Here is a 57,671-nt window from a genome sequence, read left to right as displayed (position 1 = left end):
GTCTTGGCGGCCTGATAGGCGTCGAAGGGCTCGACGTGCACGATAACGTCGACAACCTGATTGAACGCGTCGCACACCGCACGCTCGACCCGTTCTGCGATAGCGTGGCCGACCTCAATGGTTTCCTCGGCAGCTACTTGCACGTGCAGGTCAACATAGACTTCCGCACTCGAACCGCGTGTCCTGACACCATGGCAGCCAAGCACGCCGGGTACCGCGCACGCGACCGCCGCGATGTCGGCAGCAGGGATGCGCGCGGCGTCCGAAAGCGTCACGCCGGCTTGACGGAAAATCCCCCACGCGGCGTACGCGATTGCACCGGAGACGAGAAGCGCTACCAGCGGGTCGGCCACAGGGTATCCCGCTCGAACGGCCACGAGCCCGCCAATGACGCCAAGGCTCACGAGCGCGTCACTGCCGGTGTGCCTCGCGTCCGCGAGCAAGATGTCGCTTTGCAGACGCCGGCCGGCCGCTCGCTGGTACAGGGTGGTCGCAACATTGATCGAGAGCGTCACAAGCATGACCGCGAAGAGTGTGCCTTCCACGCGTGGGGGCTCGCCGCCCGTAATGATGTGCGAGATGGCCGACGACCCGACGTTGTACGCGGCAAATGCAAGCATCGCGCCGATGCCCGCGGACGCGTATGTCTCGTATTTCCCGTGGCCGTATGGGTGATCGCGGTCAACCGGGCGTGCCGCCAAACCGAGTCCAACTAAACCGACCACGTTTGAGACGCCGTCGAATAGCGAGTGGAAGCCGTCCGCCTGCACGGATATCGAACCCGTCAGCGATCCCCACACGAGCTTAGCGACAGCGACCGTGACGTTGAGCCCGAGTGTGATCCACAGTACCCGGCGCACCTGACGCACCCGAGCGACTCCCGCGCTCTTCGTGGATTCTCTCCGAAACCCCATCTCTTCGATCTAGCCCCTTGCCCTTCATACCCCCTGGGGGTATGATACGCTGGTAAGACAGACCCAGATACGCTGTTCTCGAAACCTTATGGAGGCCTCGACATGACTGACATCGAGCACCCCGCAACCACCGACGCTGAACGAAAGCGCATCATCAACCGCCTCAAGCGGCTTGAAGGCCAAATTCGAGGCCTTCAGATGATGGTGGAATCCGGGAAAGATTGCGAGGACGTTCTCACTCAGATCATGGCCGCAAAATCCGCCCTCAATCAGGTCGGTCTACATATCATAGGGCACTCGATGAAGCGATGTCTCATCGACACAGAGAACCGCACCCGTGACGAACTAATCGACGAGGCGATCGCGGTCTTCATCAAGTACTCGGCGTGCGTGAAATAGGCTTTCTCCGCCGCGCGGAGCTGCGAGTGCGGCAGGATATGTCCCATCGTCGACGGAGTCACCGCTACCCAGTGGCTCCGTCGACGATCCCAATGACGGTTGCCTCCACCGCTTCGACAACCTCGTCGAGGCGGTGTTCAGGATAGACAGATCCAAAGACCGTGGGCCTCAAGGCCGCGACCACGCTCTGACCGTCCTCTTCGTAGATATTGATGCGACAGGGCAACACGAGTGAGAGCGGCGCCTCACTTGGCTCCTCGGCGGGTCCGATCTCGAGAATGACCAGCGGTCTGATGTTGAATCCTTTAGCGCCTACGGTTCCCCCGATATCGTACTTACGGTGAACGATGAAGCCGTGGACGCGCACCGAGCGCTCCACCGCGTCGATGGCATCTTTGAACGAACGTGCGGATCGACGCTTGTAAGCGTACTCCACGCGTCCAGTCCCCTCATCCAGGCTGTCTCGACCAGACAGCGTTTCGTCACCCTCAAGCAAACCCGCTGGCGCCGCACCCCCCGCCGTCGCTTGACGGACTCGAAGCCCTCAGGCCGAGAACGCCGCCTCCGACACCCGTGCGCACGGCACGCGAACCGCAACACGAACAAACCTTGTCCTCGTCGCGCAACAAGCGTGTGAAGAAGCGCTCTGTGCGCTCTCCGCAATCCTCGCATGTCAGATCATACGTCGGCAACGTATCACACCTCCAGTCCGAGTCCGGTCGCGATCGCGTCAGCAGGCCGTGCACCCACCACGGTCGCTGTCACCGAGCCACGCTCGAACTTGCTGATCGTCGGAATACTCATCACACCAAACTCCATGGCGATCTCACGATTCTCATCGATGTTGACCTTCACGAACTTGACCGTACCCGAAGCACGCACGGCCAGCTTCTCGATCTCGGGTCCGACGACCCTGCACGGACCACACCACGGAGCCCAGAAGTCAACGACAACGGGCATTGTCGCATCGAGTACCTCTAAGGCGAACTCCTCGCTATTGACGTCCTTCACCAGATCAGTCATCCGGCAGTCCTTTCGTATCTGGCCACAAGTCAACGTACCGAATCTATACCCACAGGGGTATCGGTTAAGCAAGCGGCGTGCCTCTCCGCCAGTCCATGCGTATTTCGCTGTCCATCCTGCGTTGACGTGCGCAGAAGCGCTCATCTTCGACTTCTGCGATAGCTGCCTGCGTCTACCCTCGGGTATCATGTCCCCACCGTCCCGACAAGGAGTGAGTGATGCACCCATTGCCCTGGGCCGGGCTTGTCCTAGCGGCCGTGTGTGCCGGCGCGTCTGTGGCGGGACTGCTCGTAGTGCGGCGCACCTTCGAGGCCATGATGGCAGTCTGCGGCATGGCGTCAATAGGCGCGCTTACCTATGCGTTCTACCTCATCATCGCCGCGGACGGACGCCCTGTCGTCTTCTTAGCAGGTACAGGAATTGCAGCCGCGGGCTTCGCAGGAGGGTTCGGGCTTGTGTCCGCCGTTCTTGAGACGGCCCGCACCACCCGCAAACGTGCCAACCCTGCTTTGACGTTCCAACCATCCGATGCTGATTCGACAGCGGTGTTCTTGCTTGCCGACATCGAAAACCCTACCTACGGTCCGGGAGACGTGACCGCGGAGATCTCCGATCTTGTCGATGCCGGCGTCTCCGAGCCCAGTATCGGTTCAACGCCGTTCGTCTACGCCGCGCAGAAGGCGCGCTATCGCGCCGTAGGCGACTTGAGTCCTGAATATGACCAAGCCCGCGCGCTCTGCGAAAAAATAACACCTCTTCTGGATCACAACCGTTTCGACTCTTGCCACCTTGTGCGCTGTCGAGACGGACGTGCGCTCACCGACGCAGTGGGCGCCGCCGTAGACAGCGGATACCGGAATGTCGTCGTGGCCACGGCCCACGTTGCGGAGTCGTTCCGGATCGACCGCGAGAAAAGCGGTGTGGACCCCATCTCGGGTACTGGTGGCGTCTGGATCACCTACACCCAGCCCCTGTGGGCTTCCGTCCCGCTCGCCAAACTCACAGTCGCGCGGATCCTCTCAGTGATTTCCTCGCGATCTGACGCTGGTGTTGCGCTGGTGATGAGCGGACAACCCGGAGAGCGTGAACGTACGTACGCGGCGTTCGACGTACAGGAGAACGCGTTCGTGAACCGGGTGAAGCTCCTGCTCACCGAGGCGGAGGTTCCGGCTGCGAACATCCGTACCTGCTGGCACGATTGGCGCACCCCCGACGTGAGCGAAACCGTGCGCCATTTGGCCGCACTCGGATGCTCGCGCATCGTGGTCTGTCCGGCGTGTTTCCCCTTCGAGAACCTGGCAACCTTGCTTGATTTCCCGGTCGCCATCAGACAGGCGCGGGTACCCGGCGAAGTCAGCGTCGTCCAAGTAGCGCCATGGCGCGACGACGATGTGTTTGCCGAGGAAATCGCCGCGGCAGTACACGCAACCCATCAGAGGTGACGCGCCTCGCAACGGTCCCAGTTCCAGACGTGTTGGCGGTGAATCTTGCGGATGCTACGCGCATACTTGAGCGTGAGACCGAGACCTCCAGGACCCGTCTCGGCGCGAGTCTCAAACCGGTCTATGCTCACCCGAAGGTCCGCGGCCGAGGAGCCCCGGAAAAGCGTATAGCCCGAGCCGATCCCCTGAAGCACGTGCGCATCGGAGCCACCGGTGGCAGCGATGCCGTTGCCTCCCGCGAACACCTTGGAGGCTATGCGATTCGCCCACCCGAGATACGGAATCGAGTTGTAGACCTCGAGCGCCTGAAATGCGAGTTCATTGGCGGCCTCACGAAACATCGTGCGTCCAAACGGACCGAAGACGCCTTGGTTGGAAAACGGGTGCGGAATCATCACGATGCCGTCTTGCTCACGGATGCGAGTGATGGTCTCGACAAGAGACAGGCCAGCTGGAACATGCTGTTCGAGGTACAGGCCGATCACGTGTCCGGAGCGAGAGGATATCTCTTCGCCGACGATGACCTCGAAGTCGTACATGTCCTCAAGAGACTTCGCGAAAAGCGCACCCTCGATCGTGTTGTGGTCTGTGATCGCGATGACACGAAGATCGGTCATCTCCTGCACGTGATCCATGATCTCAGGTATGCGCGCCAGCCCATCGCTGTGATTCGAATGGATGTGCAGGTCCGCCTTACTCCAACACTCGCTCAAAGAGACTCCCTCCCGGACGGCGTTTCCGCCCGAAGGTGTCGGCCTGTGCCAGGGAAATTAGTGCAACTGGCGTGCCGGTTCTAAATCACCAAGCATCCGCGTACCCGGCAGGCCCGGTCTTCCCGACTGATCCAGTATACGCATCGGCACCATGTCGGCCAAGCCGAAGCCATTTCCGACAAGCGGAACCCACACGTGCCAGCCCACGCGCTCATCTGCGGGCAGCCGCCCATTCCACGAGACGCGAAACGCCTTCGGCAAGGCGGTCAAGCGATGTGGCGTAGCTGAATCGAAGGAATCCTTCTCCTCCAGGCCCGAAGTCGATTCCCGGCGCACACGAAACCAGCGCCTCTTCGAGGATACGCCTTGAAAGCTCAAGTGAGTCTTGTCCCCACGCACGCGCATCAGCGAAGACATAAAAGGCGCCCATGGGCTCGGATGCAATTGCCAGTCCAACCTCGTCACGGAGAGCGGGGATGAGGTAGCGCCGCCGCTCGTCGTAGATCTCGCGCATCCGGGCGACCTCACCTTGGGCCTGGGTAAGCGCTACAGTTCCCGCCACCTGTACAAAGTGGTTGGCGCATAAAAAGAAGTTCTGCTGGATCTTCTCGGCGGGACGAACGAACTTTGTTGGCGCGATGAGGTAACCAAGACGCCATCCGGTCATCGCGTAGGCCTTCGAGAATCCGCTAAGCACGAAGGCGCGATCGGTGAACTCAAGTATCGAGCGGCTCGGACCTGAGAAGTCTAACCCGTGGTAGATCTCGTCGCTGACGATCCACACCCCGGTCTCCTCGGCGATGGCCGCGAGCGCTTGAAGGTCTTCGGGCGGCAAGACGGTGCCGGTGGGGTTGCACGGCGAGTTGACCATGATGGCCCGGGTGCGCGGAGTGATAGCCGCGCGAACCTCTTCGGGACGAATCCTGAAACCCTCCTCTGCCCTGACGCGCACCGTCACCGGAACACCGCCGAGGAAGTTTACGTAGTTGGGATACGCCGGGTAGCACGGATCAGTGACAATGACCTCGTCACCCGGGTCGAGGAGCGCGCCAAACACGAGGAGCATCGCCGGCGACGTTCCCTGAGTGACGACAATGTTATCCGGGTCGACGCCGACTCCGTACGCCGTGGAGTAGTGGTGACTAATCGCGACACGCAGATCGGGCAAGCCCGCCGCTTGCGTGTAGCCGGTATCTCCCGACTCCATCGCCGCCTCCGCGGCCTTGGTGACGACCTCCGGCGTGGGCAGGTCAGGATCCCCGATCTCAAGGCGCACAACGTCGTGTCCCGACGCGGCCAGCACCTTAGCGCGCGCGACAACATCCATGACGACAAACGGGCGGATCGCCTCAGCCCGTCGCGAGACTCCCATCGACATCCTACGCTCCTCCTCTGACGCGCGACGCACGCGCACGGTAGTGATCCATCAGTGCGTTGCCGAGCACCTCCAAGCGTCGCATGTCCGCAAACGAAATCTCGGCGGTCCTGATTACCTCGTGCGGCGGCTCGGAGTCAAATACTAGTTCGTGATCTTTGGCGTTCTCCCACAGGTCCGTACCGGGAAGAACGTGGAGAGTAGACATTTGGATCGCACCGGGATCGAGAGCGAGCACGAACCGCATGCCCGCAAGAACATCTGAGACGGTGTCACCCGGGAGACCGATTATGAGGTCGCACTCAACGCTGATACCGGCTCCCTTAAGGGCGGCGACACCGGCGGCAAAGCGATCTTGGTCGAAACGGCGTCGGCATATCTCGAGCGCGCGGGCTCCCACCGATTGCGGACCGGTCTCGACCGAAGCGACGCCTGCGCGCGCGAGCAGTGCGGCCTCTGGTGGTCCGATGCGCTCAATGTCTACCTCGATGGTCTTGAGGCGCACCCCGCGTGCGGCGTAAGGCGCGAGAACACCCGAAAGCCACTCGAGACGCTCTCCGTTAAGGTTGAACACCGGGTCGATGAAGGAGAAGGAGTGTATCCCGGGAACGCTCGTGACGTGAGCTATCTCAGCCTCAACGCGCTCGCGCGAGAAGTGTCGCACCCGTTGCGTGCCCTTGCCCTCGTAACAGTAGCCGCACCGGTGAGGGCAGCCGCGATACGTCTCGATGTAGGCGCCGGTCGCCGCAGGCTGCATCGTGCCGGTAAGAAACGGCGATGGGAGGCGATCAAGGTCGGCGAAGAGACCGCGGTCTGGTGCGCTAATCGGTGCACCGTCCTTTCGTGCGGTGACGCCGTCTACCCGCCAAAGCGCCCTCCCCTTGCGAATCGCGTAAAGCAAATCGGCAAACGTCTCCTCACCTTCACCTCTGACGACAGCGTCTACGGAGGGAACGGCCCGGATGACGTCCTCGGCAATGGGTCCGGGCTCTGGCCCCCCGACAATGATCCGCACCTCAGGCGCAATGCTGCGGAGCAGTCGGCACGCATCGTAGACGATGCGTGCGTTCCAGCACACGACCGAGAACCCCACCACGTCGGGCTCGAGCGCGGCAACCCGATACGCCACCCACCACGGGTCAACGGCAACATCGAGGTCGAGCGTCACGAAGCCGACTTCGCCTGCGAGGCGCGGATCTGCCTGAGCGTAGGCGCGCACATACCCAAGCGCGAGCGATCGGTGCCCGATGGCGTTCACGCCTACGAGCGCAACCTTTACGGCTGGCACGCGCGCCGCGGGCGTCACCGGACCACCTCTGTGAACGACATAACGTCGGTCCCGTGAAGAGCGCCTTTTCCGAGAAACTCAGTATCGAGAGCCGCAACCGCGACCCACACCCCATTTACCATACCTGTCTCGCACGCCGCGTGAACCTGCTCAATTGCCGAGCGCGGCAACGAGCCCCGAACTCGAAGCTCGACGCTCGCGGCTCCCCACGAGGCGAAGGTCACGATCACCTGGGGGAGAATGGGGGTTGTGTGGGCGCAGACATCGACGCGTCCTCTGACCGCGACCCGCACTTCCGTTTCCTCGGCCGCGTCACGGAAGCGTCCTACGCCCGCGCGCGATGCCTCGAACGCACCTTTCTGACCTGCGTAAGCGTCGTGTGTGGCGGCATCAGGGCCGAGCAGGGGAATCTCGATCACGCGGACACCCGCCCCGATCGCGCCGGTCGCATTACCGCCCGCGATGAATAAAGCGGCTGAAGTCGAGATGCCGATCCTCTCGACGCCCGCGTCGGTCGCAGCGGAGATGATCCGCGGAAGTGCGGGGTGTGCAAGCGGTTCCAGCCCCGTGAACAACACCCCCGCCGACAGATCGACAGAGCGCGCTGCGATGAGCTCGGCGATAATTTCCTCTGCGGGGCGGTAGCCAGCCGCCGCCGTGCCTGAAAGAGACGCAGGCGCGCATTGTCCGCAGGAGACCGCCTCACCCCACCCCACTGCTACCCTGCCAAATGACAGCACCGCCACGTTCCTTCCGTATCGTCGCCGACGACGACCCAAGAATAGCCCATGCGCTCCACCTGTTGAATGAGCGCTGAGCGCGTGCCACGATGTCGCTATCTGAATGATGATCAGGGGACCACATGACACTGCCCGAACGCCTGCAAGGACAGCGAACATCGCCCGCGATGTACGTGGCGATTCTCTTCGCCGCGATCACGGGCCTTGCCGTGGTGCGATCAGTCTTTGGCTACCTGATGTTCCACTCGGTAGTCGAGATATTCTCGATAGCTGTCGCGGCCGGCATGTTCATGATCACGTGGAACTTAAGACGCTTCTTCGACGCGGGATATCTGCTCGTGCTGAGCGTCGGCTTTTTCGTTGCGGCGTGCGTAGACACCCTCCACACCTTTTCGTACCCAGGGATCGGTATCTTGCCGGACGCGACCGCGAATCTCCCCACTCAGCTGTGGCTGATAGCACGGTACCTTGAAGCGGCCGCGCTCGTCGTCGCACCCGCGTTCGCCATCCGCAAGGCCGATGCAGCCCGTGTGCTCGGTGGATTCGGGTTCGCAGGCGCCGCACTCCTGGCCACGGTGTTCGTGTTCGATGTGTTTCCAGCCGCGTTCATTCCCGGCACGGGATTAACGCCGTTCAAGATCTGGAGTGAGTACGCGATCATCGCGACGATGGGCCTCGGGCTTGTCGCGGTGCACCGCCATCGCTTCGCGTTCCAGCGTGAAGTCTACGTTCTGCTCTCAGCCGCCATAATCGCCGCTATCGCCTCAGAGATGGCGTTCACCCTCCACGCCGATCCGTACGGCACATGGAACCTCATCGGTCACCTGCTCAAAGTAGCGACATTCTTCCTCCTGTACCGTGCGGTCGTCGAGACGGCGTTGGTGCGCCCGTTCGACGTGCTCTTTGGCGACCTGAAGACACTCACTCACGACCTGAGCGAAAGCGAAGCTCGCTTCCGCACGACGTTCGAACGCGCCACCGTCGGCATCGCACACATCGACATGCAGGGTGAGTGGATACGGTACAACCAACGACTCGCGGCGATCGCCGGATACGAACCCGATGAGCTCGCTCACCATCGGCCCGACGACATCACGCACCCCCAGGATCGAGCGGAAGAACGGCTCCTCATCGAGGGCCTCACCGCCGGGGACATCGACGAGTACCAGGTAGAAAAGCGGCTCATCACCAGGGATGGTTCCACGGTGTGGGTCGAGGCGAGCCGTACTTTGCTCAGAGGCGACGATGGCGCACCGCGATACTTCATCGCGACGCTCGAACGCATCGACGCGCGTAAGGAGAGGGAGACCGAGCTGCGCAGGTCGCGTGATCTGACAGAGGCGGTCAACCGGATCGACACGCTTATCAGCGCGACCACCGATGTAGGAGAGATAGCGCAAATCTCCGCCGAGGAAGGCGCTAACGCCCTCGGTGCCGAGAGCGCGGTGTTCATGACGGTCCACCGGCACACCTGGTCAATCGCGCACCTCTACCGTTTTCCTGGTCATCCCGATGGCGTCGAAGGTCCGTGGTCGGCGATCGACGGCGCGGACATCGTCGCCAGTCCAGACACGTTTTCCGACGACCGGTTCGATCGCGCGCTCACGCGCCGTTGGAACGTGCGCGCGGTGCTCGCCGTGCCGCTCGCGCTCCGGGGAGAAGTGCTCGGCGTCATCTACTTCGTGTACCACTCCGCGCCGCACCGGTTCTCCGACTCCGAGCTTGAGTTCGCGCGCAAGCTCGGAGTCTCGATCGCGCTCGCGATCGACACCTCAAGGACGTTTGAGTCTCAACGCGCGATCGCAGATGCGCTCCAGTCGGCCCTTCTCTACATGCCGGACAACGTACCTGGGCTCGAAATCGCACACGTCTACCGCTCGGCGACTGAACTCACGCGCATCGGGGGCGACTTTTACGACGTGTTCGACGTGGCGCGCGACGTGGTCGCGTTCGTGCTCGGTGATGTGTCCGGCAAGGGACTAGAAGCCTCGACGTTGACCGCGATGGCCAAGAGCACGATCCGCGCGTTCGCATACCAAGACCACCGCCCCGCCCATGTCCTTGAAGCCGCCAACTCCGCGATCTCATCCCAAATCGATGATAGCCGCTTCATCACAGCGGTCTACGGCACGATCGACATGACGACCGGCACTCTGCGCGTTGCGTGCGCTGGCCATCCACCCCCGCTCGTGTGCGTCGATCGATTCTGCGTTGAGCACCATATCGAACGTTTCCCGCCACTCGGCGTGTTAGCGGCAACGACGTACACCGAGCATGAGATCACCTTGAGCGAGAACACGATCGTGGTGCTCTACAGCGACGGGCTGATCGAAGCACGCAACGGCGCGTCATTCTTCGGTGAGGAACGGGTCGCCCGCGTCATCGAGGATGTAGCGGCCCAAGGCGTCCAGGGGGTCGTCGACACGCTCGTACGCGAGGTTGAGACGCACTCCGGCGGCCAGACCCGAGACGACGTGGCGATCGTCGCAATGCGCTACCTGGGCAGGAAGTAAGGGACAGCAGGGGTCCGGGAGCACCTCGGCCGTAAACGAAAGCGGCTCCTCTCCTTGAGAGAAGCCGCTGATCATTCATGGTGTCCGAGGCGAGAGTTGAACTCGCACGTCCCTAGGGACACTAGGCCCTCAACCTAGCGCGTCTGCCATTCCGCCACTCGGACGACTTGCCACGCCCGTGAGCGCGACGGACGACAGTATAACGTACTCATCGGGGGCGTGCCAGCGGGATTTCAGGCCGGGATCTCTGGCGGGACACGCTATGGCTCGACCCCGTCTGACACCCACTCGAGGACGTGGCGCGCGTCGGCAAAACCGATGTGCCTAATCGTGAACGTCGCAGGCGCAGGACTTGACGGGATGCGAACGGCGAGCGTCCCGAGTCCCGCTATCCTCTGCAATGGGTTCTGGCTCACCGAGACCGACTGTATCCGCTGCCGCCGGATCAGCACGGAGGTGCGCGCCACGTTGCGGTAACGGAGCGCGAGCACTCCCCCGTGCACGCTCCATCCAGCATCAGCGTACGCGAGCGCACCCCACGCGGCCGCGGCGACGGGAAGAACGAGCGAGAGAGCTCCCCACGGGCTGAGCGCAGTGAGCACCGCGGCGAGGACAGTGGGGCCAACGGCGGAGGCAAGCACGTAACGTCTGCGCGCGGCGCTCGGCAGTCCTCGAAGAGGGGCGGCACTATGGCCTGGCGCCATGAGGTCGGCAAATCGCACGGCGTCGGCCCGGACGATGAGCGGGTGCAATATCGTCGGTCCCGAGCTTTGCCCTTCGGAAGCCGCGGCGATCCCCGCTGCGTCGACGCCCACGGTTACCCGGCCGAGTGCTTGACGCAACGGGCTTTCGATCAGCCGGACCGCCTGAATCCTATCGAGAGGCACGCTCCTGCTCTCACGCTGCAAGAGGCCACGTTCGACACGTACTTCGTCACCCGCCCGCTCTGTCGCAAACTCCCAGTACGCAAGTGCGGTCGATACGCTTCCCACGACCCAACCGATGAGCAACATCACCGCGAGCATCCCGCCCGCGAACAGAAAGAACATCGGTGATCCAAACGGCGTAACAGCCGCAAGAGGCGTGTCCGCAAACAGCACCGGCGCAAAACCTCCAACTATCGGCATCAACGCTGCGAATGCAAGCATGCCCGCCGAGGACGTCGCGCCAACGAGCAACGTCTCTCTCGTCGACAACCGCCACACAGGTCCGGACGTGCGCGGGGTTGCCTCGATGCTGCCGTCGCCGCCGGTCGCCAAAGACCGCATGCTCTCGCGGACGCGCAGCGCGGCTGTGAACCCGCGTGCGTCCTCCTCGGTCAGCGCCGGGATAGAGACCTCTGGCGCGCTGCCTCGGCCCGCGGTGTGAACGTTGACGGTAACGAGACCAAGAACGCGAAAGAGCAGGTTGGCCCTCATGTCGATCGACTGTATGCGCTCGGGCGTGAGCCGTGTGCTCTTGCGAATGATGAGTCCGTGCTCGACTCTAAGCGTCCCGTCCTCGATATGAAAGGTGAAGCGGTACCACTCCGCCCACGCGAGCGCCACCGTGCCAAGCAACCCGAGCACGATCGCGGCTGCGATCGCCGCTACTGCGAGAAGAGGCGCGGCGCCGTCACCTCTTCCTCCACCCACAGACGCCATCAACACTACCGCCGGCGCGGCTAAAAAGCCGAGGAACTTGGCCGAATAGACGAGAACGCCAGCGGGATGTGCGCGTCGGGGCTCAGACCACATCTTCACTCACCCGGGCGAGCGTGGCGATGCGGTCACGCAGATCGTCAGCCACTTCATCTGCGAGAGCCGGTATCTCATGTTCGCCACCGGCCGTCGCTACCGTCACGCTGGAGAGACCGAAGGCTCGCAGAAGCGGGCCGGCCTTCGTGTCGACGTGTTGAACGCGGGTCATCGGGATCAAAGTACGGGTGCGCACGATGAGCCCGTACAGGAGGTATATCTCGCTTTCGGTGACCTCGTAGCGCCATCGGAGCCACCTCACCCTCGGCACGATCGCCACCGAGATCACCGCCACGAAGACTGCGACGGCGGAGACGGCCAACGCGACCCATATCTGAATGAGACCCGCTGCCGCCAATCCGTACGCGACTCCGGCAGCAATGGCGGTTACGAGCGTCTCAGCGGCCCCTGAGACGCGCCACACGGTTACTGCACGTGAGTCGATTCTCTCGGCTGGATCCGGGCGCACTGGCGTCTCCTTCGCATCGTGGCGTATCCGCACGTAAGTCTAACGCGTCTGGCCGCCGTGTACCTGCCCGCCTAGCGGGATGGGATTCGGGGATGCGAAGTGGCACGCGGCTCGATGTCCAGAGGCAACCTCGCGAAGCTCGGGAACCTCGTCGCGACACCTCGGCAACTGCGCTATCGGACAGCGTGTGTGGAATCGGCACCCGGACGGCGGGTCGATGGGACTGGGCACGTCGCCTGAGAGGATAATGCGTTCGCGCGTCTTTTGCTTCACGGGATCGGGCACCGGCACAGCTGAGAGAAGAGATTGCGTGTATGGGTGGTGCGGGGAGTCATAGAGACCCCGCCACTCGCCGATCTCCACAATCCTGCCGAGATACATGACCGCAACGCGATCCGAGATGTGACGTACGACAGAGAGATCGTGCGCGATGAAGAGGTAGGTGAGTCCGAAGCGGTCCTGAAGATCGTCGAGCAAGTTCACGACCTGCGCTTGTATCGAGACGTCGAGGGCTGAGACCGGCTCGTCGCATACGATGAGCCGCGGCTGTAGCGCAAGAGCGCGTGCGATGCCGATGCGCTGACGCTGACCGCCGGAGAACTCGTGCGGGTACCGGTTGATGTGCTCCGGATTAAGACCGACAACCTCGAGAAGCTCCTTGACGCGGTTGCGCCGATCATCCCGCGTGCCAATGCCATGCACCACGAGTGGCTCCCAAACGATCTCCCCGATCGTCATTCGCGGATTGAGCGAGGCATACGGATCCTGGAAGATGATCTGCACGTCGCGGCGGAACGCCTTGAGCGCCGCACGCCTCATCGAGCCCACGTCCTGGCCGCCAAACGTCACCGTGCCCGAGGTAGGCTCAAGCAGGCGCATCACGCATCTGCCGGTTGTCGACTTGCCACATCCCGACTCCCCCACAAGGCCAAGCGTCTCTCCCGCGTTCACCGCAAACGAGACGTCATCGACCGCGTGTACCTTCCTGCCGATCCTGCTGCCGAGCATCCCCTGTTCGACTGGGAAGAACTTGCACAGGTTATCTACTCGCAGCAGCTCAGTCACGCGGAAGTCACCTCCGGCTCGCCGCACGCGACAGCGACCCCACGGCGAAACTCAGGGTCGCTTGAGAAGTGACACGCCGAGACGTGCCCGCCGCTCACGTCAACCACGGGAGGCTCGGTACTCGCGCAAATCTCCTGCGCGTAGGGGCACCGAGGATGAAACGCGCAACCCGGGGGCACGTTGATGAGGCTTGGGGGGTGTCCGGTTATCGGATGGAGCACGCTCTTCTTGTCAACGTCGTGCCGGGGAAGACTGTCAAGGAGGCCCCACGTGTACGGATGGAGGGGGTCGTAGAACACCGAATCCGCTTGACCGTACTCAGCTTGTCTGCCGGCGTACATCACCATGACGTCGTCGGCCAGGTCGGCCACCACACCCAAATCGTGAGTGATCATGATGATCGCGGCACCCGTGCGTTGCTGCATCGCGACCATGAGTTCCAGAATCTGCGCTTGGATCGTCACGTCGAGCGCGGTGGTAGGCTCATCGGCAATGAGGATGTCGGGCTCGCACGCGAGGGCCATCGCGATCATCGCACGTTGCCGCATTCCTCCGGAGTACTGATGCGGATACTCTTTGGCGCGATCCCGTGGATTAGGGATACCTACCACGTCGAGCAACTCGACCGCGCGTTCGAACGCCTCCGCACGGCTCATCCCCTTGTGAAGAATGAGTGATTCACCGATCTGCCTGCCCACTCGAAACACGGGATTGAGCGAGGTCATCGGATCCTGAAAGATCATCGCGATACGGTCACCGCGCAAGCTACGGACACCGGCGTCGTCCATCTTTAGGATGTCTTCGCCTTTGAAGAGCACCGAACCGCCAACGACACTGCCCTTCGGTCCAGCGACGAGACGCATGATCGAAAGCGCGGTGACGGACTTGCCCGAGCCGGACTCGCCAACAACCGCGAGGGTCTTCCCGGGCTCAAGGGTAAACGTCACGCGATCGACCGCCTTGACGACACCGTCGCGAGTGGTGAAGTGCGTCTGGAGGTCTCTGACCTCAAGAAGTGCGGGCATTTGCTCAGTCCTTCATCTTCACATCGAGCGCGTCGCGCAGCCCGTCGCCCATGAACACGAACGCGAGCACGGTGGTCAGAATCGCGAACCCGGGCCAGATAGTGAGCCATGGAGCGGCAAACATAAGCGATTTGGCATCGGAGAGCATCAGGCCCCACGACGGCGTCGGAGGCTGGACACCCATCCCAAGAAACGACAGAGCGGCCTCGGTGATTATGGCTCCACCTACACTCATCGTCCCGTAGACGATGATCGGAGCGATCGCGTTGGGCATGATGTGGCGAAACATGATGCGGACGTCGGAGGCCCCCATCGCACGAGCAGCGTCGACGTACTCGTTTTCTTTGACTGAGAGTATCGAACTGCGGAAAACGCGCGCGATACTCGGCCAGCCGAGTATGCCGATCGCGATAAAGACGTTTCGGTAGCTCGGGCCGAGCACCGCGATGAGAGCGATCGCGAACAGGATGTAGGGAAACGCAAAGAACACGTCGGCTGAACGCATTACGAGGGTGTCGACGAGGCGACCGTAGTAGCCAGAAAGCGAGCCGAGTAGCAGGCCGATTACGAGGGAGATCGAGACAGCGAGAACGCCCACCGTGAGCGAAATACGTGCGCCGTACACCACCCGCGAGAACACGTCGCGGCCGAGCTTGTCGGTACCGAACGGATGCTCAAGCGATGGCGGTGCGAGGCTCGCTCCTGGGGTCGTGTTGACCGCCAGCGGGTCACCAAAGGTCTGCGGCACCCACAGGTCGGCGCTTAACGCCATCAAGACTACGAAAGCGATCCACACAAGCCCCGCTATCGCGAAGGGGTTCGTTCTAAGGCGCCGCCACGCATCCCCCCAGAGCGTGCGGCTCGGTGCCGACGCGACCGTCATCGCCCGGCACCTCCTCCGTACCTGATGCGTGGATCGAGCAGGGCGTAACTCAAATCAACGATGAGGTTGATGATCATCACGATGAACACGATGACAATCACCCCGCCCATCACTATCGGCCAATCACGCTGGCCTACAGCGAGGAATATCTCGCGTCCTACCCCAGGCCAGCTAAAGACTGTTTCAGTGAGAATGGCCCCGCTCATCATGACGCCAAAATCGATTCCGATGAACGTGACGACAGGTATGAGCGCGTTTTTGAGCGCGTGACGAAAAACCACCGCGCGCCTGGTGAGGCCCTTTGCCTCTGCGGTGCGTATGTAGTCCTGGCCCATCGCCTCGAGCATCTGGCTGCGCATAATGCGCGCCACGTACGCTGTCGAGACCGACGCCAGGGTAATGGCCGGAAGGATAATGTGGACCCAGTCAGGGAACTGATTCGATGACATCTGTGACATAGGCAAGAAAAACGCGCCGCCTGTCCACTCTTTGAGTTTGATGCCGAAGAGTATCTGAAAGAGCATCCCGAGCCAGAACACGGGAACTGACACGAGTACCGACGTGGACAGCGTCAGGAGGACGTCAAGGAATGAGTACCGCCGGATCGCAGATATGATCCCCGCCGCAATGCCGAGAATGATCTCGACAAATATGGCGGCGAGCGCAAGCCGCAACGTATTTGGAAACTTCTCCGCGAGGATATCGAGCACGGGTCGGCCCCGTTGGAACGACTCGCCCAGATCACCCTGCAGGAGATTCTGCACGTAGATGGCGTACTGGACGTACAACGGCTCATCGAGGGCGTGCTTGGCGACGATCTGCTCGCGCAACGCTTCCGAGATCGCGCGCTCACCGGTGATCATCCGGACCGGATCACCGGGCAGTACGCCAGGCGCCCTGAGTATGAAGAGTATGAGCGTGACCCCGATGAGCACCGGGATCATCTGAAGTATGCGCCGAACAGCGTACGTAAGCATGTATCGCGACTCGTTTCGAGATGTACCGCGCAAATCTTACTAGCGAACGACGCGCCGGGCCGCCCAGACGGGCGGCCCGGCATCGTCACTCACGCGCAAGCGATGACGGGATTGGGTTCCATCCTCGCTACTGCTTAAGCCATACCTTATCGAAGTCGAACAGTCCCTTGGGACTATAGACGCCATCCATTACACGGTCTGACGCGATATGGAAGTGACGGTAGAACATCAGCGGGATGAGCGGGGTATCCTCGCCGAGCGTGCGCTCGATCTCGCGATAGAGTTCGATGCGCGCTGCGTCGTCGGTGGTACGACGAGCCTCTTCAAGTTTGGCGTCAATATCGGGGTTGCTGTAGCCGGTGTAGTTGTCTCCGCTGTCTGACTTGAAGAGCGGATAGAGGAAGTTGTCCATGATCGGGTAGTCGGCGATCCAGCCGAGACGACCCATCTCGTAGTCCTTCGCATCGAGTTTGTCGAGGTACTGCGCCCACTCCATGCCCTCGAGCTCGGTCTCGATCCCGATCGCCTTCAGGTCGTTTTGGACGAGCTGCAGTATGTCTTCGTGTCCGGCGCCCGTGTTGTAAGCGAGTGCGAGAGTGGGGATACCCTCACCACCAGGGAAGCCAGCCGCCTCAAGCAAAGACTTGGCCTCTTCGACATCGTACCGTGCATACGCGAAGCCATTCTCCTGGAATCCGAAGATGCCCTCGGGCACGATGCCGGTGGCAGGCTCACGGGTGTCCTCAAAGATCGTCGTGCAGATCGCCTGACGATCTATCGCAAGGGAGATCGCACGGCGCACGTCGACGTTGCTCAACGCCTCCACCTCGTTGTTCACGAGCAGGAAGTACGTCGCGAGCTCGGTCCCGAGCGTCACCTGGTTGCCAGGATTGAGGGTGTAGCCGTCCAGGCTCTCACCATACTGATCGACGGTCGCCTGGATTTGACCGGTGGGGATCTGCGTGAAGTCTATGTTGCCCTGCTGGAACTCGAGCCACGCGGTATCTGAATCAGCGAGGATTTTGAACTCGATTCCATCGATGTAGGGCGCATCGCCGTAGTAATCGGCGAATCTCTCGACCTTGACATACTGATCGTCAGCCCACGGCTCGCTCATCATGAACGGGCCGTTACCTATCGGCATGCGGCCGAACTCTCCCGCATCGACCGCCTCAGCGGGAACCGGGGCGAGCGCGGGATGGCCAACGACGTACTCGAAATCGGCGAACGCATAGTTAAGCGTTACCTCGAGAGTATAGTCATCGACGACACGCACACCCGAAAGCTCGGTGGCCGTACCATCCTGCATCTCATCGTATCCCTTCACCGGAGCAAGGTGGTACGAGATCTCCGATTCGTTCACAGGGTTACAGATGCGTTCCCATGCGTACTTGAAATCCTGTGCGGTCACCTCACGGCCGTTGTGGAACTTCGCGCCCTGGACAAGGTTGAACGTCCACACGGTCGCGTCCTCGTTGGACTCCCACGACTCCGCTGCAGCGGGCAACACCTCAGATGTGAGTGAGTCGAACGTGACCAGGCTATCGAAGAGCACCTGGCCTACCTGGGTTCCCTCGGACTCCTGCAGATTCACAGGATCGATATACGCGGGCTGTGAGATGTAGTACACGAACGTCCCGCCAGCGACCGGTTCCTCGGACGGCTCTTCGCCGTTCGCCGGCTCCTGCGGCGCGGTGGGTGCACACCCGGCCACGCCAAACACCGAAAACACCAGTCCAAATACGAGCAATAGCGCAAGCGACGTGCGATATCTGCCAGACAACGTAGCGCCTCCCTTCCTTTGACGAGCGGCCACTGCAGCCGCTGCCCCTTCGCGTGGTGAACTCCCCTTCTGCTGGGGACGATCACCGGGTACCACCGAGTCCACACGCGGCACCGTCGCTAAGTGTCTACCCTGTATCGTCCGAAGGCAAGCGCGACGCTCGGAGGGAAAGTGGAGGTAGACGATCTAAAGCAACCGGACCCTGAGTAGGGTCCGGTTATTGATGCGATGTAACGTAAATCGATGCAAGCGCTAACCACCTGGCGTGTACGTCACCATGAGTAGCAGCGTAGTTACCGTAAACGTGACCGCAGCGGCGATGGTTAGTCTGTCGAGGTTCTTCTCGATGATGCCGGTTCCTGTCGCGGTGGCAGGCATGACTCCCGAGAACATCGACGAGACCCCGGTTCCCTTACCCGAGTGAAGGAGGATGAGCAACACGAGCGCCAGTGACGCTACGATGTGGATGATGAGCAGCAGGCCGACTAGGACATTCACGAATCTCTCTCCTTGTTCGCGTTCGATTGCGCCGCAACGCCGTGGCAAACGCTTAGTATACCAGCAGATTGCGGCCCGTCCACTCCTGGGGCGCTTCTATGCCGAGCAACGCGCACACCGTCGGGCTGACGTCGCACAGTCGGCCCCCGTCAGCCAAAGCGCGCGCCTGCGTACCGACGGCGATCAGCGGAACGTCTGACAGCGTGTGCGCGGTAAACGGACCCGATCCGTCGGATTCGAGCATGCACTCCGCGTTTCCATGGTCGGCCGTGACAAGCACGGCGCCTCCCTGGGACCGCACCGCCTCGACGACCCGGCCCACACACGCGTCGACCGTCTGAACAGCTGCGACAGCCGCATCGAACACGCCTGTGTGACCCACCATGTCGCAGTTGGCGTAGTTGACGATGTAGACATCAGCCTTCGCGTCTTCGATCGCCCTGACAAGCGCCTCAGTGACCTCAGGAGCGCTCATCTCTGGTTTGAGGTCGTACGTGGGGACTTTGGGGCTAGGGATGAGGATCCTTTCCTCTGCGTGCTTGGGGATCTCGGCGCCGCCATTGAGAAAGAAGGTGACGTGCGCGTACTTCTCAGTCTCTGCGATATGGAGCTGACGGAGCCCTGAGTCGGCGAGCACGTCGGCGAGCACGCACGACGGAATGTCTTTTGAAAACGCAACCTGCGCGGGGATCGTGGGATCGTACTCAGTGAGACAGACGAAACGTGTCTTTGGCCTGCGTGGACGTGCGAAGTGGTCGAAGGACGCGTCCACGAACGCACGCGTGAGCTCCCGGGCACGATCGGGCCGGAAGTTAAAGAACACGACCGCGTCACCTTCGCGCACAACCGCAACGGGAGCGTCGCCATCGTGCACCACTATGGGAAGCACGAACTCATCCGTCACTCCCGTGGCATACGAATGCTCAACAGCGGACAGCGGATCCTCCGTCGCCACACCCTCGCCTAAGACCATCGCGCGCCAGGCCTTCTCGATTCGCTCCCAACGTTCGTCACGATCCATCGCGTAGTAGCGGCCCATGACGGTTGCGATCCCGCCCGCACCCGTGGTCGCGAAAAACTCGTTGAGATCGGAGATGAAACGTGCACCTGATGTCGGCGAAACGTCACGCCCGTCGAGGAAGCAGTGAACGGCGATGCGTTCGGCACCTCGACGCGCAGCCATCCGCACGAGCGCGTAGAGGTGCTCCCTGTGGGAGTGGACCCCACCGTCAGAAAGGAGCCCCATGAAGTGGATGGCGTTACCGGCGGCAACCGTGGCGTCGATGGTCTCCGCGAGAATCAGGTTCTCAAAGATTGAACCGTCCTCGATGGCCGCGTCGATCCGAGTGAGTTCCTGGTAGACGACCCTCCCCGCACCGATGTTGAGGTGCCCGACCTCTGAGTTGCCCATCTGACCGTCAGGCAATCCGACCGCACGGCCCGAGGCGCTCAACCGCGTATGCGGCTCACTCGCGAACAACCCGTCGAGCACGGGGGTGTGCGCCGCCGCGATCGCATTTGCCGGCCCGGGATCGGCCAGACCGTACCCGTCCATGATGATGAGAACGAGCGGCTTGTGCCCGTACGTCACCGAGCAGCCTCGGCGATTGCCGCAAAGGACCCAGCGTCAAGCGCGGCGCCACCCACGAGCGCGCCGTCGATATCAGGTTCAGTAAAGAACATCGATGCATTCTCGGGCTTAACTGAACCGCCGTAGAGTACACGCGCTGAGAGCGCCGCCGGTTGACCGAAGAGCGCTCCGACGGTGGCCCGAATGGAGCGGGAGACGTCGTTGGCGCTTTCAGGCGTGGGCGTGCGGCCAGTGCCAATCGCCCATATCGGTTCGTAGGCGATGATCACTCGCGCGGCCTCCTCGGCGGACACACCCGCAAGAGCCGCGCGAACCTGAGCTCGCACGTGCGCGTCTGTATCGCCCGCCTCTCGAGTGGCGAGTGACTCTCCCACGCACACGATCGGCACCATCCCCGCCAAAAACACGGCGCGCACCTTCTTGTTCACGCTCTCGTCAGTCTCGCCAAAGTACTCTCGGCGTTCAGAGTGGCCGACTATCACGTAGTCGCACCGAAGATCGACGAGCATGCGTGTTGAGATCGCGCCGGTGAACGCACCGTCGGGCTCCCAGTAGACGTCTTGTGCGCCGAGGCCCATCGTAAGCTTGTCGAGCTCTATGACGGTCGAAACACTCTTGAGCGCCGTGAACGGCGGGCACACCACGACATCAACATCGTCCCAAAATCCGCTCACAAGCGACTCGATGTTCTGGGTGAGGATCGCTCCTTCCCCGGCGGTCTTGTGCATCTTCCAATTGCCGGCAACCATCGGTCGTCTCGCCACCACGTTCCTCCTATGCGTCGAGAAGAGCCTCGATACCCGGTAGCACCGAGCCCTCCACCAGTTTCATCGATGCGCCGCCTCCCGTTGAGACGAACGTGACGCGCTCCTCCAAGTCGAATTTCTTTAGGGCGGCAACGGAATCCCCGCCGCCCACCACGGAAACCGCGCGGGTGTTGCGCGCTACCGCAATCGCTATCGCCTTCGTGCCGGATTCAAACGGCTTCATCTCGAAAACACCCATCGGTCCATTCCAAAAGACCGTCTTTGCGTCGGATATCGCTCCTTTGAACAGCTCTACTGTGGTAGGTCCGATGTCGAGTCCCATCGAGTCCGCTGGTATCTCCTCACGGCCGACAACCACGGTGTCAGCATCGTCGGAAATCTCATCTGCCACCACGAAGTCAACTGGGAGCATGAGTTCGACACCGTTCCCGGCCGCTTTGGCGAGCATCGCTTTGGCCGGCTCGATCCACTCTTCTTCCACAAGGCTCTTGCCAACATCGACACCCTTTGCCACGAGCAGCGTGAAGCACATGCCGCCTCCGATGATGAGGGTGTCCGCGCACTCGAGCAGGCGGTCAATCACTCCAAACTTGTCCGAGACCTTGCTGCCGCCCAAAATGGCGACGAACGGACGCTCGGGCGTCAGGAGCATGCTTGAGAGCGTTTCCACCTCGCGCGCGAGCAACATACCCGCATACGCGGGAAGATACGACGCCAGTCCCGCGGTAGACGCGTGCGCTCGATGGGCCGCGCCAAATGCGTCGTTGACGTAAAGGTCGCCGATGGACGCAAGCTCACGAGCGAAGGCGGGGTCGTTTGCCTTCTCGCCTGGGTGAAAACGGACATTCTCAAGCATAAGTATCTCGCCGTCGACCATGCGCTGGACCGCTTCGACCGCCTCGCCACCCACTACCTCGTCGGAAAACGCCACGTTCCGGCCGATGAGGTGCTGCAACACCCTCCGGACCGGCCGAAGCGAGTATCGGGCGTCGGGCGCTCCGTCAGGACGTCCAAGGTGACTCATCACGATGACGCGCGCGCCGTGGTCCACTAGATAGCGCAGTGTGGGAAGAGATGCCCGTATCCGCGTGTCATCGGCGACAGACCCGTCGTGAAGGGGCACGTTGAAATCTACGCGAACAAGCACCCGCTTACCGCGGACATCGACGTCCTTTACGGTCAACTTGTCAAACATCACACCTCCGGCACTACGCGACGAGCAGCTTCACGAGATCCTTAACCCGATTGGAGTAACCCCACTCGTTGTCGTACCACGACACGCACTTCACGAAGTTGCCAGAACCACCGCCCATGACCATGGTCTGGAGGGAATCGAAGACCGAGGAAGCGGGGTTGCCAACAACATCGACCGAGACGATCGGGTCGGTGCAGTACTCGAGAATCCCTCGCATCGGACCGTCCGCCGCCTTCTTCATCGCCGCGTTGATCTCCTCGACGGTGACATCGCGCGCAAGTTCGGCGACAAGGTCGACAACGGATCCATCCGGGGTAGGCACACGCATCGACATCCCGTCGAGCTTGCCCTTCATGTCCGGCATCACGAGACCGATGGCCTTGGCCGCCCCGGTCGATGTGGGGATGATAGACGCCGCCGCGGTGCGTGCGCGCCGTAGATCCTTGTGCGGCGCGTCGAGCGTGACCTGGTCGTTGGTGTAGCTGTGGATGGTGTTCATGAAACCACGCACGAGGCCAAACTCGTCACGGAGCACCTTGGCAAACGGCGCGAGGCAGTTGGTGGTGCACGACGCGTTCGAGACGATGTGATGCTTCGATGCATCGTACTCGTCCTCATTGACCCCGATGACCACCGTGATGTCCTCATTAGTCGCCGGTGCCGAGATAACCACCTTCGACGCGCCCGCGTCGAGGTGTGCTCGCGCCTTTATCCCGTCGGTGAAAAACCCCGTGGACTCAACGATTACTTCAGCACCGAGCGCTCCCCAGGGGAGAACGGCCGGATCGCGCTCTGAGAGCACTTTCACAAAGCTCCCGTCGACACTAAAACCTTCATCGGTGACCTCGACGGCGTTGCCAAAACGCCCATGGACCGAGTCGTACTTGAGAAGGTGCGCGAGCGTCTTCGCGTCGGTGAGGTCGTTTACCGCCACGACCTCGATGGCAGGATCGGCCGCACACGCCCGGTAGACGAGGCGGCCTATCCGCCCGAACCCGTTGATGCCCACTTTGATCGCCACAGTGACTCCCTCCTTGTCGGAGTGGCCCTCGCTCTCAGCGTCCGCCACTCGAGCGTCCGCCGCGATCCGCGCGCGAACACCTGCCTGCCGAGTTCTTGAATCTCATACCCTATTCCCGCACTGCCCCGTGTTTCGACGCAAGCTCCTCGAGACGCCGAATCCTATGATATACCGCCGATTTCGAGAGGGGCGGGTCCGCAAGTTCGCCAAGCTCACGCAAACTGACGTCGGGATGCTCCAACCGAAGCTCGGCCAGCTCGCGAAGTGCGGGCGGCAGCGTGCCGAGGCCGCGTGTCGCCTTGAGCACCCGTATCGTTTCAAGCTGCGTCATCGCGGCCTCAGCAGATTTCTGGATGTTTGCGGTTTCCGCGTTGACGAGGCGATTCACCTCGTTTCGCATCGACTTCATGATCCGGACATCTTCCGTGCGAAGGAGCGCGCGATGCGCTCCCACGAGTGCGAGAAACGTGACAATCGGCTCGGCACCCTTCAGGTATACCGCTTGAAGCCCTCTGCGTTGTGTGATCTTAGCGTGTATCCCGAAGCGACCCATAAGAGCGGCCAGGTCGACCGCGAGCCGCTCGGTCTCTGCGGTGAGTTCGAAGTGAAAGTCACCGTGCGGATTCGCTACAAACCCGCCGCCGAGAAACGCGCCGCGCAGGTACGCGATCGCACAGCAATCGCGGCGTACCAGCCGAGGGGTGATGCCATACGTGAGATTTGTCGAGTCATCGAGAATCCCCAGCTCGTTTAGCGCCTGCGGAAGGCGCGGTTGGCTGACAACGGTGATGAGGTAGTTGTTAGTCTTGTGAAGCACGCTGCGGCGGACTGTGAGTTCGGTCTTCAGGTCGTATATCCCGTGGAGGAGCTTGATCGTCTTGCGGGCGACCGGAGCTGTCTCTGTCGCGATCTCAAGGCGATACCGTTCGCGTCCCGTGATATGGAGCGTACCCTCGACACGGACGAGCGCAGCCAGTTCAGCCCGCGGACAGCACTGCCGCTTGGGCTCGACACGTGAGAGCTCGTCTTTGACTTCGGCGGTAAACGACACGTCAGGCGATAACCTTCCCGATGGCTCTGCACAACTTGGCGCTCGAATGCCGACGGCGGTCAACCGGGTCGACCACGTCGCCCGCATACACCCGCACTCCAAGCTCCTCGATCCGTGTCTGGACATCAGGAGTGCCCACGACCGGTTCGCACAACGTCTCAAAGTCATCGTAGCGTAGACACCAGTCTTCCGCGCCGGGAACCGATTCCGCAACGTGAACGATCGCCATATCGATCGCACCACTGAGTCCGTGGCTGAGCAGCGCGTTGACATGATCCGCCGCGTCCATCCCGCCCGTCTCTCCACGCTGGTTAGCGACGTTGCACACGTAGATGCGAGTCGCCGCTGACTCGCGCAGTGCGTGAGCGACTCCGTCAACGAGGAAGTTAGGCAGAATGCTCGTGAAAAGTGATCCCGGACCAACCACCACGACGTCCGCCTCCCGGATCGCCTCAAGGGCGGGCGGGTACGCGGATGGGTACGCGGGCTCAACGCACACCCGCTCGATCGGTCGCTCGCTCACCGCAATGGCCGCCTGTCCGGCAATCGGCTTTCCGGCCGTGTCGGTCGCCTTGAGCCGGATGTCGACGAGGGTCGAGGGCAACACCCGCCCCCGCACGCCCAACAGCGCTCCAGCCTGCTCCACGGCTTCCGGAAACGAGCCACTCATGTCAGCCAACGCTGCAAGTACGAGATTCCCGAGCGCGTGCCCCGCAAGACCGCTCCCCTCAGCGAAACGGTACTGAAACGCGGACGCGAGCACGTTCCCGGGCTCGGCAAGCGCGACAAGACAATTGCGAAAGTCGCCCGGAGGGAGAATACCGAGTTCCTCGCGCAGCACCCCGCTCGAGCCGCCATCGTCGGCCACCGTCACGACCGCCGTGGTGTCAAAGCCGCTCTCGACAAGGCAACTCAAGACTGCCGGCAACCCTGTGCCGCCCCCGATCGCCACTGCACGCCGTGCGCGAAACGTGCTCACCGGCGTTCCCGGTCCTTACCGATATCGCGATGGGAAACGACCGCGCGATAGCCGAATGAGCGCAGGAACGCCGCGGTCTCCTCGGCGAGTGCGACGCTGCGGTGCATGCCGCCGGTGCACCCAAGCGCAACCGAAAGGTGCGACTTCCCCTCCGCGAGATAGCCGGGGGCAAGCACCTCGAGCAGCGCGAACCACCTCTCGCGAAAGCGCGTCGTCTCGGGGTGTCCCAGGACGAACTCGCGCACCGGAGCGTCGAGCCCGGTGAGCGGGCGGAGCACCGGGTCGTAGTGAGGGTTGGGCAGGAAGCGAACGTCCATGACGATGTCGGCATCGACGGGCTGCCCGTACTTGAAGCCGAACGAGGAGACAGTGACCGACAGCGAAGTCGCGGGACCGGGTGAGAACGCTTCATGGATAATCGAGCGCAGCTGACGCGGTGTGAGAGCGCTCGTATCGATGAGAACGTCGGCAGCGCCGCGGATGTCCTCTAAGAGTTCACGCTCCGCCGAGATACCCTCCGAAACCGAGCCACCCTCCTCGCACATCGGATGACGGCGCCGCGTCTCCTTGAAGCGCCGAACGAGCGCGTCCTCGTCGGCGTCGAGAAAGACGAGCTTGTGGGGAACGTTGGCGGCGGCAAGGCGTTCGAGTTCGCCCGCGAGCTGCTCGAAGAACTCCTTGGCGCGCACATCGCACACCACCGCGATCCGGCGTATGCGACTACCCGGAAGCCGTGTCAGGTCGACAAGCTGGCCGATGAACGCCGGCGGCAGGTTGTCAATGCAGAAGTATCCGAGATCCTCGAACGTGTGAATCGCCTCGCTGCGGCCAGCACCAGAGAGGCCGGTGATGACTACAAGCTCGAGAACTCGTTCTGCGGTTCCGGCGGATGGTTCCGTATGCGAACCGCACTCCTCTGTCACGCCGATCAGTCCTCAAACGCCGCGGAAAGCACGGCGGTGGAGATGGAGATGATGAGTGCCGCTATCAGCGTTGGGAAAAACCCGTTTGTCTCGACGCCCGGCACAACCAACGCCACCAGCATGATCATGAGCGCGTTCAATACGAGAGCGAAAAGTCCAAACGTAAGAATCGTGATCGGGAGGGACAGGAATCCAACCACCGGACGGACGACCGCGTTGACGAGCGCGAGGACAATAGCGGCCCAAAGCGCGGCCATGAAACCGTCAACCTTAAGTAGCCAACCGCCCGACAGATACGCTACTCCAAATATGACGACAGCCGATATGAGCAGCCGGATCACGAATTTCACGGGAGACCCCTCACTGTTGTGCGGAGAACGTCTCAAGGATTATACCCGCCGGTGACAGCGCAGGTCGTTGGGAAGCGCTACAGGCCAAACACCGCCTTCCCAAGCGTCGTGAACAGCGGAATGCCAATCGCGAGGGCGACCGGAGTACCCACCCCGGTCGAAGACCCAACGTAGGCGGCTGGGTTGGCGCTGGGTATCCCTCCTCGGAGGGTGGGAGGCCCGGAGACGTCTGAGTTCGACGCGGCGATTATCGCGAGCATGATCGCGCCGCCAGGGCTGAGTCCCGCCACCACGTGGGCCACGTAGCCGAGCCCGAAGCCCATCAGGCCGTGCACGAGCGGCGCGATGATCGAGTAGGCTATGTACCAGTGAGCAACGCTCAGCAACTCCCTTAACCGCCGGTAGGCGTCCATGCCGAGAATGAGCATAAGCACCGAGAGGAATCCGCGAAACAACGGATCGTAGAACTCCGCAAACACTCCCTCAGGCCGTGAGAATATCCCAAGGACGAACCCGAGAATCAGCGCGGTGAGCGCCGCTCCCTGGAGACACTCCTTGATGATCGGCCAGATGGCTACCTTCCCGTCAGCGCCGTGCTTACTCTTGTGGATGAAGAGGTTTGCCAAGACGATCGCGGTGACAAGCGCCGGAATATCCATGAACGGGTAGAGCGCGGGGATCCAGGCCTCATAGAAGATGCCCTCCTCGTCCAAGGCAAGCATTGCCGCAACGACCGTGCTCGCACTCACCGCGCCGAAGAGGCCGGATGTCGCGAGGGCATCCTCCTTGCGCACACCCGGCAGCCGCGCCAGCGTGATGGACCCCAGGATAGGGATGCTGATGCCGATGAGCGTAGCCGACGCGAGCGGCAGCAGCATCTCAAGTGGATTTGCCTCCCGAAGCGTCATGCCGCCAGCAAGCCCTATTCGCATGAGTAACATGAACACGATGAAATGATAGATGGCGTTTGGAATCTGGAGTTGGCTGTTCAGGGCCGCGATCACCATGCCGGCTATCAGGAACGCGAGCGTCGGCGTTTGCAGCTGTTCTGCGAACCGGACGACAAAATCTGCCAGGAACTCCACGGATGCTCCTCTCAAAGATGCGTGACGCTAGATTTTGGACTCGAACGCGTGTTGTTCGTGAGATTCTGCATGAACTGCGGTGTTGCATCAACCTCGTTTGCTCATTCCCTCTCAGATCGCGCAGATTGATTCACAACAGCAACGATCTCCTCGGCGACATCGCGCGGAATACCTGGCACTGCGGCGATCGCGTCGATGCCAGCTTCTCGCAATCGCTTCACCGAGCCGAACGCGCGCATGAGCGCCTTCTTGCGCTTGGCGCCCACCCCGGGGATGTCGTCGAGTACGCTCGCCGTCATCGCCTTTCCGCGCAACTCGCGGTGGTAGGTGATCGCGAATCGATGCGCCTCGTCGCGGATACGCTTGACGAGGTAAAGAGAGGCCGAGCCCGTGGGCAGGACGACCGGCTCGTCGAAGCCGGGCACAAACAGCTCTTCCTCGCGCTTCGCGAGCGCGGCGAGCGGGACGTCGGTGACACCCGCCTCGGCGAGCGCGGCACGGGCCGCCGCGAGCTGCGGCTTTCCGCCGTCGACGATGACGAGTCCGGGGCGTGCAGCCGCAAAGCGCCCGTCTTCGGCGTGTACGCCGGAGAAACGGCGCCGGAGCACCTCGGCCATCATCCCGACGTCGTTGGCTTCGCCGGACTCAAGGCGCACGCGGAAGCGGCGGTACGCCTTCGAGTCGGCGCGGCCGTTCGTGAACACCACCAACGAGCCGACCGAGTGTCGTCCATGAAGCGTCGAAATGTCGTAGCACTCGATACGCAGCGGCGCTGAGGGCAGCGCAAGCGCGCTCTCGAGCTCGATGAGCGCGCGGTTGATGCGCTCCTCGTCGTAGCGCGTGCGCACCTTGTGGCGCAAGAGCGCATGACGCGCGTTCGTCTCGGCGTTCTCGAGGAGCCGGCGTTTCTCGCCGCGCAGGGGCGCCATCATCCGCACGCGTGTGCCGCGCAGCCCGGAGAGCCACTCTTCGACCGCCTCCGCCGCGCAGGGCAGCTCGGGCACCACAATCTCGCGGGGGACCTGCTCGGCCTGGTTGTAGTAGGTAAGCAAAAACCCCTCGACGAGCTCGGGTCCCGGCACGTCGAGTCCCTTGTCTAACACAAACTCATTACCGATGAGCACTCGCCCCTCGCGCACGACGAACACGTGCACGCCGGTGATCGTTTCCTCGCGAAACAGCCCAACGACGTCGATGTCAAGCTTGCGCGCGGAAACGACCGTCTGCTTTTCCAGGATGCGCCGCACCGCCTTGAGCCGGTTACGAAAGCGCGCGGCACGCTCGAAGTCAAGGTCTGCGGCGGCGGCGCGCATCCGCTCCTCGAGCTCCTCGGCCACACCCGAGTGCCGGCCCTGCAAGAAAGCGATGACGTGAGCGACGTTTTTCGCGTAGCGCTCTGGCGTGCACGCGCCGACGCACGGCCCCGGACCCTTGCCGACGTTGTAGTCAAAGCAGGCCTTGCCGGCCGGCTCGCCGCCGCGAGCGTTCACCCGCTTCCACTCCACACACTGCGCCGAGCAGATCGGGTAGATCCGGCGCACGGTGTCGATCGTCTCCCGGGCGGCCCGAGCGTCGGTGTACGGACCGAAGTACTTCGTGTCCGGCCGGTGCTTCTCGCGCGTGAACTTGATCGCGGGAAACGGGTCGCCCACGGTCACGGCGATGTAGGGGTAGGACTTGTCGTCGCGATATCCGACGTTGTACGGCGGCGCAAACTGCCGGATGAGATTCTTCTCGAGGATGAGCGACTCGACTTCTGTGCGGGTGACAACGTAGTCGAAAGTGGTCGCCTGCGCCATGAGGAGCGGCACCTTCTCGCGGTCGTCCTGGCCGAGAACGTACTGCTTCATCCGCTTGCGAAGCGACTTCGCCTTGCCCACGTAGAGTACCGCGCCCGCGTCGTCCTTCCACAGGTAGACGCCAGGTCCGTCAGGGACCCTGGAGACCTCTTCGATGAGCGTGGGCATCGTTTCACTCATCGCGTCACTCCAACGGGAAGGTCGCAAGTACCCTCCCGACATCAGCCGCGTCGACGAGCGCGGCCCGGCGGGTCGAAAAGCCCCAGCCGAGAAGCGACGTGTCGGTGAGGGCGACATCTCCGTCGATGCCCGCCCTCCAGTATATGCGCCCGTCGGCACGGCGGTAGCCCGTCCAGACCTCCGGCTGTACGCTGCGGGTTGCGCCATCAGCGGGGTCGGACCACGTAAGCGTTGGCGGTACCGTACCGCCCATCCCAGCCCGTTCGAAGACGCGAGCCGGTAGCGGGAGCGCGGAGGACCACAGCGCCCAATCCACAGCGGGAACGCGCTCAAAGAGATCGATCATGCGCCCGGCCTCGGGCGCGCCAGGATCCTGCGCCGCGACAAGCACCGCGTCTGACACCGCCCCGGGCACGAGTGACGCGCTCGCGACCTCCTGCGCGAGCGCATGCGCATCCGCAAGCACCGAACCGAGAGGCTCCGGCGCTGCGAGCGCCTCAGCAACCGCCGCCCAGCCGCGTGCCAACGCGACCTCCTCGCGAGACGCGTCAGGAGCCGTCTCGACGAGCCAGCCCCGAAGCTCGGCCGCACCTTCGACCAGGCCGTTAGCTCCCTCGAGCGCGGAGAGCGCCGATGTCGCGCGCGCGGCGTGGAGTTCAAACGCACTGTCGCCGGGCCGCGGAGCAGCGATGCCGGGTGAGTCCTGGCGCATCTGATCCGTGAGATCCGCAAGCCGCCCGGCCGCCGCTCCGAGAACTCCCCCATCGCCGAGCAACCCCGCCGCGCGGTTCTTCGCATCGAGGTAGGCACCGCGAGTACCGTCTCGCTCAGTTGCGGCCGCTGCAAGATCGGCCGCCTGATCGACTGGAATAAATTCCGCGTAGGCATTTCCAATCCGCGCGACCTCGACCGCACGGATCAGAGCACGTGCATCGTCGTTGAGAGTGGCAGCCCTCACCATCTCCCCATTTCCGTGAAGCTCGACGATGACCTGGCCACGCCACACCAGAGTCACGGCGTACTCTTCTGCGGCCGGCCATGCCGAGACGAGGGTAGCGAACATCGCCTGATACGCGATCTCGATGTCCGCTCGCACCGACAGTTGCGCAATCTCGACCTCCACCCGTGCGACGTCCGCATGCCGGGATGTTTCCGCGTTCCCGAGACCGGCGAGACGCGCCGATCGGGCGACCGCCTCAGCGGGAGAAGAGGGCGCGAGCGGATCGGGCGAGCCGAACCAACGGGTCTGAACCGCCGCTGCGGCGACGAGCACGAACACGAGCGCCACGGCCGCGACCGCACTCCGGCGGCGCGTCCTAACCGCCCGCCCATCACATCCGGTGCTCGCCACACAGCCTCCGCTCGGCGTGGCTCCGTCACGCACCCTTCGCGCCACCATCGCCTCTCTCCGGCATCACTGTCGCTGGGCCGCCCGCAAGCACCGGCGCAAGGAAACGGCCCGTGTGCGACCCAGCGCACGCGGCGATTTCCTCGGGCGTGCCCGCCACAACGATCTCGCCTCCCGCGTCTCCGCCCTCGGGGCCGAGGTCGATCACATAGTCGGCGCTCTTGATAACGTCGAGGTTATGCTCGATGACGAGGACGGTGTTGCCACCCTCCACGAGGCGTTGCAACACGTTGAGCAGCTGCCTGACATCATCGAAGTGCAAGCCCGTCGTGGGCTCATCGAGAATGTAAAACGTCCGCCCTGTCGAACGGCGCTGGAGCTCACTCGCGAGTTTGACCCGCTGCGCCTCTCCGCCAGATAGCGTGGTCGCGGGCTGGCCGAGCCGCAGATAGCCAAGACCCACATCGTAGAGCGTCTGCAATTTTCGCTTGATCGGCGGGATGTTCTCGAAGAAGTGGAGCGCCTCTTCGACCGTCATGTCGAGCACTTCGGTCACCGTCTTGCCGCGATAGGTCACCTGTAGCGTTTCGCGGTTGTAGCGTGCGCCTTTGCAGACCTCGCACGGCACATACACGTCTGGCAGGAAGTGCATCTCTATCTTGATCTGCCCGTCGCCCTTACACGCTTCGCACCGCCCGCCTTTGACGTTGAAACTGAAACGTCCCGGCGCGTAACCGCGCGCACGTGACTCTGGGGTAGACGCAAAGAGCGCCCGGACATCGTCCCACACGCCCGTGTACGTCGCTGGGTTCGAGCGAGGAGTGCGTCCTATGGGCGACTGATCGATGTCGACGACCTTGTCAACCGCCTCAAGCCCTTCGATACTCTCGAACGTGCCTGTCCTGCGGCGCGCACGGTGCACACGGTTGACGAGTGCCGGCGCCAGCGTATCGGTGACAAGCGACGATTTGCCCGACCCGGAGACTCCCGTCACGAGCGTGAGTGAGCCGAGCGGTATCTCGAGGTCGACTCCTTTGAGGTTGTTCGCAGCCGCTCCGCGCAACACGATCGCTCCCCTGCCCGGCTTGCGCCGCCTTCCCGGTACAGGGACGGATCTGCGACCAGAAAGGTACGCCGCCGTAAGTGACTCATGACACTCAAGCACCTCGCTCGGCGTGCCTACACAGACGATTTCTCCGCCATGCTCACCCGCGCCCGGACCCATGTCGATGACAAAGTCCGCGGCTCGGATCGTCTCCTCATCGTGCTCGACGACGATGACCGTGTTGCCGAGGTCGCGCAACCGCTCCATCGTTGCGATGAGACGGGCGTTGTCACGCTGGTGCAACCCGATCGAAGGCTCATCAAGGATGTAGAGCACTCCCATGAGACCCGAGCCGATCTGTGTCGCGAGCCGTATCCGCTGTGCCTCGCCCCCCGAGAGTGTCGCGGTCGCACGCTCGAGAGTGAGGTAGTCGAGGCCTACGTCGACGAGAAAACGCAAGCGCTCGACGATCTCTTTAATGACGCGCCGCGCAATGCGCTCATCGCGCTCGGTAAGCTCCACTCCCTCGAAAAATTTGAGAGAAGTCTTCGCGCTCATCGTCGTTACCGAGTGGATATCTAGTCCACCAAACGTCACCGCAAGTATCTCCGGTCTGAGCCGCGCTCCGCGACACGTCTTGCACGGCGTAAGCGCCATGTACTCCTCAAGCTTCTCTTTGACCGCCTCGCTCTCGCTTTCTTCGAAGCGGCGCATGACGCTGGCGAGCGCGCCCTCGTACCGCGAGTACCAATGCGTCTCACGCCCATCGCGCGTGAAGTAATCGATACGAATACGCTCATCGCCCAATCCCTCGAGCAGCGCAGCGCGCGCGTTTTCAGGCAGATCGTTCCAGGGAACATCAGTGGGCACGCCGATGTGCTTCGCCGCCGCTGCGACGAGTTGCGGGTAGTAGTTGGTACCGCTCGAAAACGGCTTGATCGCGCCTTGAGCTAGTGAGCGCGAACCGTCGGGCACCACGAGATCCGCATCGACTTCGAGCCGAGACCCCAGACCGGCGCACTCAGGGCACGCGCCGTAAGGGCTGTTGAATGAGAAGTCCCTCGGCGCGAGCTCAGCCATTGACACTCCGTGCACTGGGCACGCGAGGGCCTGCGAGAACGAGAGTTCCTCGCCCCCTTCCACCACAACGAGGACGCTACCACCGGCAAGGCGCAACGCGGTCTCGACGCTGTCCGCGAGCCTCCCTCGCACGCCGTCCTTCATCACGAGACGATCAACCACCACTTCAATGTCATGCTTGTACTTCTTGTCGAGAGAGATCACCTCGTCGAGTGTCCGCCTCTCCCTATCGACCCGGACCCTCGTGAATCCCTCGCGCCTCAACTCCTCAAAGAGCTTGCCGTGCTCGCCTTTGCGTCCCTTGATGACCGGTGCAAGCACCTGAAACTTCGTGCCATCTTCAAGTTCCTGGATGCGGTCCACGATCTGGTCCGAGGTCTGCCGTTCGATCGGGCGACCACAGATCGGGCAGTGCGGGATACCCACCCGCGCGTAGAGCAAGCGCAGGTAGTCGTAGATCTCTGTAACCGTTCCCACGGTCGAGCGCGGGTTTTTGCTGGTTGTCTTCTGGTCGATCGAAACGGCTGGCGACAACCCCTCGATGTTCTCCACGTCTGGCTTGTTCATCTGCCCGAGGAACTGTCTCGCATACGCCGAGAGGGACTCTACGTATCGACGCTGTCCCTCGGCGTATATCGTGTCAAAGGCGAGCGAGGACTTGCCGGAACCCGAGAGTCCGGTGATGACGATCAGTTTGTCGCGCGGGATGTCGAGGTCGAAGCCTTTGAGGTTGTGCTCGCGGGCGCCTCGGATTGAGATCGATTCGAGTGACACGGAGTGCGACCTGCCTTACGCGGAAGAGGGGAATCCGGGCAAGTCTCTATTCTACCCCGCCACACCAACGAACGCGCGCTCACCCGAAGATGCGGGCTATCATCCCGGCGGGCATCGAGCCAAGCATCCGCGCGACGCATGCAATGCTTTCAATCATCGCGGCGGCGCCGCGTGCCGAGGGAGCGAACGCGTCCTCACTCACCTGCTTGAACGAGGTCGGCAGGTGGGAGACTCTAACCTCGACCCGTGCTCCAGGGCCGTACGACTCCCAGGCGATCAGCTCATGAGAGAGCGCCGGAGCGTACGCGCACGACAGGCCGTATACGATTGGATGCGAAACGCCAGTCACCGTGTCCAAGACGTGCACTTGACTCAATCCGTGCTCCCATGTGGCGTACGCTACCATGTTCCCGTAGATTGAGGGCCACTCGGCGCCCTGCAACGCCCCCGGCAGACGGGAGCGTCTTCCGCTCGCCAGATCGAGCCGTTCCATCGTGCCGCTTGACGCGTAGATGAGTGTGTCTTCGCGCAAGTCCGAGGTGGTACCCATTTCGACGGTCACGCGAGGCGCAATCGCGCCGCTTCGAATACTGTACTCGATCAACTCACCGTACGTGCCGTACTCCCGAGTCCAGACCACGCGATCGCCCCAAACGACGGGCGCGTGGTCGTGCGGACCGGCAGAGATCGGCTCGCTTGCCCCTGTCTCCATATCGTGCAACACAATCACGCTGCCTTTTTCACGCAGCTCCTCCCACACAACGCGGTCTGCATGAATGTCAGGTGCGTGTGAACTCCACGAACCTGACAACCTGCGCGAAGCACCTGAAGCAAGATCTCTCACCCAGATACTGCTAAATGAGCCCTCGCTCGACACGTAGACCATGCGACCGCCATCAATCGACGGCCGTAAGGTAAGCGACGAGGACGCCGTAGCGGGTTTGACGGAGGGTTCGTGCGCGTGCGCCGAATCCGAGAACAGCAGCGCGACCCCCAGAAGAGTGATCGCGGTGAACGCCAACGTGCACCAACGCGTTGCGCGTTGAGCCCGCTTCCTTCCCATTGGCGTATCCACCATGTGTCGCATCATTTGGAGGCCCCTTGGCACGGCGACAGGCATCGCCCTCATCAACGCCTTACCCTAAAACATCGGCATTTCCAATGAAGGATTGAAGACTTCCGAAGCCAGACCGCGGCTTACGGGTTGCAGTGATCGCAAACACCCGCATCGGCGTACGAGTGGCCGGGCCGATCGCGGACTATCCGATGCGCGCACCTCACGCACGCCCACACCTCGGCCTTGGTCTCGCGCGTTGGCGCACCGCATTCACTGCACGGAAGCCCAGCTACGCGCTCAACCGTCCCAAAACCCGGTGCGCCGCACTCAGGGCAGACAGAGACGAGCCGCGCAGCCAAGTCTTCGGCGGCACTGCGAATAACAGCCATGCGTGTCGGGTTAGCGTGCGCCCGAAGGTCTACCTCGACGAACACTCGTCCGTCAGCGGACAGCCGGGCCGCCCAAGAATGTCCCGCTTTGAGCGCCGCCCAGTCCGTTACTCCTTTCAGGATACGCGGATCCTCCGAGTCCTCCGGCCTCACCACGAGCTGATGGGCGGGGAAATCCACGCTGCGGGCAAACGCCTCGATCTCCTCCCAGCCCACGACTACCCGGTGGGCGCTGACAGCATGACCTCGAGCGCTGCCTATGACCTCGATCCCGAGAACGTCATCGAGAAAGACGATGACCTCCGTGTTCCAGGGAAGCAGCCCCGTGAATGGGTCCGGACCGAAACTGCCTTCGCTGGCAAGTCCGTGGCTCATCCCGGAAAGCTCCATGCCGATACGCGCCTTCTTGCGAGCGGCTTCGATTTGCGTGCCGTCACGAGGAACATCCCTCGTAAATGTGCCGAGCCGGTCAGTGTCAAACCCTTCGACCAGCTCAATGTGACAGTGAAGCGCTGACGCGAGCACCGGCGCAATCACTCGCTCCTTGCCGTGCTGAGTAAGGAGCGCGACGCGGGTGCCGCGGTACGCCGAAGGCTCGGATGAACCCGGCAGCGGCACCGGGAACCCAGTGTCGATCAAACGATTCACGAGGATACGGCTCCAGTGTCAGCGATGTTCGATGTTCAGCAGCTCCGCAGCTTCCTCGGTCATGAACTCTTCGAATGCGTACGCGCCCTCCTGGGCTTTCTTCGCCACCGTGATAGTGTCGGCGGGCGAAAACTTCAGGTTAGTGGGGCAAGGCGTGTAAATCTGCACGTAGGTGGGCCCGATCTCCCGCGCGACGAGCACGGCTCTGCGAACAACATCGCCGAGCCGTCGAGGACTGGCTACCGTCACCTTGGCCACGTAGGCGCAACCCGAGGTCTTCGCGATCTCGAACACGGGAATCTTGGCGAAGCGCTTGCCCTTGGGCGCCATGTGAAACACCTGACCCTGCGGAGACATGCCGCTCTCTTGTCCGCCAGTGTTACCGTACACCTCGTTGTCGAGCATGACGGTGGTTATCTTCTCACCCCGAAACCAAGAGTGCAGCGTCATATCCAGCCCTATGTCGGCGATGCCGCCGTCACCTACCATCACCACCACATCTTTCGCGTGTGACGGATAGCGAATCTGGAGCATCCGCTTGAGTCCGGACGCAACGGCGTTCTGATTGCCAAATGCGGTGTTCGAGTAGTTCAGCGCGGTTTGCGCCAGCGAAAAGAACGAGCAACCGGGCGTTCCAACCACGAGCGTATCCTCCGGCGAGGGCAGCGAGGCGACCGCCAGACGCACGCCGAGTGAAACGCCGCAACCGGCGCAGTGGGGGTGTTCCTCGGTCAGCTCTTTGAACGTGCCGAGATCTTTGACTCCGAGAGACCTTCCGTGCGGACCGTCCTCGACCAGGTCACGGTACTCAGCGGGAAGGATATCGGCGAGGACCGGAACGGGGGTGATGATCTTCTTCGACATGCCTAAGCTCTTCTCTCGGGCGTTGTGCCCGCCATGGCCGCTTTCACTTCATCGACAATCAGCCACGGCGGCATGCTCATGCCTCCGAAGACGCGCGGCCCCGCAACGACACGGCGGTTGCGATCGAGAGTCGACTTGACCTCCCTTGCTAGCCAGCCACCGGCGTTGAACTCGGGCACGACGATGATCTCAGCCCGCTCGGTAGCCTCCGTCAACTCCTCCGCGGGGAAGGGCCGTATCGACTTGACCTTGATGAGCCCCGCGTCAATCCCATCATCCCGCAGCAGGCGTAGCGCTTCGCGAGACTGGGACACGGCGGTGCCGGAGGCGACGATGAGCACACTGGCATCCGGATTCTCGACGTCGATCAATCCTCCCATGTACCTGTCGATATGCTTACGGGCCCGCTCGGCGGCCGCTAACACCTCCTGATGCCAGCTGGCATTAGCCGAGCCACTGATGAAGTTACTCTTGTTTAGCAACGGGTCGCGAGTGATGCGCATCGGCGGGGTCTCCATGTCGAACACCGGCACAGGTGAGCACCCAGGATCGTACGGCGCGAGCGTACACTCCTCCGCGGGGAGGAGGACTTCTTCTTTGGTGTGGGTGACGAAAAAGCCGTCGACAAAGACACCCGCGGGCAGGTGGACCTCGGGCTGCTCGGCGACTAGATACGCCTGCAAGATCATGTCGAAGAGGTCTTGTCCGTTCTCCGCGTGAAACATGAGCATGCCCGTGTCGAGCAACATCCCCATCTCGATGTTCTCGGGTTGGATCGACGGGGGAAGTGAGACGCCGCGACACATGAACGCGCAGACGATCGGCTGCCTGGCGCCAGCCCATACCGGGAACATCTCCATGGCCCGCAGGGTGCCTGGTCCGCTCGTGGCGGTGAACACCCTCCCGCCGCCCAAAGCCGCGCCGTGGACCGCGGCCATGACCGCAAACTCATTTTCCGCCCGGTAGTAGTCCTTGATGTAGCCCTGTGCAAACAGTTCTCCCACAAGATGCATACTCTCCGACTGTGGCGTGATCGGATACGCGATCGCCATGTCAACCGACGCGCGCTTGACCGCCTCTGCCACGGCCTCGCTTCCGGTGATGAACCCTGCTTCTCGCGGGCCGCACAACAGGCACTGAACAGGGTTGCTGTGTCCATGATCACAAGTGCGCAAGGCTATCCTCCTGATCCGCGACACGGCACTCCCAGACCGCTGATCCAGCAGCCTCAATCAGCTCCATATTCTTCTCGATCATCTGGCTGACCTTAGCGAACTTGCTCCTGACCGCCTCATCAAGCGCGGCGGTGGTGCCTGACGCGACAAATCTGCCACCGCCAAATCGCTCCGACATGGACTCTCTCAGCGCTTCTGTCGAAGTCAGGTTCCGGACTCCGTACACACCACCGAGCATGGCGATATTGGTTGACAACTCCGACCCCGTGACCTGCATCGCAAGCGTGGTTGCTGGCACGTAGTACAGCTTCGCTCCCAAGCGGCTCAGGCGCTCGAGATCCTCCTTAGGCAGCGCAAGCGGTTCTTCCGAATTGATCAGCAGGACACCGTTCTCCTGCAAGCCGTCGAAAAAAGGCATGGTGTAGCACTTGCCCATCGTTATCACGTGCGGATGGAAGATCATGATGATGTCCGGACGAAGCACCTCACCTTTTTCGAAGATCCTCTCGGTGGAGATCCGGACGTAACTTTCCGCCGGCGCCAGGCGTTTCTCTGCTCCAAAGAAGGGGTTGACCACACTTTCCAAACCATCTCTGTTCGCCGCTCCGCCCAGGATGTGCGCCGCGGTGACGACCCCCTGCCCGCCGAGCCCAGACATGCGTATGGAGGTCCGGCTGATCGTGCTCATCGAGCTACCTCGCATTTTGACTCGAGCACCATCTCTCGCAGACGTCCGAGGTGTTCGATCCCGGCGTCGCGCAGAGAGATCATCGCGTCTTCATGACCGGCCTCGGCACACAAAGCGATCGTGTAGCAGCTTGTGCCACCCCGGATGATCTTAAGAGCCACGTTGGCGTAGTGGCAGTGAACGCCGATGAATAGGCACACGTCGATCTTGTTGTGCCAGATCGTCAGGTTTGGGTGGTTGGGATTGACCTCGACGGCCGGATCGATCATCGGGTACTTGGGGCGATAATCCGGCATTGGAATGATCTTCGCACCGACAGCCTCGGCAAGAGCCTTGAGCGCTACCGCCTTCTCCGCTACCCCTGGCTTCCAGTCCCAAAGGATGAGCGGGCCGGGAAAGAACACCGGATTAGCAGCCGAAAGTAGCTTGTCCACGATTGCTTCCATCGCGACATCGGGAGCAACGGACGCCCCTTCCAAAATCGCGTGACCGGGATCAGGGAGCGTGACCCCCATCGTAGCCGCGGCGGGTGGCAGGAATCCTTCTGGACCGGCCACGACCTTGTATGGGGAGTGCCTCATCCATCGCCTCCTTCTGAGTTGGTCACCAGACTCGCGCCCTGACCCGCGAGGGCATCGGGCACGGGATTGTCCGAAGGGGCTACATTCCGGAGCTTGTGACCATTGCGACAGCATAGCCGACTCTCTCCCAAGTTTCACGCCTCGGACATCGACGGGAAACACCCGAGAAACCTTACTCCCATAGCCTCTCCTCAACGCTTAGGGATGTCGCATTCAGTTGACCGCCACTTTCGGCCGGATGCGCGCGACAAGGATTGGAAGGGGCCACATGACAGCGATCGATCACGGGGATACCGCATTCGTCCTCATGTCCACAGCGTTGGTACTCTTTATGGTGCCGGGGGTCGCGCTGTTCTATGGAGGACTCGTTCGATCCAAGAACGTGCTTTCGACGATGATGCACTCCCTATTCGCTATGGGCATCGTCTCTGTGACCTGGGCGCTCATCGGCTACACAATCGCCTTCGGTTCGGCCGAGTGGGAGCTAGGCGCGCTTATAGGCGGCTTCGGCCACCTCGCTCTTGCAGACACGATTGGTGGCGTCACCGGCACAATTCCAACGCCGGTCTTTGTCGCCTTCCAAGGAATGTTCGCGGTAATCACAGCCGCGCTCATCTCAGGAGCCCTCGCCGAACGCATGAAGTTCAGTGCGTACGCCGTCTTCATCGGCGTGTGGAGCATTGTGGTCTACGCACCGCTCGCTCATTGGGTCTGGGGCGGCGGCTGGCTCTACGAACGGGGGGCTCTCGACTTCGCGGGCGGTACTGTCGTGCACATCGCCTCGGCGGCGGCAGCGCTCGCAGGCGCCCTCGCTCTCGGCAAGCGCAATGGCAATGGCAACGGTAGTGCAGACTTCACACCACACAACCTCCCAATGACCGTTCTCGGCACAGGCATGCTGTGGTTCGGCTGGTTCGGGTTCAACGCCGGATCCGCGCTCGCCGCCAACGAACTCGCGGGGACGGCTCTCCTCGCTACGCACCTTGCCGCCGCCTGCGGCATGCTTGGATGGCTCGCCATGGAATCGCTCAAGCGAGGCAAGCCCACGACACTCGGAGCCGCGTCCGGTGCGGTTGCGGGACTCGTCGGCATCACGCCCGCAGCCGGGTTCGTCACACCGATGGCTGGCATGGCGATAGGCCTTGCCGCAGGCGCGCTCTGTTTCCTGGGAATCTCCCTCAAAGAACGTCTCGGGTTCGATGACGCGCTCGATGTCGTGGGGATTCACGGTGTTGGCGGGACAGTCGGCGCGCTCCTAACCGGCGTCTTCGCGACAGCACTCATCGCCCCAGGTCTCGCTCCGACACTGGCGGAGGGCCGCGCCGCACTCATACTCGAACAAGCGGTCGGTGTCGGCGCGACCATCGTGTTCTCGTTCGTCGCCAGCGCCGTGATACTCAAGCTTATCGATGCCACTATCGGGCTGCGCGTCGATGAAGATGCCGAGGAGAACGGGTGCGATCGCTCTGAGCACGCCGAGCGAGGGTACGTGTGGTAGGCGGCGGACGGATCGATCATGCTTGGCGCCAGTATTCGCACAACTCGCTCCACACTACGTGAGAAAGGACTGCGAGTAATGAAGAAGATCGAGGCCATCATCAAGCCCCGCAAACTTGAGCGCGTAAGGGACACCCTGAACGCCCTCGGCGTGACTGGACTTACGACATACGAAGTCAAGGGGTACGGCCGTCAAAAAGGGCACACGGAAATCTACCGAGGGGCCGAGTACGCCGTCGACTTTAGACCCAAAATCAAGATCGAGCTGGTGGTCGATGATGAACTGGCTCCCCGCGTCGAACAGGCAATCATTGAAGCTGCGCGCACGGGGATAATCGGCGACGGGAAGATATTCATCTACGACTGTGAGGGAGCCGTACGTATCCGTACCGGCGAACGCGGCTCAGAAGCTCTCTGACCCCAACTCGGCAAGACGTGCGCGCCGCCGTCCAAGGAGGACTATCCATGACAGGCCCCATTTACACGCGACACGGAGACACCGGAGAGACCTCACTCGCAGACGGAACCCGCGTACGCAAGAACGATGTCCGGGTTGAAGCGTACGGGACGATAGACGAGGCCAACTGCGCGATCGGTTTCGCTCGCGCTTCGATTCAGAACGAGCCGTCCCTCACTGCGCTCGACGCGGAGCTCGCTTTCGCACAAAATCGCCTGTTCGATTGCTCAAGCGTCCTAGCCACGCCCCACGAGTCAGTGAGCGGGCGTGTCCCCAGCATCACCGCGGCGGATACGGCACGTCTCGAGACCGCCATCGACACGATGACGGCATCCGTGGGCGAAATCTCCCGCTTTGTGCTGCCCGCCGGGTGCGAACCAGCCGCACGCCTTCATATGGCCAGGGCCGTCATCCGGCGCGCCGAACGCCGGGTGCTCGATCTTGCGGCATGCGAACCAGTGGAACCCGGTGTTCTCGCCTTTGTCAATCGACTCTCAGACTATCTCTTCACCGCAGCGCGCTTCGCTAACCACATGTGCGAGAACGGAGACTGTCTCCGGACACCTCGTCCAGGCTAGACACCCCGGGCCGCGGCATTCGTGATTCCCCCACGCACCCTCCTACTCGCGCTATACTTGAAACCTGCTCACCTCTGGGGGACACCGTTTGGACGCTTCCGCGAAATACGACCACCTGCGCGAGCACATCGCCGGTCTCGGCACTTTGCTTGTAGCGTACTCGGGCGGAATCGACTCCACACTGCTCGCGTTCACGGCGAACGCTGTCCTTGGGAGACGGTGCCTCGCCGTACTTGCCAGCTCAGACACGTATCCCGAGTCTGAGGCGACGGAGGCCAAACGGCTTGCCCGAGAGCTCGGATTCGCGGTGCACGCCGTCGAGACCCACGAGCTCGTCGACCCGCAGTTCCGCGCAAACACCCCGGACCGCTGCTACCACTGTAAGGTTGAGCTCTTCGGCCTGCTGCGCACCCTCGCGGACAGCCGTGGTCTTGCCCACGTGGCTGACGGCTCGAACCTCGATGATTTGGATGACTACAGGCCAGGCAGTAGGGCCGCCAAGGAGTACGGGGTCATCAGTCCGCTACAAGCCGTCGGGATGACGAAAGCGGATGTGCGCGAGATAGCCCAAATGCTCACTTTGCCCAACTGGGACAAACCGTCGATGGCGTGTCTCGCGTCGCGATTTCCGTACGGTGAGGCGATAACCGAGGCGGGTCTTCGCCGAGTGGCTGATGCGGAGGCAGCACTCCGCGCTCTCGGGCTTGTGCAGTTCCGCGTACGCGCGCACGGTGATGTCGCGCGCGTAGAGGTCGACCCTGACGAGATGGAGCACGCGTGGTCCCGGCGTGGTGAGATGGCCTTGGCGCTGCGCGACGTCGGCTTCGCGTTCGTGGCGCAGGATCTCGAGGGGTACCGCAGCGGGAGCCTGAATGAGACTCTGGCCGAGTCAGACTTAAACGCCCGGGCCACACCGCTTTCCGGGTAGCGGCGACCTGTCTAGCCTATCGCACGTACTCCCTCAAGGCCGCCCGCAGCGCGCCCGGAACACGCTCGGCGATGCGCGCGGGACGCGTCATCTCGGCCGCTATGAGCTTCGTCGCGAAAGGTCGCGCCGCTTGCGCGATGTCAATCTCGGGATAGATCGCCCGCGCGACGCCCTCGACTGTAACGAGCGCTTTTACGAGTAGACCATATCCTGGTGGGATAGGAACGCGGGAGTCAGCCATCACGCCGAGGAAGCCAATCGCAAACCCTCGCACATCCGCCGGGTGTCCGCCATCTCCCAATGTGCGCTCCATCAGCGCGTTGACCCGCGAGCGCACCTCTGCTTCACGCTCCGGTGGGACCACAAGCCCGAGCTCGGCCGAGTAACGCAGGGCGCGATCGGCGTCGCGGTACACCGTCGCCGCGAGCACCTGCGCGATGGCGAGACGGTCCTCTGGGCGCGTCACCCCCACGATCCCGAAGTCGAGATAGCATATCCGCGAATCAGGCGTGACAAAGAGGTTTGCTGGATGGAGATCGGCGTGGTACCGGCCGATGACAAGCACCTGCCGCATGAAGACCTCCGCACCGTGCAGGGCAAGCTTGTACGCGTCGATCCCCTTCCGAACGGCGTCATCAAGTTCGGTGAGGCGCCACCCATCGACAAACTCCATCGTCAGTACGGATCGGGTGGTCAGGGGCCACGCGACGCGAGGCGCGAAAACGAGCGGGTCGTCTCGGAAGTCAAACGCGAACCTGTCAGCTACCCGCCCCTCGTTTCGCAGATCAAGCTCACTGTCGAGCGACGCGGCAAACTCCTCGAGCAGACTCGGTGCGTCAAGGTATCGCTTGAGGCCGAAGCGGTGCGCTCGCGCGATCAGCCGACGCGCCTCGACCAGATCGGCCGCGATACTCGCGGCGGCTTCCGGCCGGACTACCTTGACCGCAACCGTGGTACCTTTTGGCAGCACCGCGCCGAACACCGGCCGCACATCGCGTGCCAGCGTGGCACGATGAACCTGAGCGATCGAGGCTGCCGCAACCGGCACCGGGTCGAACTCAGCGTACGCGTCAGCAAGGGGCCGACCGAGCGAGCGGCTCGCCGCGCGTTCGATGTCGGCAAACGCGACCGGAGGGCACGCATCCTGCAAACGCTCCAGCTCGAAGATGAACTCCGGCGGGAGCACATCCGGCCGCACCGAAGCGACCTGCCCGAGTTTGATAAACACTGGCCCAAGCTCTTCGAGCGCAAGCCGCGTCGCGCGCGCGAACGCGGCCCTGCGACGCGATCGCGAACTCGTGCCGAGGCGCGCCTCAACGCTTGCGCGGACGAGATGGCGAGCTAGTGACGTGACGACTCTGCGCGAGCGGCGTGACATCAGCGGCGATCGACGTCCGCTGCAGCCGCGAGCGCGTCGATCGAAGCCTGCAGCGTCTCGATGCGACCACGCAACTCGCCCATTTCAAACGTGAGACCATCGAGTTTCTCGGCCAGTGCGCCGGTGGTTCCGCCCGATCCGTCGCGGCCCTCAGCGAGCTCAGTCTTCAGGCGCTCCTTTTCCTCTGCAATCATGGCCGAGAGCCCGTCGACGAATGCCTCCGGACCCTCCTTCATCTCTGTGGGTTCCTGCCCGCTTCCCCTTGCGACCGCGGCCTTCCAGCCGTCGTCGGCGGTCTCATGTACGAGCGCCCACGCCGCCATAAACCTCATGAACCGCTCGCTGTCCACTCAGCATCGCTCCCTGTCGCTGTACACGTCGCTTTCCTCGCGGCTTTCTCTCCCCGTCTCCGGGAGTCTCCGCACTACACGAACTCTAGCTCACGAAGTACCTTCCACTTGAGGTCCGGAAGTCCTCCACTTATGACGGCGGTCCCGCAACAAACGCATTCCGTTGAGAATCACGAGCAGCGACACTCCGGTGTCCGCAAACACGGCCATCCATAGTGTCGCATGTCCACTCGCTGCCAGGCCAAGCACCGCAAACTTGATCACGATGGAAGTGGCGATGTTCTGCTTAATGATTCTGACCGTGCGCCGCCCCAAGTCGAGGAAGCGCGGCACCTGGGTGAGGTCATCGGACATCAGCGCGACGTCTGCGGTCTGGAGCGCGGTGTCGCTTCCGGCCGCACCCATGGCAATGCCAAGATCGGCGGCGGCGAGCGCGGGAGCGTCGTTGATCCCGTCGCCGACCATCACCACAGTGCCGTAGCGGTCTTTGAGCGCGCGAACCGCGTCGACCTTCTCGGCGGGGAGGAGACGTGCTAGGTACTCCCGTACGCCCGCATAGCGCGCCACCGCCGCGGCTGTCCGGTCATTATCGCCAGTAATCATAACGACGTGCTGTATGCCGAGATCGCCAAGCGCCTCAACCGTTGCGGGTGACTCCGCACGTACCTCGTCAGCCACGCCGATGAGTCCGATGGCGCTTCCGTCGGCGACTACGACGAGCACAGTGCGCGCGTTACTCTCCAAACCCTCCACCTCTGCTTGAGCGGTCTGGTCGAGAACGCCATGCGCGGCCGCCCATCCGGGGCTTACCACGGCATACCGGGTACCCGCGATAACACCGCTTACTCCTTGGCCAGGAATATCCTCAAAACCGCTCACCTCCTCGCCCGCCGGAACAGAAGACGCTTGAGTGACGCTGCCCTCATCCCCGCGAGCGGCTCGGACAACCGCTGATGCGAGCGGATGTGTCGATAAACCTTCGAGTGCCGCGGCCGTTTCCAGGATCCGAGACACAGCCGCACCCCGCAGCGCGATTACATCAACAACCTCTGGTAAGCCGCGCGTGAGTGTTCCCGTCTTGTCAAATGCGACTGCCTTGACCCGGGCGGCAGTCTCGAGGTGCGCGCCTCCCTTGACGAGCACGCCATCACGTGTTGCACGCGTGATCGCCGATACGATCGAGACCGGTGTTGAGATCACGAGCGCACATGGGCACGCGACCACAAGCATGACAAGCGCTCGGTAAAACCACTCGTCGAAACCACCCCACTGCTGTCCGGCAAGCATTCCCGCAATTGGGGGAACGAGGGCCACACACGCCGCAAGCGCGATCACGGTTGGGGTGTATACGGAACTGAAGCGGTCAACAAGCCGCTGTACCGGTGCCTTGGAGGCCTGCGCTTCTTCTACAAGGTAGATGATGTGCGCCAACGTGGAGTCCTGCGCGCGAGCGGTGACGCGGATCTGAAGAACCCCTGACGTGTTAAGGGAGCCAGCCCAGACCGGGTCATCCGGACCCTTTTCGACCGGCAGTGACTCACCTGTGATCGGACTCTCGTCGAGCGCGGACGATCCCCGGACGACCTCGCCGTCGAGGGCCAGCCGTTCACCGGGACGGACGCGCACCAAGGTGCCGGGAACAACATCGGCCGCAAGGCGCTCGATCTCACGCCCCTCTTCAATAACGCGTACAACCGGGGGGGAAAGGTCCATGAGGTCGCGGATCGAACGTCGCGTGCGCTCGAGCGAGCGGGACTCGAGCATCCCCCCGAAGGCGAACAAGAATACTACCAGCGCTCCTTCTGCCCACTCGCCGATCAGAGCGGCACCGATGACCGCGACCGTCATCAGTACATTCATGTCGAGTGAACGTGCACGCAATGAGACGATCGCGCGACGCACGACGAGCCACCCCCCCGTCGCGATCGCAAGCACGTACAGGGCAACCTCGACAAAGGAAGCGCCCGGGAAATGCGCAAGCCCAACTCCCCACGCAAGCGCGAGCAGTCCACCCGACGCGATAGTCGATGCGAGGTGTCCGTACTGGGTCCACCATGACGTGGGTGTCGGACTCTCAACGGTCCGCACACCGGCGAGCGGTTCGACACGGTGTCCAGTCGCCCGCACGATCTCGAGTGCCCGCTCGCGGGGGTCGGTAGCGGGGTCGTACTCAAGCACCATGGTGCCGCTGGCAAAGTTGACCTCGGCACTCACCACTCCCGCGACCCGCTCTACCGCCGCACCCACGGTGCGCGCGCAATCCGGTCAATCAAGTCCGATCAGCCGGTAGATTGCTGTCGCGACAGATGTCGACTCGGCGGTGCTCACGCCCTCTCACCCGCATGTTCGCGTCCCTGTTCGAGGAGTGTGGCGACGTGGGCGTCTGAGAGGGTGTAGACCGCGCGCCTCCCGTCACGGGAAAACACCACGAGGTCCCGGTCCCGCAACAAACGGAGCTGATGACTGACTGCGGACTGGCTTACGCCACTGACCTCAGCAAGGTCACACACGCACAGATCGCGTTCGGCGAGCGCCGAGAGGATTTTCAGTCGCGTGGGATCCGCAAGCGCGGAGAAGATGTCCGCCATCACCTTGAGGCAAGCCGTGGCCGGGAGTGCGGCTTTGGCGTCTCGTACAGCATCGGCGTCAACCAGGGTCACGTCGCACCCGTCGGCGCACTCTACAACTTGTCTGTTATCTGAGCGTGTGTTCATATGTTCATCAATACCGCACGGCTGACGTTCCGTCAACGGGCAACCGGGAATACTCACCACGTGGGAGGCATGGGAGGCTCGCGTGCCTGACGACACGATCATCACCCTCCACGAAGCTGCGAAGCTCGATGCGTCGGCCGTCGGCGGCAAGGCGGCCAATCTGGCTCGCCTCGCAATGAGCGACCTCCCCGTTCCTGCCGCCTGGGTGGTTCCAGTTTCGGAGTTCGCGCGCTTCACGACCGAGCCCGAAATCGCCTCGGCGATCACCGCCCTCGGCGACCAGGCACTCGACACGCACGCGCGCTCACTCGCCGCTGACGCGGTCCGGGCGGCGATTGTCGCGACCCCGGTTCCCCTCGCCCTGGCTACGCGACTCGCCGAAGTTTTCGCTGAGCTCAGCACTTATGGCGGCGGGATCGTCGTGAGGAGCTCGGCAACCGTGGAAGACAGCGCGTCAGCGAGCTACGCCGGCATGCTCTCGTCGATCACCGGCGTGGACAGTCCCGAGGGGCTTTACGCGGCGGTGAAACGGTGCTGGGCATCGGCGTTCAACCGGCGTGCGGTTCACTACGCCCGAGACCTTGGTCACGATCCGCGCAAGACCGAGGTCGCCGTCGTTCTTCAGCGCCAGATTAGCTCAGAGCGCTCCGGCCTCGCTTTCGGACGTGACCCCGCACGTCGAGAGGCCGACGTCGTCATCGTCGAGGCGATACAGGGGATGGCTGAGGATCTCGTGTCCGGAGAGGTTACTCCCGAGCGCTACGAGTACTCCCCTGCCGATGGGCGAGTGACGCTGATCCGTGGCGGCGGGCCCTCCCGTCCACGCAAGCTCGCCGACGGCGAGGTCGCCCTGCTCGCCGGTTGGACACGCGAAGTCGAACGGCTTTTCGGCGCTCCCCAAGACATCGAGTGGGCGTTTGCGGCGGGACGCTTCTACCTCCTACAATCACGCCCACTCGTCTTCTCGCCGGATGAAGCGATGATCTTTCCTCAGATCGCCGAACACACCGTACTCCTCCGGGGTATCGGCGCGAGCCCCGCTGTTGGCTCCGGTGAGGTCGTGCACATCAGGAGCAACGAGGTCGAGATCGTGCCGCGCGGCGCGGTGGTCGTGGCGCGCCGACTCACCAACGACCTCGCGGTGCACCTGCGTCGCGCGGGTGCCGTGGTAGTCGACGAAGGCGGTGCGACGAGCCACGGGGCAAACATCCTGCGCGAGTTTGGTGTCGCGTGCGTCCTCGGAACCGGCTCGGCGACGAGTGTGCTTGCGGAGGGAGACGTCGTCACGGTCGACGGATACCGCGGTGTGGTCTACGAAGGCGACCTCTCGATCAGCCCTGCCGAGACGGGCGGCTTGCCACCTACCCGAATGAACGTCTTTGTCTCGGTTCTTGTTCCGGCGCAAGCGGCCCCGCTCGCCCCTTATGCCGATGGCGTAAGTTCGCTTCGAAACGATTACTTCCTGCTGCAAACCGGCGTACACCCTGGAAAGATGGTGCGAACAGGCAAGACGCGAGCGCTTGAGGAGGCCATCACCGACGGCATCGTTGAAACGTGCCGCATGTTTGATGGAAGGCCCGTATGGTACAAGACCCTCGACGCACCGACTGATGAGTTCCGGCGGCTCGACGGCGGGGACGAAGAACCTGACGAACGCAATCCCCTTCTCGGCTGGCGCGGGATCGGACGTGAACTCGCTGAACCTGAGCTATTCTCCCTCGAGTTGCGGGCGATACGAGCCGCTCTCGACGCGGGCGCCACCTCCGTCGCCATCAAGCTGCCGTTCGTTCGATTTACTCACGAGTACGCCGCAGCGCTCGACGCGATCCGTGCGTCCGGCCTCGAGCCGCACGTAGATGTCGGCGTGGGAGTCTCAGTCGAGACCCCGGCGATGGCGATGCGGCTACATGAGGTGCTTGCGCTCGGTGCCGACTTTGTGAGCGTGGGCGTGAGCGACCTCGTGATGTGCGTGCTCGCGCTCGACCGCGAAAGTGAACGAGTGGCGCCCCTCTTCGACCCGGCTCACCCGGCCGTCGTCGAACTGCTTCACCGCGTGGCACAGACCGCACGCGAGGCAGGGGTATTTACCTGCGCATGCGGCGAAAGCGCACGGCACGAAGTACTCCTCGGCGAGCTTGTGTCCACTCGCTACGACGCTGTGGGTGTGTCGCTCCCATTCTTCGCGGACACCAAGCGCCGTCTCGCCGCACTCGAGGGCACGACCTCCGATCAGGCATAAGGAATCCGCACAATGCGGGGCACTTTCTTACGCGACGTCGCGGCGCATGAAGCGCACGAACGTCACGGCAAGCGACGTAACCACCACGCCAGTGAGCACCCACCATACCTCCGCGCCCACGGTCCGGTCGTTGATGATCTCGGCAGGCCGCCAATACTTGAGAAGATTGAACGGCTCAAACCACTTCGCGACCTCAGAGACTTCGGCGAGCATGTGCGCGAGCCACATCGCCCCGAGTACGCCGCCCGCCACCGCGACAGGCCTGCCAACATCCCGCGCGCCAGCGGAAAGCGCGAGCGCGAACCCGCCCACCGCAAGAATGAACAGGAATCCAGCCCCGTACAGCAGCGCGAACGTCCGGGCACCGAGGTCTATCCCATACATCGGCCCAAATACCTGGATCGTGCCGAAAGTCGCCACGGTCAGCAGCGTGCTCACCACGATCAGACCGGCAATGCGCGCCAAGATGAAGCTCGCGCGTGAGACTGGCTGCGCGAGCGTCAACTCGAGCGTTCCCGCCACCACCTCGGAGGCGACCGCCTTGACCGAGTAGAGGATGACGGCGCTCGAGACGATGAGTATCCACATGAGACCGAGGTACTCCGTCTCGAAGTAACCGCCAAGACTCCCGAAATCCTCCGCAGAACTGCCGAGGAGCGCTATCAGCTCGGGTGGCATGTTCTCGAGCAGCTCAACATAGCCCGTCTCACCAAACTGCGGCCAGAACCACACCATGACCCACGAGTAGAACATAAGTCCCAGCGAGTACCACAGCATGCTCCAGCGGCGCTGGCGCAACGTCGCGCGCAGTATCGCCCAGCTCATCTCGGCTCACCCTCTCCAGCGCCCGGCGCGTAGTACTCGCGGAAGACTTCCTCGAGTTTCGCATGCGCAATGGAAAGATCAGCGAGCCGATGATGCGCGAGCTGTTTGACTACCGCGTCGACCACATCCCCTCTCACACGAGCGGTGAGTGTTGACGTACCCGAGACAGCTACGCTAGTGACCCCGTCGATTCCGTCGAAGAGCCCGGTGGGCACATCGCCGTCGAAGGTCACGGCGAGGTCACGCACGCGCTTCGAGATGAGGCCGCCCACGTCCTCCTCGGCCACGAGACGTCCCTCGCGGATGATTCCCACCCTCTCGCACACCTGCTCGACCTCGGAGAGGATGTGGCTCGACAGGAACAGTGTCGCTCCTGCCGAGACCCGCTCGCCCACGATGTCGAACACCGTCTCTTGGTTGAGCGGGTCGAGTCCGCTGGTGGGCTCATCGAGCACCAGCAACTCCGGATCGTGCATGAAGCCGAGCACGAGAGCGAGCTTCTGCTTGTTGCCCTTCGAGAGTTCCCGCACCTTACGGGACGGGTCGAACTCGAGACGATCGATTAGCTCATCTGCCGATCGCGGCGAGCCAGCCCTGAGCCGGGAGATATGCTCGATGTGCCAACGCCCTGTCTCACGCTCGTAGAGGCGCACGTCCCCGGCCACGTAGCCTATACGCTTCCTGATCGCCGCACCGTCCAGCGTCACCCGTTCGCCAAAAACGCGCGCCTCTCCGCCGGTCGGTCTCAACATGCCGAGCAGACAGCGGATCGTAGTGGTCTTGCCGGCGCCGTTGGGGCCAAGAAACCCGAAGGTCGTCCCCGGCTCGATCCGAAGAGTCACCTCCTCGATTCCGCGATTGGCGCCGTAGGACTTGGTCAGCGCGTCACATTCGATCACGTGTGTCACACCGCTCTCCTCTCTCGACCTCCTCGGAATGTACCCTCGAAAGGAGCCCGCGTGGTGGCTCAGCTATGCGCTCCGCGCTGTGCCTGCTACCGGCGGCGCTTCCTCTTTCCGTACGCGCTCCCCTTTCGCGCGCCTTCTTTGAGTCTGCCAAGCACCTCGTCCGCTGACGTCGCCTCAATCTCAGAACGAAGTTTGACGACCTGATCGCGAAGACGCGCCGCAGACTCGAAATCGAGAGACTCGGCCGCGGCGGCCATGTCCTCTTCAAGAGTCGAAATAAGCCGCATGACCTCGTCTCGCGGCAGCTTCGCGAGTTCCCGAGCGGTTTCGGCAGCCGTGGTGAGCTGGGCGTCGCCTTCACGGACGTACTGGACGATGTCAGCGATTGCCTTGCGGATCGTGCGCGGCTCGATGCCGTGCTCCTCGTTGTGGGCGACCTGGATCGCTCGGCGGCGATTGGTCTCGTCCATCGCGAGACGCATCGACTCGGTGACCTTGTCCGCGTACAGGATGACCTGTCCTGAGACATTGCGCGCCGCACGCCCAATGGTCTGGATAAGCGAGCGGTGGTTGCGCAGGAACCCTTCCTTGTCCGCATCGAGAATCGCAACAAGCGAAACCTCCGGCAAGTCGAGTCCCTCACGCAGCAGATTGATGCCGATCAGGCAGTCGAACACACCCATCCGCAGGTCACGTAAGATCTCGACCCGCTCCAACGTGCCTATGTCCGAGTGAAGGTACCGAACCTTAAGTCCCTGTTCGAACAGGTAGTCCGAGAGATCCTCGGACATCTTCTTGGTAAGCGTCGTGACAAGTACGCGTTCGTCGCGCTCAACCCTCGTGCGAATCTCGTGGATAAGATCATCTACCTGTCCCTTTACGGGTCGCACCACCACTTCTGGATCTACGAGGCCGGTAGGCCGGATGATCTGCTCGACGACGTGGGTCGTAACAGTCCCCTCGTAGTTTCCGGGCGTAGCCGAGACGTAGACGAACTGCGGCACCTTTCGCTCGAACTCGTCGAAGCGCAACGGCCGGTTGTCGAGCGCGCTCGGAAGACGGAAACCGTGCTCGACGAGGGTCATCTTGCGGCTGCGGTCTCCCTCGTACATGCCGCGGATCTGCGGTATCGTGACATGGCTCTCGTCGATGACGCAAAGAAAGTCCTCCGGGAAGTAATCGATGAGCGTGTTGGGCGGCTCGCCCGCAGCCCGGCCGTCAAGGTGCCGCGAGTAGTTTTCGACACCAGAGCAAAATCCCATCGTCTCAAGCATTTCCAGATCGTAGTTGACGCGCATCTCAAGGCGCTGGGCCTCGAGCAACTTGCCCTCGGCCTTCAGTTCACCGAGACGAACCGCAAGCTCCGAAGCGATCGTGCCGAGCGCCGTCTTGAGACGATCAGGCGAGGTCACGTAGTGGGTCGCCGGCCAGACCGGTAGCCACTTGTAAGCCATGAGCACCTCACCGGTCACCAGATCAACCTCAGCAATGTGCTCGATCTCATCCCCGAAGAACTGCACCCGCACGGGATGGTCCGCATAGGGCGGAAAGACGTCGAGCACGTCGCCGCGGACCCGGAACGTCCCGCGTTGCAGCTCGTAATCATTACGGTCGTACTGAATCTCTATGAGGTCGCCGATGAGCCGGTCGCGATCGTAGCCCTCACCGAGCTGAAGGAACGCGGCCATACCAGCATAGTCCTCCGGCGAGCCGATGCCGTAGATGCAGCTCACGCTCGCGACCACCACGACATCCCGTCGCGAAAGCAGTGCCGCGGTTGCGGCGTGCCGGAGCTTCTCGACCTCCTCGTTGATCGAGGAGTCCTTCTCGATGAAGGTGTCGGTGGTTGGCACGTACGCCTCAGGCTGGTAATAGTCGTAGTACGAGACAAAGTACACGACCGCATTATCCGGCATGAACTCGCGTATCTCGGCGGCGAGCTGGGCGGCAAGGGTCTTGTTGGGGGCCATGATGAGGGTCGGGCGTTGGACCGCTTCGATCGTCTTTGCCATCGTGAACGTCTTGCCCGACCCGGTCACGCCGAGCAGGGTCTGGTACCGCACGCCATCTTTGACCCCAGCCGCCAACGCGTCAATCGCGGCGGGCTGATCGCCCGCGGGCTCGAAGTCGGCGGTGACCACGAAACGATTCTCGGTGCGCTCGCGCTTCAGTGCGATCCCCTTACTCGAACACGCCGGGATAGAGCTGTTCATACCGCTCTTTGGCGCGAACGACACGGACGACGAAGTGGCGCGTCTCCGGAAAGGTGATGGCATCCCGGATGTCTCCGCCTTGCGCCGCCCACGCATCGGCGTTGCGCAGCCCAGCATTGTACGCTGCTAGCGCGATCTCTACCTCGTGGTACCGCTCGATGAGGAAGCGCAGATACGCGGTCCCGTACTCAATGTTAACCGCCGGATCGGTAAGATCGCTCGTCGCTACGACACCGGAATCCACGATGCTGCGCAGCCGAAGCTCGTCAGCGGTCGCGGGCATGAGCTGCATCAGTCCAACAGCACCGGCGCGCGAACGGGCTTGTGGATCAAACCCTGACTCTTCATTGATGACCGCCGCCACGAGGTACGGGTTGACACGATGACGTGCTGCGGAACTCGCTATCGCATCCACATGGTCGAGCGGATAGAACACGCGCTGGAACCACTGCGGACCTCGCAGGGCAGTGAAGGCAAGCGCCGCGAGCGCCACTAGCAACGCCACAAGCGCGACTCGGTGCCACGAAAGCAGATGACTACGCCCCACCATCAACCTTCTCATCCCAGAAGCGAGCGAGCTTGATGAGGAACTCTTCAGGGGTTCCATCGTTGTCTATCACGAAGTCGGCGATCGCCTGCCGCTCAGCGTCAGTGGCCTGACACACGATCCGGGCGCGCACGTCGACTTCGGACATCCCGCGTGCAATCGCGCGCGCGACGCGTGTTTCGACCGAAGCGGCAATGGCAAGCGTATCGGTAGCAAGCTCAGCGAACGCCGGCGCCTCTACGAGAAGAGGGACATCGAGAACGACGACGCGCGGGGGGTTGAGCAGCAGGCCCATCTCCGTCAATCCGGGCGCCAACTCTCGCAGAACCGCCGGATGTACGATGGCGTTCAGCGCGTGGGCCCGCTCAGGTGAACTGAACGCCTCTCGTGCCAGGTGGCGGACGTCGATCGAGCCGTCAGGGCCAAGTATGCTCTCACCAAACTCCTCGACGACTCGCTGATAGACCATAGTGCCGATCGCGAGTTGGCGACGGGCGATGTCATCAAGCGAGAGCACGACTGCTCCGCGCCCGCGGAAGTACTCCGCCGCGGTCGTCTTGCCGGCCCCAAGACCGCCTGTCACAGCCAGCACGTACATCTAGTCGCCCTTCTACACGTGGGGCCGGGTGCGGCGTCTCCGCCAAACCCGGCCCCATGATCTGCTCGGTGGTGCGAAGCGGCAACTACTCCGCTGGCTTCTCCTCGGTGACCGCCTCGGTCTCCTCGGCCTCGACAGCGTCGTCCGCCAGCTCTTCCGGGGCTTCCGGGGCCTCCTCGGCCTCGACAGCGTCGTCCGTCAGCTCTTCCGTGGCCTCCTCGGCCTCGACAGCGTCCGTCAGCTCTTCCGTGGCCTCTGGGGCTTCCTCGGCCTCGACAACGTCCTCGCCAGCTTCGCCCTCATCGGCACCCTCGGGAGTCTCGAGCGGGGTCACCTCGATCACCTGGCCGAGCGCCTCAGCGGCGTCCTTCATCGACAGCGATATACGGCGGCGATCAAGATCGACCTCCTTGACCTTCACCATGATCTTAGCGGCGACCGCAGTCACCTGCTCCGGCGTCTCGACGTGGATCTTCGCCATCTCGGAGATGTGCACGAGGCCCTCGATGCCGTCACCGAGCTCGGCAAACACGCCAAACGGCACCAGCTTGGTGACGGTGCCCTCGATGATCGAGCCGACAGGATACTTCTGAACGAGCTCCTGCCACGGGTCGGGCTGGGTCTGCTTGAGGCCGAGGGAGATGCGCTCACGACTCAGATCGACATCGAGCACCTTGACCTCGACCGGGTCGCCAACCTTGACTACCTCGGAGGGATGATTGACGTGGCTCCAGGAGAGCTCGGAGATGTGCACGAGTCCGTCGATACCGCCGAGGTCCACAAACGCACCGAAGTCAACGATGCTCGACACGTGGCCCGGAAGTATCTGTCCCTTGGCGAGCTTGCCAAGAATCTCGGCGCGCTCATGCTTGCGGCCCTCCTCAAGCACCACGCGGCGCGACAGGACGACGTTGTTTCGGTTGCGATCCATCTCGATGACGCGCGCGTCAAGACGCTCGCCGAGGAACGACTGCAGGTCCTTCACTCGGCGCAGATCGACGAGTGATGCCGGCAGGAAGCCACGCAGACCGATATCGATGATGAGTCCACCCTTGACAACCTCGATGACCTCGCCCTCGACATTCTCGCCGGAGTTGAACTTCTCTTCGATCTGGCTCCACGCGCGTTCGTACTCCGCGCGCTTCTTGGAGAGGATGAGGCGACCGTCCTTGTCCTCCTTCTGGAGAACGAGGGCCTCGACAGAATCACCTACCGACACGATGTCGGCTGGATTGGCGTCCTTGCGGATCGACAGTTCGCGCGCGGGGATTACACCTTCGGACTTGAAGCCGATATCGAGAAGAACTTCGTCGCGCTCAACCTTCACGACCGTCCCGCTGACGAGGTCACCTTCATCGAACTCAGTGAGCGTTCCATCGATGAGGGCGTGCATCTCCTCCTCGGTGTACTCCGTGTGCTCAATGACCGTGCCGTTGCCGTACTCGTTCACGTGGGGTGGCCCCTTCCTGCATCGGGGCCCACCGGTCATGTCCGTCGCCTACAGGTCCGCTGATCGTCGATTACAGAACAGAACAATCAATCCGTCGCCTACAGGTGCCATTACATGTCGGGGGCCAACATTACCTCGGCATGCCGAGCACCGCGCCCGGACAGCCGACCTTGTATATTACCGCACGAACGCGCGACATTCCAGATGTGTCGAATCCTCTTGTGGAGACCAACGTTTACGAAGCGTCATAGCGCTTCCCACGCTTCAGCGTATCGGTTCAAACTCCGGAATCGATGTATCGCCGCGCGCTACTGCAGCAATCTCCTGCTCTGTGATGCCCTCGGCAGTCGCATAGTATGCGAAATCCCAAGCGTCGGGCCACTCCCATGTTGCCAGCCGACTCCGGAAACGGGACATGGTAAACAGATCTCTCTCCCACTGGAACCCTTCTACGATGGAGGTACCATCGTCTTGACGAAGCAAAACACTCAGCCAGATATCGCCGTTCTGGGATGCAGTCCCAGCCATCGCGTCGAGCATGATGAAAGCGTTCTGATCGTCAAGTCGTGAAGACTTGAGGGCGATGCTGACGCTGAGTGCGTCCTTTGACTCGTTGGCCTCAACCGAAAGAAGCTCGTCGCCGAACGCCCCTGCAGCAGCAGAGCGAACGCGCTGCTCACTGTCTTGTGTGCAGCCGACGGGAATGGAGAGAGTCGCAGCGATCGCGATACTGAGAAGCAGAGCCAGGGCGGCGGACGGTGAATCACTTCTAGTAGCCACCCATGCCTCCCATCAATACCTCGCCACTGTGCGCGTCAATGAACGCGGCTCCTTCTGCACCAAATTCCTCATCGCCTGTCGAGGCGGTTGGTTAGCGCTCCTGCGGCGGGGTGGCCTGAGCTGGAGGCCAACTCAGCAGGTCTTCACTCTCACCGAGGTCGGGAAGGGGCGAGTCGGAGTCTGCAATCGCCTGGATGGCATCGCGCGACATGTGTTCCAGCAACACCACGGAGTCGAACCACAGAATCCCATCAGGAGACGGTCGTTCCTTAAATCCATGGAGGACGAGAACCTGCTCGGGATCCACCTTGTCGTCAAGTACCGTCATAGCCTCAGCTGTTCGGTTCCACATGAGCTGGAGAGAGCGGCCGGTCCCATCGCGTTGGGGATACGTAACGGACAACTCGATCACCTGGTCGTCCGATGCGTACTCCTCGACCGCGAGCAGTGCGCGAAATAGCCTGCGACGGTCGAAGTCTGAGTCCACCAGATACAAGCCTAAACGCATCTCGCCGTCAGGCTCAGCCGAATGCGACGACAGAATCGCATCGTCCTGGAGGCCGAGAGCCTCACTAAACGACTCCACAGCTGCTTCCAGCCTCGTGGGGGCGGACACGTCTTCCGCGACTTCGGTCGGGCCTTGAGTTGCCCTGTCACAACCGGCCAAGCACACGAAACACGCAGCGAGGACCAGGGCGAGACACGCTTGCCAACGCCTGTTGGCCGAAACGCTGCTTCTCCTGACGACGGTAGGCGTGTCCATCACATCCCGAGAC

The 57,671-nt window shown here is 62.5% G+C and carries 52 protein-coding genes, 1 tRNA gene and 1 pseudogene (1 of these 54 running past the window's edge); 8 read left to right on the top strand and 46 right to left on the bottom strand.

Translation table 11 applies throughout. From position 1 onward, the window contains the following. Window positions 1-914: the 5' portion of a cation transporter gene (locus tag KGZ40_07620; protein MBS3957381.1), read on the bottom strand. Its footprint begins 31 nt before the window's first position; the window shows 914 of its 945 coding nt (coding positions 1-914); its start codon is at window positions 912-914; its stop codon lies off the left edge, out of view. Window positions 915-1,016: 102 nt separating this feature from the next. On the opposite strand from KGZ40_07620, the gene KGZ40_07615 reads away from it, so the two are divergent. Then, window positions 1,017-1,313: a metal-sensitive transcriptional regulator gene (locus KGZ40_07615; protein MBS3957380.1), complete on the top strand. Its 297-nt coding sequence runs from the start codon at window positions 1,017-1,019 to the stop codon at window positions 1,311-1,313. Window positions 1,314-1,377: 64 nt separating this feature from the next. Here KGZ40_07615 and KGZ40_07610 read toward each other — a convergent pair whose 3' ends face one another. Both KGZ40_07610 and trxA read right to left on the bottom strand, forming a co-directional pair. Further along, complete coding sequence (locus KGZ40_07610) at window positions 1,378-1,749, bottom strand: DUF302 domain-containing protein (protein MBS3957379.1); 372 nt, start codon at window positions 1,747-1,749, stop codon at window positions 1,378-1,380. A 260-nt stretch (window positions 1,750-2,009) separates the two neighbouring features. Beyond that, window positions 2,010-2,336, bottom strand: coding sequence for a thioredoxin (gene trxA / locus KGZ40_07605; GenBank protein MBS3957378.1), 327 nt, complete (start codon window positions 2,334-2,336; stop codon window positions 2,010-2,012). Between the two features lie 218 nt (window positions 2,337-2,554). Here trxA and KGZ40_07600 point away from each other — a divergent pair, with 218 nt between their 5' ends. Further along, entirely contained in the window at window positions 2,555-3,778 is a 1,224-nt protein-coding gene (locus KGZ40_07600) for a ferrochelatase (GenBank protein MBS3957377.1), read from the top strand. On the opposite strand, the gene KGZ40_07595 is transcribed toward KGZ40_07600, so the two are convergent. The 4 genes from KGZ40_07595 to KGZ40_07580 all read right to left on the bottom strand — a co-directional run bounded on the left by KGZ40_07595 (window position 3,769) and on the right by KGZ40_07580 (window position 7,900). Continuing rightward, complete coding sequence (locus KGZ40_07595; protein ID MBS3957376.1) at window positions 3,769-4,491, bottom strand: PHP domain-containing protein; 723 nt, start codon at window positions 4,489-4,491, stop codon at window positions 3,769-3,771. The genes KGZ40_07600 and KGZ40_07595 overlap by 10 nt on opposite strands. A 211-nt stretch (window positions 4,492-4,702) precedes the next feature. Further along, the gene (locus tag KGZ40_07590; GenBank protein MBS3957375.1) at window positions 4,703-5,869 is read right to left on the bottom strand and encodes a pyridoxal phosphate-dependent aminotransferase; all 1,167 of its coding nucleotides are present in this window, start codon (window positions 5,867-5,869) and stop codon (window positions 4,703-4,705) included. Between the two features lies 1 nt (window position 5,870). Then, a complete protein-coding gene (locus KGZ40_07585; protein MBS3957374.1) occupies window positions 5,871-7,172 on the bottom strand; it encodes a cobalamin-dependent protein in 1,302 nt (433 codons plus the stop codon). Beyond that, window positions 7,169-7,900, bottom strand: a complete 732-nt coding sequence (locus KGZ40_07580; GenBank protein MBS3957373.1) for a hypothetical protein — start codon at window positions 7,898-7,900, stop codon at window positions 7,169-7,171. Before KGZ40_07580 ends, KGZ40_07585 begins: the two co-directional genes overlap by 4 nt. Window positions 7,901-8,016: 116 nt before the next feature. On the opposite strand from KGZ40_07580, the gene KGZ40_07575 reads away from it, so the two are divergent. After that, window positions 8,017-10,407 carry a SpoIIE family protein phosphatase gene (locus KGZ40_07575; protein MBS3957372.1) on the top strand — a complete coding sequence of 797 codons (2,391 nt, stop codon included), beginning with the start codon at window positions 8,017-8,019 and terminating at the stop codon, window positions 10,405-10,407. 78 nt (window positions 10,408-10,485) lie between these two features. Here the strand turns inward: KGZ40_07575 and KGZ40_07570 are convergent. The 27 genes from KGZ40_07570 to KGZ40_07440 all read right to left on the bottom strand — a co-directional run bounded on the left by KGZ40_07570 (window position 10,486) and on the right by KGZ40_07440 (window position 39,433). Beyond that, a tRNA-Leu gene (locus KGZ40_07570) sits at window positions 10,486-10,571 on the bottom strand. A 96-nt stretch (window positions 10,572-10,667) separates the two neighbouring features. Beyond that, window positions 10,668-12,143, bottom strand: a complete 1,476-nt coding sequence (locus tag KGZ40_07565) for a PH domain-containing protein (GenBank protein MBS3957371.1) — start codon at window positions 12,141-12,143, stop codon at window positions 10,668-10,670. Next, entirely contained in the window at window positions 12,133-12,612 is a 480-nt protein-coding gene (locus KGZ40_07560; protein MBS3957370.1) for a PH domain-containing protein, read from the bottom strand. The genes KGZ40_07565 and KGZ40_07560 overlap by 11 nt, the downstream gene beginning before the upstream one ends. Window positions 12,613-12,651: 39 nt before the next feature. Continuing rightward, a complete protein-coding gene (locus KGZ40_07555) occupies window positions 12,652-13,677 on the bottom strand; it encodes a dipeptide ABC transporter ATP-binding protein (protein ID MBS3957369.1) in 1,026 nt (341 codons plus the stop codon). Then, a complete protein-coding gene (locus tag KGZ40_07550) occupies window positions 13,674-14,702 on the bottom strand; it encodes an ABC transporter ATP-binding protein (GenBank protein ID MBS3957368.1) in 1,029 nt (342 codons plus the stop codon). The genes KGZ40_07555 and KGZ40_07550 overlap by 4 nt, the downstream gene beginning before the upstream one ends. Before the next feature lie 4 nt (window positions 14,703-14,706). Then, window positions 14,707-15,585 (bottom strand): ABC transporter permease, encoded by an 879-nt coding sequence (locus KGZ40_07545; protein ID MBS3957367.1) that lies wholly within the window; start codon window positions 15,583-15,585, stop codon window positions 14,707-14,709. After that, window positions 15,582-16,562, bottom strand: a complete 981-nt coding sequence (locus KGZ40_07540; GenBank protein ID MBS3957366.1) for an ABC transporter permease — start codon at window positions 16,560-16,562, stop codon at window positions 15,582-15,584. Before KGZ40_07540 ends, KGZ40_07545 begins: the two co-directional genes overlap by 4 nt. A gap of 127 nt (window positions 16,563-16,689) precedes the next feature. Beyond that, the gene (locus KGZ40_07535; GenBank protein MBS3957365.1) at window positions 16,690-18,345 is read right to left on the bottom strand and encodes an ABC transporter substrate-binding protein; all 1,656 of its coding nucleotides are present in this window, start codon (window positions 18,343-18,345) and stop codon (window positions 16,690-16,692) included. A 252-nt stretch (window positions 18,346-18,597) separates the two neighbouring features. Next, window positions 18,598-18,843, bottom strand: a complete 246-nt coding sequence (secG, locus tag KGZ40_07530; protein MBS3957364.1) for a preprotein translocase subunit SecG — start codon at window positions 18,841-18,843, stop codon at window positions 18,598-18,600. 52 nt (window positions 18,844-18,895) lie between these two features. Beyond that, window positions 18,896-20,434: a 2,3-bisphosphoglycerate-independent phosphoglycerate mutase gene (gene gpmI / locus KGZ40_07525; GenBank protein MBS3957363.1), complete on the bottom strand. Its 1,539-nt coding sequence runs from the start codon at window positions 20,432-20,434 to the stop codon at window positions 18,896-18,898. Then, window positions 20,431-21,183: a triose-phosphate isomerase gene (gene tpiA / locus KGZ40_07520; GenBank protein MBS3957362.1), complete on the bottom strand. Its 753-nt coding sequence runs from the start codon at window positions 21,181-21,183 to the stop codon at window positions 20,431-20,433. Before tpiA ends, gpmI begins: the two co-directional genes overlap by 4 nt. Window positions 21,184-21,208: 25 nt before the next feature. Further along, window positions 21,209-22,396, bottom strand: coding sequence for a phosphoglycerate kinase (locus tag KGZ40_07515; GenBank protein MBS3957361.1), 1,188 nt, complete (start codon window positions 22,394-22,396; stop codon window positions 21,209-21,211). 13 nt (window positions 22,397-22,409) lie between these two features. Further along, a complete protein-coding gene (gene gap, locus KGZ40_07510; GenBank protein ID MBS3957360.1) occupies window positions 22,410-23,417 on the bottom strand; it encodes a type I glyceraldehyde-3-phosphate dehydrogenase in 1,008 nt (335 codons plus the stop codon). 109 nt (window positions 23,418-23,526) lie between these two features. Next, window positions 23,527-24,468 carry a DNA-binding protein WhiA gene (gene whiA / locus KGZ40_07505; protein ID MBS3957359.1) on the bottom strand — a complete coding sequence of 314 codons (942 nt, stop codon included), beginning with the start codon at window positions 24,466-24,468 and terminating at the stop codon, window positions 23,527-23,529. Window position 24,469: 1 nt separating this feature from the next. Beyond that, window positions 24,470-25,447: a YvcK family protein gene (locus KGZ40_07500; GenBank protein ID MBS3957358.1), complete on the bottom strand. Its 978-nt coding sequence runs from the start codon at window positions 25,445-25,447 to the stop codon at window positions 24,470-24,472. Next, window positions 25,444-26,370: an RNase adapter RapZ gene (gene rapZ / locus KGZ40_07495; GenBank protein MBS3957357.1), complete on the bottom strand. Its 927-nt coding sequence runs from the start codon at window positions 26,368-26,370 to the stop codon at window positions 25,444-25,446. Before rapZ ends, KGZ40_07500 begins: the two co-directional genes overlap by 4 nt. 5 nt (window positions 26,371-26,375) lie before the next feature. Beyond that, window positions 26,376-26,720, bottom strand: coding sequence for a phage holin family protein (locus KGZ40_07490; GenBank protein MBS3957356.1), 345 nt, complete (start codon window positions 26,718-26,720; stop codon window positions 26,376-26,378). Between the two features lie 77 nt (window positions 26,721-26,797). Next, window positions 26,798-27,805 carry a sodium-dependent bicarbonate transport family permease gene (locus KGZ40_07485; protein ID MBS3957355.1) on the bottom strand — a complete coding sequence of 336 codons (1,008 nt, stop codon included), beginning with the start codon at window positions 27,803-27,805 and terminating at the stop codon, window positions 26,798-26,800. A gap of 101 nt (window positions 27,806-27,906) precedes the next feature. Then, window positions 27,907-29,784: an excinuclease ABC subunit UvrC gene (uvrC, locus tag KGZ40_07480; protein ID MBS3957354.1), complete on the bottom strand. Its 1,878-nt coding sequence runs from the start codon at window positions 29,782-29,784 to the stop codon at window positions 27,907-27,909. Between the two features lie 4 nt (window positions 29,785-29,788). After that, window positions 29,789-31,135, bottom strand: coding sequence for a hypothetical protein (locus KGZ40_07475; protein ID MBS3957353.1), 1,347 nt, complete (start codon window positions 31,133-31,135; stop codon window positions 29,789-29,791). Window positions 31,136-31,160: 25 nt separating this feature from the next. Beyond that, window positions 31,161-34,031 (bottom strand): excinuclease ABC subunit UvrA, encoded by a 2,871-nt coding sequence (gene uvrA / locus KGZ40_07470; GenBank protein MBS3957352.1) that lies wholly within the window; start codon window positions 34,029-34,031, stop codon window positions 31,161-31,163. Window positions 34,032-34,110: 79 nt separating this feature from the next. Further along, entirely contained in the window at window positions 34,111-35,118 is a 1,008-nt protein-coding gene (locus tag KGZ40_07465) for a hypothetical protein (protein MBS3957351.1), read from the bottom strand. A 110-nt stretch (window positions 35,119-35,228) separates the two neighbouring features. Further along, on the bottom strand, window positions 35,229-36,125 hold the full coding sequence (locus tag KGZ40_07460) for a hypothetical protein (GenBank protein ID MBS3957350.1): 897 nt from the start codon (window positions 36,123-36,125) through the stop codon (window positions 35,229-35,231). An 18-nt stretch (window positions 36,126-36,143) separates the two neighbouring features. After that, window positions 36,144-36,989, bottom strand: coding sequence for a ferredoxin oxidoreductase (locus KGZ40_07455; protein ID MBS3957349.1), 846 nt, complete (start codon window positions 36,987-36,989; stop codon window positions 36,144-36,146). Between the two features lie 2 nt (window positions 36,990-36,991). After that, window positions 36,992-38,041: a ferredoxin oxidoreductase gene (locus tag KGZ40_07450; GenBank protein ID MBS3957348.1), complete on the bottom strand. Its 1,050-nt coding sequence runs from the start codon at window positions 38,039-38,041 to the stop codon at window positions 36,992-36,994. Between the two features lie 109 nt (window positions 38,042-38,150). Beyond that, window positions 38,151-38,852: a 2-oxoacid:acceptor oxidoreductase family protein gene (locus KGZ40_07445; protein ID MBS3957347.1), complete on the bottom strand. Its 702-nt coding sequence runs from the start codon at window positions 38,850-38,852 to the stop codon at window positions 38,151-38,153. Next, window positions 38,849-39,433, bottom strand: coding sequence for a carbon monoxide dehydrogenase (locus KGZ40_07440; GenBank protein MBS3957346.1), 585 nt, complete (start codon window positions 39,431-39,433; stop codon window positions 38,849-38,851). The genes KGZ40_07445 and KGZ40_07440 overlap by 4 nt, the downstream gene beginning before the upstream one ends. Before the next feature lie 268 nt (window positions 39,434-39,701). On the opposite strand from KGZ40_07440, the gene KGZ40_07435 reads away from it, so the two are divergent. The 4 genes from KGZ40_07435 to larE all read left to right on the top strand — a co-directional run bounded on the left by KGZ40_07435 (window position 39,702) and on the right by larE (window position 42,893). Continuing rightward, complete coding sequence (locus KGZ40_07435; protein MBS3957345.1) at window positions 39,702-40,931, top strand: ammonium transporter; 1,230 nt, start codon at window positions 39,702-39,704, stop codon at window positions 40,929-40,931. A 78-nt stretch (window positions 40,932-41,009) separates the two neighbouring features. Next, window positions 41,010-41,348: a P-II family nitrogen regulator gene (locus KGZ40_07430; protein ID MBS3957344.1), complete on the top strand. Its 339-nt coding sequence runs from the start codon at window positions 41,010-41,012 to the stop codon at window positions 41,346-41,348. A 47-nt stretch (window positions 41,349-41,395) separates the two neighbouring features. Then, a complete protein-coding gene (locus KGZ40_07425; protein MBS3957343.1) occupies window positions 41,396-41,965 on the top strand; it encodes a cob(I)yrinic acid a,c-diamide adenosyltransferase in 570 nt (189 codons plus the stop codon). Between the two features lie 88 nt (window positions 41,966-42,053). Continuing rightward, window positions 42,054-42,893, top strand: a complete 840-nt coding sequence (larE, locus tag KGZ40_07420; GenBank protein ID MBS3957342.1) for an ATP-dependent sacrificial sulfur transferase LarE — start codon at window positions 42,054-42,056, stop codon at window positions 42,891-42,893. A 16-nt stretch (window positions 42,894-42,909) separates the two neighbouring features. On the opposite strand, the gene KGZ40_07415 is transcribed toward larE, so the two are convergent. From KGZ40_07415 to KGZ40_07400, 4 genes are all read right to left on the bottom strand, one after another. After that, window positions 42,910-44,271 carry an AarF/ABC1/UbiB kinase family protein gene (locus KGZ40_07415; GenBank protein ID MBS3957341.1) on the bottom strand — a complete coding sequence of 454 codons (1,362 nt, stop codon included), beginning with the start codon at window positions 44,269-44,271 and terminating at the stop codon, window positions 42,910-42,912. Beyond that, window positions 44,271-44,621: a hypothetical protein gene (locus KGZ40_07410; protein MBS3957340.1), complete on the bottom strand. Its 351-nt coding sequence runs from the start codon at window positions 44,619-44,621 to the stop codon at window positions 44,271-44,273. Before KGZ40_07410 ends, KGZ40_07415 begins: the two co-directional genes overlap by 1 nt. Before the next feature lie 90 nt (window positions 44,622-44,711). After that, window positions 44,712-46,868 carry a cation-translocating P-type ATPase gene (locus tag KGZ40_07405; protein MBS3957339.1) on the bottom strand — a complete coding sequence of 719 codons (2,157 nt, stop codon included), beginning with the start codon at window positions 46,866-46,868 and terminating at the stop codon, window positions 44,712-44,714. A gap of 77 nt (window positions 46,869-46,945) precedes the next feature. Continuing rightward, complete coding sequence (locus KGZ40_07400) at window positions 46,946-47,335, bottom strand: winged helix-turn-helix transcriptional regulator (GenBank protein ID MBS3957338.1); 390 nt, start codon at window positions 47,333-47,335, stop codon at window positions 46,946-46,948. 82 nt (window positions 47,336-47,417) lie between these two features. Here KGZ40_07400 and KGZ40_07395 point away from each other — a divergent pair, with 82 nt between their 5' ends. Then, entirely contained in the window at window positions 47,418-49,574 is a 2,157-nt protein-coding gene (locus KGZ40_07395) for a hypothetical protein (GenBank protein ID MBS3957337.1), read from the top strand. Between the two features lie 27 nt (window positions 49,575-49,601). On the opposite strand, the gene KGZ40_07390 is transcribed toward KGZ40_07395, so the two are convergent. From KGZ40_07390 to KGZ40_07355, 8 genes and pseudogenes are all read right to left on the bottom strand, one after another. Continuing rightward, window positions 49,602-50,399: an ABC transporter permease subunit gene (locus KGZ40_07390; GenBank protein MBS3957336.1), complete on the bottom strand. Its 798-nt coding sequence runs from the start codon at window positions 50,397-50,399 to the stop codon at window positions 49,602-49,604. After that, a complete protein-coding gene (locus KGZ40_07385; protein ID MBS3957335.1) occupies window positions 50,396-51,307 on the bottom strand; it encodes an ABC transporter ATP-binding protein in 912 nt (303 codons plus the stop codon). Before KGZ40_07385 ends, KGZ40_07390 begins: the two co-directional genes overlap by 4 nt. Window positions 51,308-51,393: 86 nt before the next feature. Beyond that, window positions 51,394-53,520, bottom strand: coding sequence for an excinuclease ABC subunit UvrB (gene uvrB / locus KGZ40_07380; protein ID MBS3957334.1), 2,127 nt, complete (start codon window positions 53,518-53,520; stop codon window positions 51,394-51,396). Then, window positions 53,489-54,070, bottom strand: a complete 582-nt coding sequence (locus tag KGZ40_07375; protein ID MBS3957333.1) for a lytic transglycosylase domain-containing protein — start codon at window positions 54,068-54,070, stop codon at window positions 53,489-53,491. The genes uvrB and KGZ40_07375 overlap by 32 nt, the downstream gene beginning before the upstream one ends. Continuing rightward, on the bottom strand, window positions 54,057-54,665 hold the full coding sequence (gene coaE / locus KGZ40_07370; protein MBS3957332.1) for a dephospho-CoA kinase: 609 nt from the start codon (window positions 54,663-54,665) through the stop codon (window positions 54,057-54,059). Before coaE ends, KGZ40_07375 begins: the two co-directional genes overlap by 14 nt. A 349-nt stretch (window positions 54,666-55,014) precedes the next feature. Next, window positions 55,015-56,154 (bottom strand): annotated as a pseudogene (gene rpsA, locus KGZ40_07365) (30S ribosomal protein S1). Between the two features lie 225 nt (window positions 56,155-56,379). Then, window positions 56,380-56,895: a hypothetical protein gene (locus KGZ40_07360; GenBank protein ID MBS3957331.1), complete on the bottom strand. Its 516-nt coding sequence runs from the start codon at window positions 56,893-56,895 to the stop codon at window positions 56,380-56,382. Window positions 56,896-56,986: 91 nt separating this feature from the next. Next, a complete protein-coding gene (locus KGZ40_07355) occupies window positions 56,987-57,481 on the bottom strand; it encodes a hypothetical protein (GenBank protein ID MBS3957330.1) in 495 nt (164 codons plus the stop codon). Between the last annotated feature and the right edge of the window lie 190 nt (window positions 57,482-57,671).

It is taken from the genome of Clostridiales bacterium (assembly GCA_018333995.1).
Classification (GTDB): Bacteria; Actinomycetota; Coriobacteriia; order Anaerosomatales; family SLCP01; genus JAGXSG01.
The sequence above is the reverse complement of the archived record's forward strand: the minus strand, read 5'-3'. Positions and strand labels throughout refer to the sequence as shown.

Bases quoted from the DNA above. Each gene is read 5' to 3' on its own strand.
- KGZ40_07430 (MBS3957344.1), top strand. From the start codon at position 41,010: ATGAAGAAGATCGAGGCCATCATCAAGCCCCGCAAACTTGAGCGCGTA.
- KGZ40_07545 (MBS3957367.1), bottom strand. From the start codon at position 15,585: ATGACGGTCGCGTCGGCACCGAGCCGCACGCTCTGGGGGGATGCGTGG.
- KGZ40_07565 (MBS3957371.1), bottom strand. From the start codon at position 12,143: ATGTGGTCTGAGCCCCGACGCGCACATCCCGCTGGCGTTCTCGTCTAT.
- KGZ40_07540 (MBS3957366.1), bottom strand. From the start codon at position 16,562: ATGCTTACGTACGCTGTTCGGCGCATACTTCAGATGATCCCGGTGCTC.
- KGZ40_07600 (MBS3957377.1), top strand. From the start codon at position 2,555: ATGCACCCATTGCCCTGGGCCGGGCTTGTCCTAGCGGCCGTGTGTGCC.
- KGZ40_07590 (MBS3957375.1), bottom strand. From the start codon at position 5,869: ATGTCGATGGGAGTCTCGCGACGGGCTGAGGCGATCCGCCCGTTTGTC.
- KGZ40_07440 (MBS3957346.1), bottom strand. From the start codon at position 39,433: ATGAGGCACTCCCCATACAAGGTCGTGGCCGGTCCAGAAGGATTCCTG.
- KGZ40_07390 (MBS3957336.1), bottom strand. From the start codon at position 50,399: ATGAGCTGGGCGATACTGCGCGCGACGTTGCGCCAGCGCCGCTGGAGC.
- coaE (MBS3957332.1), bottom strand. From the start codon at position 54,665: ATGTACGTGCTGGCTGTGACAGGCGGTCTTGGGGCCGGCAAGACGACC.
- KGZ40_07615 (MBS3957380.1), top strand. From the start codon at position 1,017: ATGACTGACATCGAGCACCCCGCAACCACCGACGCTGAACGAAAGCGC.
- KGZ40_07400 (MBS3957338.1), bottom strand. From the start codon at position 47,335: ATGAACACACGCTCAGATAACAGACAAGTTGTAGAGTGCGCCGACGGG.
- KGZ40_07450 (MBS3957348.1), bottom strand. From the start codon at position 38,041: ATGGCGATCGCGTATCCGATCACGCCACAGTCGGAGAGTATGCATCTT.
- KGZ40_07515 (MBS3957361.1), bottom strand. From the start codon at position 22,396: ATGTTTGACAAGTTGACCGTAAAGGACGTCGATGTCCGCGGTAAGCGG.
- KGZ40_07425 (MBS3957343.1), top strand. From the start codon at position 41,396: ATGACAGGCCCCATTTACACGCGACACGGAGACACCGGAGAGACCTCA.
- trxA (MBS3957378.1), bottom strand. From the start codon at position 2,336: ATGACTGATCTGGTGAAGGACGTCAATAGCGAGGAGTTCGCCTTAGAG.
- KGZ40_07465 (MBS3957351.1), bottom strand. From the start codon at position 35,118: ATGCGACACATGGTGGATACGCCAATGGGAAGGAAGCGGGCTCAACGC.
- uvrB (MBS3957334.1), bottom strand. From the start codon at position 53,520: ATGAACAGCTCTATCCCGGCGTGTTCGAGTAAGGGGATCGCACTGAAG.
- uvrC (MBS3957354.1), bottom strand. From the start codon at position 29,784: ATGAGTGAAACGATGCCCACGCTCATCGAAGAGGTCTCCAGGGTCCCT.
- KGZ40_07375 (MBS3957333.1), bottom strand. From the start codon at position 54,070: ATGGTGGGGCGTAGTCATCTGCTTTCGTGGCACCGAGTCGCGCTTGTG.
- KGZ40_07445 (MBS3957347.1), bottom strand. From the start codon at position 38,852: ATGAGCACGATCAGCCGGACCTCCATACGCATGTCTGGGCTCGGCGGG.
- tpiA (MBS3957362.1), bottom strand. From the start codon at position 21,183: ATGGTTGCCGGCAATTGGAAGATGCACAAGACCGCCGGGGAAGGAGCG.
- KGZ40_07415 (MBS3957341.1), bottom strand. From the start codon at position 44,271: ATGTCACGCCGCTCGCGCAGAGTCGTCACGTCACTAGCTCGCCATCTC.
- KGZ40_07435 (MBS3957345.1), top strand. From the start codon at position 39,702: ATGACAGCGATCGATCACGGGGATACCGCATTCGTCCTCATGTCCACA.
- KGZ40_07550 (MBS3957368.1), bottom strand. From the start codon at position 14,702: ATGCCCGCACTTCTTGAGGTCAGAGACCTCCAGACGCACTTCACCACT.
- KGZ40_07455 (MBS3957349.1), bottom strand. From the start codon at position 36,989: ATGTCGAAGAAGATCATCACCCCCGTTCCGGTCCTCGCCGATATCCTT.
- KGZ40_07575 (MBS3957372.1), top strand. From the start codon at position 8,017: ATGACACTGCCCGAACGCCTGCAAGGACAGCGAACATCGCCCGCGATG.